This is a genomic window from Staphylococcus equorum, assembly GCF_029531845.1.
Classification (GTDB): Bacteria; Bacillota; Bacilli; order Staphylococcales; family Staphylococcaceae; genus Staphylococcus; species Staphylococcus equorum_C.
Genome location: NZ_JAMBPV010000001.1, coordinates 57,672 through 115,342 on the forward strand (window position 1 = coordinate 57,672; position 57,671 = coordinate 115,342).

56 protein-coding genes (2 of these 56 cut by a window edge) are annotated in these 57,671 nt (G+C 34.5%); 23 read left to right on the forward strand and 33 right to left on the reverse strand.

The window, feature by feature from the left end:
• The 7 genes from M4L39_RS00245 to M4L39_RS00275 all read right to left on the reverse strand — a co-directional run.
• Positions 1 to 1,116 carry the 5' portion of a GntP family permease gene (locus M4L39_RS00245; protein ID WP_277580179.1) on the reverse strand. Its footprint begins 198 nt before the window's first position, so 1,116 of the gene's 1,314 nt are visible here — the first part of the coding sequence; it begins with the start codon at positions 1,114 to 1,116; its stop codon lies off the left edge, out of view.
• 33 nt (positions 1,117 to 1,149) lie between these two features.
• The gene (gene hisD / locus M4L39_RS00250) at positions 1,150 to 2,439 is read right to left on the reverse strand and encodes a histidinol dehydrogenase (protein ID WP_277580180.1); all 1,290 of its coding nucleotides are present in this window, start codon (positions 2,437 to 2,439) and stop codon (positions 1,150 to 1,152) included.
• Positions 2,440 to 2,546: 107 nt separating this feature from the next.
• On the reverse strand, positions 2,547 to 3,545 hold the full coding sequence (locus M4L39_RS00255; RefSeq protein WP_431197644.1) for a LacI family DNA-binding transcriptional regulator: 999 nt from the start codon (positions 3,543 to 3,545) through the stop codon (positions 2,547 to 2,549).
• Positions 3,546 to 3,750: 205 nt separating this feature from the next.
• The gene (locus M4L39_RS00260) at positions 3,751 to 4,845 is read right to left on the reverse strand and encodes an ABC transporter permease (protein ID WP_277580182.1); all 1,095 of its coding nucleotides are present in this window, start codon (positions 4,843 to 4,845) and stop codon (positions 3,751 to 3,753) included.
• Complete coding sequence (locus M4L39_RS00265) at positions 4,845 to 5,570, reverse strand: ABC transporter ATP-binding protein (RefSeq protein WP_277580183.1); 726 nt, start codon at positions 5,568 to 5,570, stop codon at positions 4,845 to 4,847. Before M4L39_RS00265 ends, M4L39_RS00260 begins: the two co-directional genes overlap by 1 nt.
• Before the next feature lie 175 nt (positions 5,571 to 5,745).
• Positions 5,746 to 7,086, reverse strand: coding sequence for a persulfide dioxygenase-sulfurtransferase CstB (cstB, locus tag M4L39_RS00270; protein ID WP_277580184.1), 1,341 nt, complete (start codon positions 7,084 to 7,086; stop codon positions 5,746 to 5,748).
• A gap of 33 nt (positions 7,087 to 7,119) precedes the next feature.
• Positions 7,120 to 8,190 (reverse strand): DsrE/DsrF/DrsH-like family protein, encoded by a 1,071-nt coding sequence (locus M4L39_RS00275; protein WP_277580185.1) that lies wholly within the window; start codon positions 8,188 to 8,190, stop codon positions 7,120 to 7,122.
• Positions 8,191 to 8,328: 138 nt separating this feature from the next.
• Here M4L39_RS00275 and cstR point away from each other — a divergent pair, with 138 nt between their 5' ends.
• From cstR to M4L39_RS00295, 4 genes are all read left to right on the forward strand, one after another.
• Positions 8,329 to 8,589, forward strand: coding sequence for a persulfide-sensing transcriptional repressor CstR (gene cstR, locus M4L39_RS00280; RefSeq protein ID WP_002506435.1), 261 nt, complete (start codon positions 8,329 to 8,331; stop codon positions 8,587 to 8,589).
• A complete protein-coding gene (locus M4L39_RS00285; RefSeq protein WP_277580186.1) occupies positions 8,589 to 9,344 on the forward strand; it encodes a sulfite exporter TauE/SafE family protein in 756 nt (251 codons plus the stop codon). The genes cstR and M4L39_RS00285 overlap by 1 nt, the downstream gene beginning before the upstream one ends.
• Positions 9,345 to 9,368: 24 nt before the next feature.
• On the forward strand, positions 9,369 to 9,977 hold the full coding sequence (locus M4L39_RS00290) for a class I SAM-dependent methyltransferase (RefSeq protein WP_277580187.1): 609 nt from the start codon (positions 9,369 to 9,371) through the stop codon (positions 9,975 to 9,977).
• Positions 9,978 to 10,300: 323 nt separating this feature from the next.
• Positions 10,301 to 10,432: a beta-class phenol-soluble modulin gene (locus M4L39_RS00295; protein ID WP_002506432.1), complete on the forward strand. Its 132-nt coding sequence runs from the start codon at positions 10,301 to 10,303 to the stop codon at positions 10,430 to 10,432.
• A 150-nt stretch (positions 10,433 to 10,582) separates the two neighbouring features.
• Here the strand turns inward: M4L39_RS00295 and M4L39_RS00300 are convergent, their stop codons facing one another.
• The 5 genes from M4L39_RS00300 to M4L39_RS00320 all read right to left on the reverse strand — a co-directional run bounded on the left by M4L39_RS00300 (position 10,583) and on the right by M4L39_RS00320 (position 17,015).
• Positions 10,583 to 11,992: a sugar porter family MFS transporter gene (locus tag M4L39_RS00300; RefSeq protein ID WP_277580188.1), complete on the reverse strand. Its 1,410-nt coding sequence runs from the start codon at positions 11,990 to 11,992 to the stop codon at positions 10,583 to 10,585.
• Between the two features lie 71 nt (positions 11,993 to 12,063).
• Complete coding sequence (araA, locus tag M4L39_RS00305; RefSeq protein WP_277580189.1) at positions 12,064 to 13,485, reverse strand: L-arabinose isomerase; 1,422 nt, start codon at positions 13,483 to 13,485, stop codon at positions 12,064 to 12,066.
• A 12-nt stretch (positions 13,486 to 13,497) separates the two neighbouring features.
• Positions 13,498 to 14,193: an L-ribulose-5-phosphate 4-epimerase gene (locus tag M4L39_RS00310; protein WP_277580190.1), complete on the reverse strand. Its 696-nt coding sequence runs from the start codon at positions 14,191 to 14,193 to the stop codon at positions 13,498 to 13,500.
• A 1-nt stretch (position 14,194) separates the two neighbouring features.
• Entirely contained in the window at positions 14,195 to 15,793 is a 1,599-nt protein-coding gene (locus tag M4L39_RS00315; RefSeq protein ID WP_277580191.1) for a xylulokinase, read from the reverse strand.
• 142 nt (positions 15,794 to 15,935) lie between these two features.
• Positions 15,936 to 17,015, reverse strand: a complete 1,080-nt coding sequence (locus M4L39_RS00320) for a GntR family transcriptional regulator (RefSeq protein ID WP_277580192.1) — start codon at positions 17,013 to 17,015, stop codon at positions 15,936 to 15,938.
• A gap of 1,166 nt (positions 17,016 to 18,181) precedes the next feature.
• On the opposite strand from M4L39_RS00320, the gene rbsR reads away from it, so the two are divergent.
• The 4 genes from rbsR (at position 18,182) to rbsK (ending at position 21,637) form a co-directional block, all read left to right on the forward strand.
• Entirely contained in the window at positions 18,182 to 19,177 is a 996-nt protein-coding gene (gene rbsR, locus M4L39_RS00325; protein WP_277580193.1) for a ribose utilization transcriptional repressor RbsR, read from the forward strand.
• A gap of 216 nt (positions 19,178 to 19,393) precedes the next feature.
• Entirely contained in the window at positions 19,394 to 20,275 is an 882-nt protein-coding gene (rbsU, locus tag M4L39_RS00330; protein ID WP_277580194.1) for a ribose/proton symporter RbsU, read from the forward strand.
• Positions 20,276 to 20,298: 23 nt separating this feature from the next.
• On the forward strand, positions 20,299 to 20,703 hold the full coding sequence (gene rbsD / locus M4L39_RS00335) for a D-ribose pyranase (RefSeq protein WP_277580195.1): 405 nt from the start codon (positions 20,299 to 20,301) through the stop codon (positions 20,701 to 20,703).
• 19 nt (positions 20,704 to 20,722) lie between these two features.
• On the forward strand, positions 20,723 to 21,637 hold the full coding sequence (rbsK, locus tag M4L39_RS00340; RefSeq protein ID WP_277580196.1) for a ribokinase: 915 nt from the start codon (positions 20,723 to 20,725) through the stop codon (positions 21,635 to 21,637).
• A 68-nt stretch (positions 21,638 to 21,705) separates the two neighbouring features.
• On the opposite strand, the gene M4L39_RS00345 is transcribed toward rbsK, so the two are convergent.
• Positions 21,706 to 22,176, reverse strand: a complete 471-nt coding sequence (locus M4L39_RS00345; RefSeq protein ID WP_277580197.1) for a peptide-methionine (S)-S-oxide reductase — start codon at positions 22,174 to 22,176, stop codon at positions 21,706 to 21,708.
• A 152-nt stretch (positions 22,177 to 22,328) separates the two neighbouring features.
• On the opposite strand from M4L39_RS00345, the gene M4L39_RS00350 reads away from it, so the two are divergent.
• Together M4L39_RS00350 and M4L39_RS00355 are read left to right on the forward strand one after the other, a co-directional pair.
• Positions 22,329 to 22,547, forward strand: coding sequence for a hypothetical protein (locus M4L39_RS00350; RefSeq protein WP_277580198.1), 219 nt, complete (start codon positions 22,329 to 22,331; stop codon positions 22,545 to 22,547).
• A 355-nt stretch (positions 22,548 to 22,902) separates the two neighbouring features.
• Positions 22,903 to 23,856, forward strand: a complete 954-nt coding sequence (locus tag M4L39_RS00355) for a rhodanese-related sulfurtransferase (protein ID WP_277580199.1) — start codon at positions 22,903 to 22,905, stop codon at positions 23,854 to 23,856.
• Between the two features lie 41 nt (positions 23,857 to 23,897).
• Here M4L39_RS00355 and M4L39_RS00360 read toward each other — a convergent pair whose 3' ends face one another.
• The 4 genes from M4L39_RS00360 to M4L39_RS00375 all read right to left on the reverse strand — a co-directional run bounded on the left by M4L39_RS00360 (position 23,898) and on the right by M4L39_RS00375 (position 25,803).
• The gene (locus tag M4L39_RS00360; protein WP_277580200.1) at positions 23,898 to 24,170 is read right to left on the reverse strand and encodes an HAD-IA family hydrolase; all 273 of its coding nucleotides are present in this window, start codon (positions 24,168 to 24,170) and stop codon (positions 23,898 to 23,900) included.
• On the reverse strand, positions 24,160 to 24,510 hold the full coding sequence (locus tag M4L39_RS00365) for an HAD hydrolase-like protein (protein ID WP_277580201.1): 351 nt from the start codon (positions 24,508 to 24,510) through the stop codon (positions 24,160 to 24,162). The genes M4L39_RS00360 and M4L39_RS00365 overlap by 11 nt, the downstream gene beginning before the upstream one ends.
• An 11-nt stretch (positions 24,511 to 24,521) precedes the next feature.
• Positions 24,522 to 24,941 carry a hypothetical protein gene (locus M4L39_RS00370; RefSeq protein ID WP_277580202.1) on the reverse strand — a complete coding sequence of 140 codons (420 nt, stop codon included), beginning with the start codon at positions 24,939 to 24,941 and terminating at the stop codon, positions 24,522 to 24,524.
• Between the two features lie 151 nt (positions 24,942 to 25,092).
• Positions 25,093 to 25,803: a transglycosylase family protein gene (locus tag M4L39_RS00375; RefSeq protein WP_277580203.1), complete on the reverse strand. Its 711-nt coding sequence runs from the start codon at positions 25,801 to 25,803 to the stop codon at positions 25,093 to 25,095.
• A 505-nt stretch (positions 25,804 to 26,308) separates the two neighbouring features.
• Between M4L39_RS00375 and M4L39_RS00380 the strand changes: the two genes are divergently transcribed.
• Positions 26,309 to 26,977, forward strand: coding sequence for an RluA family pseudouridine synthase (locus M4L39_RS00380; protein WP_277580204.1), 669 nt, complete (start codon positions 26,309 to 26,311; stop codon positions 26,975 to 26,977).
• 196 nt (positions 26,978 to 27,173) lie between these two features.
• On the opposite strand, the gene M4L39_RS00385 is transcribed toward M4L39_RS00380, so the two are convergent.
• Positions 27,174 to 27,854: a transglycosylase family protein gene (locus M4L39_RS00385; RefSeq protein ID WP_277580205.1), complete on the reverse strand. Its 681-nt coding sequence runs from the start codon at positions 27,852 to 27,854 to the stop codon at positions 27,174 to 27,176.
• Positions 27,855 to 28,318: 464 nt separating this feature from the next.
• Positions 28,319 to 28,828, reverse strand: a complete 510-nt coding sequence (locus tag M4L39_RS00390; RefSeq protein ID WP_277580206.1) for a YfiT family bacillithiol transferase — start codon at positions 28,826 to 28,828, stop codon at positions 28,319 to 28,321.
• Positions 28,829 to 29,081: 253 nt separating this feature from the next.
• Here M4L39_RS00390 and M4L39_RS00395 point away from each other — a divergent pair, with 253 nt between their 5' ends.
• Positions 29,082 to 30,608 carry an SLC13 family permease gene (locus tag M4L39_RS00395; protein ID WP_277580207.1) on the forward strand — a complete coding sequence of 509 codons (1,527 nt, stop codon included), beginning with the start codon at positions 29,082 to 29,084 and terminating at the stop codon, positions 30,606 to 30,608.
• A 91-nt stretch (positions 30,609 to 30,699) separates the two neighbouring features.
• On the opposite strand, the gene M4L39_RS00400 is transcribed toward M4L39_RS00395, so the two are convergent.
• The gene (locus tag M4L39_RS00400) at positions 30,700 to 31,770 is read right to left on the reverse strand and encodes a M20 family metallopeptidase (RefSeq protein ID WP_277580208.1); all 1,071 of its coding nucleotides are present in this window, start codon (positions 31,768 to 31,770) and stop codon (positions 30,700 to 30,702) included.
• A gap of 224 nt (positions 31,771 to 31,994) precedes the next feature.
• On the opposite strand from M4L39_RS00400, the gene M4L39_RS00405 reads away from it, so the two are divergent.
• From M4L39_RS00405 to M4L39_RS00415, 3 genes are read left to right on the forward strand one after another with little or no spacing between them, the layout of a single operon-like run.
• Positions 31,995 to 33,434 carry an NAD-dependent succinate-semialdehyde dehydrogenase gene (locus M4L39_RS00405; protein ID WP_277580209.1) on the forward strand — a complete coding sequence of 480 codons (1,440 nt, stop codon included), beginning with the start codon at positions 31,995 to 31,997 and terminating at the stop codon, positions 33,432 to 33,434.
• Between the two features lie 21 nt (positions 33,435 to 33,455).
• Entirely contained in the window at positions 33,456 to 34,856 is a 1,401-nt protein-coding gene (locus M4L39_RS00410) for a glutamine synthetase family protein (RefSeq protein ID WP_277580210.1), read from the forward strand.
• Positions 34,857 to 34,882: 26 nt separating this feature from the next.
• Positions 34,883 to 35,650, forward strand: a complete 768-nt coding sequence (locus tag M4L39_RS00415; RefSeq protein ID WP_277580211.1) for an SDR family NAD(P)-dependent oxidoreductase — start codon at positions 34,883 to 34,885, stop codon at positions 35,648 to 35,650.
• Between the two features lie 256 nt (positions 35,651 to 35,906).
• On the opposite strand, the gene eutH is transcribed toward M4L39_RS00415, so the two are convergent.
• The 9 genes from eutH to M4L39_RS00460 form a co-directional block, all read right to left on the reverse strand.
• Positions 35,907 to 37,142, reverse strand: coding sequence for an ethanolamine utilization protein EutH (gene eutH / locus M4L39_RS00420; protein ID WP_277580212.1), 1,236 nt, complete (start codon positions 37,140 to 37,142; stop codon positions 35,907 to 35,909).
• A gap of 107 nt (positions 37,143 to 37,249) precedes the next feature.
• Positions 37,250 to 37,816: an ANTAR domain-containing response regulator gene (locus tag M4L39_RS00425; RefSeq protein ID WP_277580213.1), complete on the reverse strand. Its 567-nt coding sequence runs from the start codon at positions 37,814 to 37,816 to the stop codon at positions 37,250 to 37,252.
• 1 nt (position 37,817) lies between these two features.
• On the reverse strand, positions 37,818 to 39,239 hold the full coding sequence (locus tag M4L39_RS00430; protein WP_277580214.1) for a sensor histidine kinase: 1,422 nt from the start codon (positions 39,237 to 39,239) through the stop codon (positions 37,818 to 37,820).
• A gap of 277 nt (positions 39,240 to 39,516) precedes the next feature.
• Positions 39,517 to 40,950, reverse strand: a complete 1,434-nt coding sequence (gene aldA / locus M4L39_RS00435) for an aldehyde dehydrogenase (protein WP_277580215.1) — start codon at positions 40,948 to 40,950, stop codon at positions 39,517 to 39,519.
• On the reverse strand, positions 40,947 to 42,293 hold the full coding sequence (locus tag M4L39_RS00440; protein ID WP_277580216.1) for an MFS transporter: 1,347 nt from the start codon (positions 42,291 to 42,293) through the stop codon (positions 40,947 to 40,949). The genes aldA and M4L39_RS00440 overlap by 4 nt, the downstream gene beginning before the upstream one ends.
• 21 nt (positions 42,294 to 42,314) lie before the next feature.
• A complete protein-coding gene (gene rhaM / locus M4L39_RS00445; RefSeq protein WP_277580217.1) occupies positions 42,315 to 42,629 on the reverse strand; it encodes an L-rhamnose mutarotase in 315 nt (104 codons plus the stop codon).
• Complete coding sequence (gene rhaD / locus M4L39_RS00450) at positions 42,630 to 43,460, reverse strand: rhamnulose-1-phosphate aldolase (protein WP_277580218.1); 831 nt, start codon at positions 43,458 to 43,460, stop codon at positions 42,630 to 42,632.
• A complete protein-coding gene (rhaA, locus tag M4L39_RS00455; RefSeq protein WP_277580219.1) occupies positions 43,461 to 44,720 on the reverse strand; it encodes an L-rhamnose isomerase in 1,260 nt (419 codons plus the stop codon). It lies immediately after the preceding gene.
• Complete coding sequence (locus tag M4L39_RS00460) at positions 44,707 to 46,173, reverse strand: rhamnulokinase (RefSeq protein ID WP_277580220.1); 1,467 nt, start codon at positions 46,171 to 46,173, stop codon at positions 44,707 to 44,709. The genes rhaA and M4L39_RS00460 overlap by 14 nt, the downstream gene beginning before the upstream one ends.
• Before the next feature lie 170 nt (positions 46,174 to 46,343).
• Between M4L39_RS00460 and M4L39_RS00465 the strand changes: the two genes are divergently transcribed.
• The 8 genes from M4L39_RS00465 to M4L39_RS00500 all read left to right on the forward strand — a co-directional run bounded on the left by M4L39_RS00465 (position 46,344) and on the right by M4L39_RS00500 (position 53,953).
• Positions 46,344 to 47,093, forward strand: coding sequence for a DeoR/GlpR family DNA-binding transcription regulator (locus tag M4L39_RS00465; RefSeq protein WP_277580221.1), 750 nt, complete (start codon positions 46,344 to 46,346; stop codon positions 47,091 to 47,093).
• Between the two features lie 186 nt (positions 47,094 to 47,279).
• A complete protein-coding gene (locus M4L39_RS00470; protein WP_277580222.1) occupies positions 47,280 to 49,385 on the forward strand; it encodes a BglG family transcription antiterminator in 2,106 nt (701 codons plus the stop codon).
• Positions 49,386 to 49,404: 19 nt separating this feature from the next.
• Positions 49,405 to 49,872, forward strand: coding sequence for a PTS sugar transporter subunit IIA (locus M4L39_RS00475; protein WP_277580223.1), 468 nt, complete (start codon positions 49,405 to 49,407; stop codon positions 49,870 to 49,872).
• 76 nt (positions 49,873 to 49,948) lie between these two features.
• Complete coding sequence (locus M4L39_RS00480; protein WP_277580224.1) at positions 49,949 to 50,227, forward strand: PTS sugar transporter subunit IIB; 279 nt, start codon at positions 49,949 to 49,951, stop codon at positions 50,225 to 50,227.
• Between the two features lie 130 nt (positions 50,228 to 50,357).
• Positions 50,358 to 51,617 (forward strand): PTS galactitol transporter subunit IIC, encoded by a 1,260-nt coding sequence (locus M4L39_RS00485; protein WP_277580225.1) that lies wholly within the window; start codon positions 50,358 to 50,360, stop codon positions 51,615 to 51,617.
• Between the two features lie 20 nt (positions 51,618 to 51,637).
• Complete coding sequence (locus M4L39_RS00490; protein WP_277580226.1) at positions 51,638 to 52,669, forward strand: zinc-binding dehydrogenase; 1,032 nt, start codon at positions 51,638 to 51,640, stop codon at positions 52,667 to 52,669.
• A 54-nt stretch (positions 52,670 to 52,723) separates the two neighbouring features.
• Positions 52,724 to 52,879, forward strand: coding sequence for a hypothetical protein (locus M4L39_RS00495; RefSeq protein ID WP_277580227.1), 156 nt, complete (start codon positions 52,724 to 52,726; stop codon positions 52,877 to 52,879).
• Between the two features lie 36 nt (positions 52,880 to 52,915).
• Entirely contained in the window at positions 52,916 to 53,953 is a 1,038-nt protein-coding gene (locus M4L39_RS00500; RefSeq protein WP_277580228.1) for a galactitol-1-phosphate 5-dehydrogenase, read from the forward strand.
• 134 nt (positions 53,954 to 54,087) lie between these two features.
• Here the strand turns inward: M4L39_RS00500 and M4L39_RS00505 are convergent, their stop codons facing one another.
• The 4 genes in view from M4L39_RS00505 to M4L39_RS00520 are tightly spaced (at most 42 nt apart) and all read right to left on the reverse strand, a layout consistent with a single transcriptional unit that may run on beyond the window.
• On the reverse strand, positions 54,088 to 54,909 hold the full coding sequence (locus M4L39_RS00505) for a PhnE/PtxC family ABC transporter permease (protein ID WP_277580229.1): 822 nt from the start codon (positions 54,907 to 54,909) through the stop codon (positions 54,088 to 54,090).
• A complete protein-coding gene (locus M4L39_RS00510; protein ID WP_277580230.1) occupies positions 54,906 to 55,712 on the reverse strand; it encodes a PhnE/PtxC family ABC transporter permease in 807 nt (268 codons plus the stop codon). Before M4L39_RS00510 ends, M4L39_RS00505 begins: the two co-directional genes overlap by 4 nt.
• A gap of 18 nt (positions 55,713 to 55,730) precedes the next feature.
• Positions 55,731 to 56,609, reverse strand: a complete 879-nt coding sequence (gene phnC / locus M4L39_RS00515) for a phosphonate ABC transporter ATP-binding protein (protein WP_277580231.1) — start codon at positions 56,607 to 56,609, stop codon at positions 55,731 to 55,733.
• Positions 56,610 to 56,651: 42 nt separating this feature from the next.
• Positions 56,652 to 57,671, reverse strand: the 3' portion of a protein-coding gene (locus M4L39_RS00520) for a PhnD/SsuA/transferrin family substrate-binding protein (protein ID WP_277580232.1). The gene runs 33 nt beyond the window's last position; 1,020 of the gene's 1,053 nt are visible here — the last part of the coding sequence; its start codon lies off the right edge, out of view — the gene reads right to left on this strand; it ends in the stop codon at positions 56,652 to 56,654.

Below are 57,671 nucleotides of genomic sequence, written 5' to 3' on the forward strand. Positions count from 1 at the left end.
AGCATTTACACCCATATCTAAATAGTGTGGTGCTAATATCGGTAAGGCAATCGATTGGCCACCAGATGACGAACCAGTTAATCCAGCGATAACCATTACAGCAAATGCACCTGTAATTAATGGAGAACCTGGTAAGTTCGTAACATAATTGATAGCGTCGTTAAAAGCTGGTGTGACTTTAGCGACGCCACCAAAACCTACAACTGCTGACGTATTACCTAACGCAATCAATGCACCTTCAGTACCTTTTCCGACTGCTTTCCAAAAATCTTTAAAATAACTTTTATTCAATAACCATGTTGCGATGATACCACTCGTTAAAGCGACTATTAGTGCGGATTGCTCTAATGTATCATGTAAGAAAAATGATACTAACAACACAATAAATAACGGAATCATACTTAAAAATGGATTAGGTAGTTTATTTCTATCTTCCATTTGATCCCCAGTTCTACTAATAAAACATTCACCTTTTCGTTTTGCTTTTTTAATCATATGCATTAACCATAGGTAACCTGCAACTAACATAAACAATGCAGTGATGATACTAACAGTCCACCCTGCATATGGACTTGTATGTAAATATGGGATTGGGATCCAGTTTTGTATTTCTGGAGAACCAGCTGAAGTCATTGTAAATGTAGTGGAACCTAAAGCTAAAGTAGCCGGAATAAATCTTCTTGGAAAATCAGATTCCTTAAATAAATTTACAGCCATAGGATATACAGCAAATGCGACTACAAATAGACTAACCCCGCCATAGGTTAAGACACCACAGGCTAGTACAATTGCTAAAACGGCTCTTTTCATACCTATTTTTTTAATAATCCAATGTGATACACTTTCTGCAGCACCACTGTCTTCCATGACTTTTCCAAAAATTGCTCCAGTTAAAAACATTAAATACCAAGATGTCACGAAACCAGAAAACCCATCCATATAACTTGTAACAAAATCCATTTCCTTACCTGTAGCAAGTTGAGAAAATAAAGGTAAACCATTTAAAACGCCAACAAACAACGCAGACAAAGGCGCTGCGATTAATAGATTCACGCCTCTCATTACTAGAATAGTTAAAATAACTAACCCACCAACTAATCCTATAACACCTAACATATAAGTATGTCCCCCTTTAGAACATAAACGGTTTTATTTATTTCCTTTATCTCCATACTTTCTTACACGTAATAATGCTTGTTCTGCGTGTCCGGCAAAGTTCTCATAACCGCATAGTCTCGCTGCATACTCACCCATAGCTGCGCTTTGTTCTTCAGATGTAATACGTTGATAAGTCACTGTTTTAATAAATTTACCTACCCATAAGCCCCCTGTATAACGTGCTGCTTTTTTAGTAGGTAGTGTGTGATTCGTACCAATGACTTTATCGCCATAAGCTACGTTTGTTTCTGGCCCCAGGAATAGCGCGCCATAATTTGTTAAATGATTTAAAAAGTAGTCTGGTTCTTTAGTTAGTACTTCGACATGTTCAAAAGCGAGTTTATTCGCTTCTATTACAGCTTCTGCTTCATCTTTCACAATAATCACTTGCCCATAATTTTCCCAAGATTCACTTGCAATATCAGCTGTTGATAACGTTTGTAATTGTCTTTCTATCTCTTTTAAAGCTGCTTCAGCAATTGCTTCAGAAGTAGAAATAATCGCACCTGGAGATGTGGGTCCATGTTCCCCTTGACCAAGTATATCTGTAGCAATCATTTCAGGTTCTGATGTTTCATCTGCGATTACTAATGTTTCTGTAGGTCCCGCGAGTAGATCGATACCGACTCTGCCAAATAGTTGGCGTTTCGTTTCTGCCACAAAAGCATTACCTGGCCCAACAATCATGTCTACAGAATCTATCGTTTCTGTACCTATCGCCATAGCACCCATGGCTTGAATGCCGCCTAGAATATAAATTTCATCGGCACCTGCTTTGTACATTGCATATACAGTTGTTTCTGGAATTTTACCATCTATCGGCGGTGTACAAGCTATAACACGTTTCACCCCAGCAACTTTGGCAGTTAAGATGCTCATATGCGAAGAAGCAATCATCGGGTACCTACCACCTGGAATATAACACCCTACACTATCAACCGGTATATTCTTTTGACCTAATATGACACCAGGTGAATTTTCTGTTTCGAAGTCTTGTAAGGAAGCTTTTTGAGCTTCAGCAAATCTTTGAATGTTATTTTGCGCGAATGCGATATCATCTTTAACTTGTTGTGGAATATCGTTAACAATTTTTTCTATTTCTTCATCACTTAATTTAAAACTTTCTGGACTCCAATTATCAAACTTTACAGACAAATCGCGTAAAGCTTTATCCCCCTCAGCTTCAATTGTTTTAATCGTATCACTTACAATTTGACTAACCTTCTCATCAGATTGTTTTATTTCTTCTTGGCTTTTACCATGTTTTAGTTTATAAGACATTTGAAAATCCCCTCTCCCAGCGATTACGCATGCGATTAAACACAAAAAATAATCTTGCATACGTATGCAAATAGTTCACTTTATGTTATAGTAAGCGCTTTCAAATGTCAAATTGTTTTCGTTGTTTTTCTGAATTTAAACTTCCCTTTTAACTTTCTTTGTTCTATTTCATCAAAGTTATCTTTTAATAGAATTTCAATTGTTTCCTCAATCATGTTGTTCAGTGGCTGCGACCAAGTAGATAATTGATGATTGGGCCAAGACGCCATCCGTATATCATCAAATCCTATCACTTCAATTTCATTAGGTACTTCAATATTCATTTTCTTCACTGCTTCTAATGCTCCGAGTGCTGTAATATCATTTGCGCCAAATATACCTTGGGGTCTGTTGCCATCTTTCAGGTATTTTAATGTCGATTTGTACGCTGTCTCAAAGGTAAAGTCTCCCTCGACCATATCTATATCTTGGTTTCTTTCACTAAAATACTGCTTAAAACCCTGTAATCTATCTCTATTTGTGGATGTGTTATATATACCTGACACATATAAATTGTGCTTGTACCCTTGCTTATAAAAATATTCAGCCACAGACCTTGCTGCATAAATATTATCACTTGAAACTGAATTACAATTTAAAGATTCATCATATCTATTAAATAATATGACTGGAATACTTGAGCTCTTTAACTTTTTCACCAAATCTGACGATAATACCGCATCTGTGATAATGATTGCTTCAACGTTATATTCAATAAATTGGTTAATTTCTTCTTGCTGAATTTCTTCATTTTCTGTATATACAAATAGCACAGAATAGCCAAATTGTTTCAGTTTTTGTGTAAATAATGCTAAAACTTCATGATAGAATGGGTTCTGTTTATCTTTCATAGCTAAACCAATTAATTTAGATTTGTTAGTAATTAAACCCCTAGCTAAAGCATTCGGTTTATAATTTAATTCATTGGCAACTTTTAAGACTTTTTGCTTAGTTTCTTCTGACACACTTTTGCCAGGTGTAAAAACTCTTGAAACTGTAGATTGTGATACATTAGCCTTTTTAGCTACCATTTCTGCTGAAACATTTTTCTTTTTCAACTTTATCACTCCGTCCATATGACTTCATATTTGTATGTAGCACACTATATTTTATAATTCAACACTTTATATTACATTATAGAATAGAAATTTCAAATGTTGCACTATTTCAAAGCAAAAACACTTCCGTAATCATACATAGCATATGAATTTAGCGAAAGTGTCTTTTTATATTTATCTCTAAATTTGTGTGTAGTTATGTTGAAAATAAAATTTATACTTTTCTGTAACGTTTAAGACCAATGATATTTAGTATTGTAAATATGAAAATGAATAGTAACAGTATAACAATATCGAACCAAATAAATTCAAATCCCTGTCCCTTAATCATTACATTGGTCAGCGCGTCACCAGCATATCTTAACGGAAATACATAGCCAATAGCACTAACCCAATTGGCAATACTATCTAAAGGGATAAGTCCAGAGAAAAAAACCTGAGGTATAACAACTAACGGTATAAATTGAACCATTTGAAATTCTGAATTTGCAAAAGTTGAAACAAACAAACCAATAGCTAAAGCAGATAATGCAATAAGTATATTAATTAATAATACCCACCATATACTTCCTACAACCTCAACTTTCAGTAAGTATATGGAATAAAATACAATAATTAATGTTTGTAATATCGCAAACAAACCATAACCTGCTAAATAACCAAAGACAATTTCACTTCTTTTAACAGAGGTTGCAAGTACACGTTCTAAAGTCCCTCTGGTACGTTCTCTTAAAAGTGCTATACCAGAAACTAAGAATACAAAGAAAAAGACAAAAAAACCAATTAGAATTGGAAATATTTTATCAAAAAATGTACTATTAGCATCACCATAAAGGTAATGATTATCTATGTTCAATGCCTCTGTCTGTTGTCCATTGGCTTGTTTCATATTGTCAGGTATCTTTTCGACAATTTTAGCCATGTCTTGCATCTTGTTTTTTTGAATTGCACTCGCTAATAATTGTTTCGTTGAGCCTGTCTGACTTGGATCTTCATTTTTATACGTAACTTCTAAGTTAGAATTTTTTTGTTCAATATATGCATCCAGCTCTGAATCCACAATCGTATCTTTAATTGAGCTAGGTGCATCATATTTTTCAATATCTACTTTATCTGAAGGCAAAGCGTTCACAATTTCATTTGATACTGATACATCTACACCCATTTTTATATTTGTTTCATTATTAGTATCAAAAATAAAATACATCAGTGTTAAAACTAAAATCGGGGCAAATAACATTAAAGCTAACGTTCTTTTATCTCGTAATAATTCTTTAATAACTCTGATAAAAATAGCCTTAAATCTCATTATTGCACCCCCGCTTCTGCTTTTATAAACACTTCTTCTATAGAATCTACTTCAAATTTATCTTTCAATTCTTGCGGTGTTCCTATAGTGAAGAGCTTCCCTTCAACAATTAAGCCGATATAATCACAACGTTCCGCTTCTCCCATAACATGTGTAGTGACAATTACAGATTTACCTTCATTTGCTAAACCATTCAATTGCTTCCAAACATCTTTTCTAAGTTTAGGGTCAATACCGACCGTAGGCTCATCTAAAATAATAAGGTTGGGATTAGCTAACAGTGTTATGGCCAAAGAAAGTCTACGTTTCATACCACCTGAAAAATGAGAAACGACCTTCCCTAATTCAGGTTCTAAATTTACTATTCTTGTATTTTCAGCAATTGCTTCTTCTAATTTCTTACCTTTTAACCCCATCAAATTACCGAAAAACACTAAATTTTCTCGAGCTGTTAATGACTCATATAATGCATCACTTTGCCCCATGTAGCCTATTTCATTCAGTACTTTACGATTAGGTATTTGTTTATTGAAAATTTGAGCCTGTCCTTCATCTAAACTTTCCATACCCATTAAACATTTTATTGTCGTAGTCTTACCTGAACCACTAGGTCCGATTAATCCTAAAATTTCTCCAGCAGATAACTCTAAATTGATGCCATCTAAGACTTTCTTTTTATTATAATATTTTATTGCATTTGTTAACTTTGCTACAAGGTCAGCCATAGAGTTCCCTCTCCCATGTAAATAATTGTTTATAAAACGAGTATATACCTCTCATTTGTAAAATCAATTTAGCACTAAAAAACTGTGCCGTACTTCCATATTATGGGTGTGCGGCACAGTTGAATCATAAATACACTTTTTGCTAATTTATTTTTTAATTAAACATACAATATTACTACTTTGACTTCACTGATTCACTAAAAGCTTGATAGCCTTCTCTTACATTAACGATATGATTAAAGCCTTTAGCTTCTAATATCCCTACTGCTATAGAACTTCTTACACCTGATTGACAGTGAACATATATTTTATCTTCTTTATTAAATGGTAAATCTTCAATCATCAATTTGCCATGTGGAATATGAATCGCTTGTGATAGATGTCCATTCTGCCATTCTTCTTCAGTACGCACATCTAATATGTGTTGTTCTTTGCCTGTTATATCAGTGCTATGAATAGATGATGTCATCGTTAAACTTTGTGGCGAACGGTATCCGCTGACATAATCAAATCCTATTAATTGTAATGTGTGTACCGCTTCTTCTACAATTTCTTTGTCACCTATTAAATCAATGGGTTGATCGTAATTTAAATACCACCCAATTTGGTTAATAAAATTCTTATTGTAAGGGATATTGATTGTACCTTTAGTATGTCCACCATGAAAAGCTTCTTTAGTACGTAAATCAAATGCTAAATTATCTTTATTTAAACTAGGATAAACGTTATATGAATGATATAAGTTCATCCCGAATTGATTAATTTTTTTCATTTGCGCAAAGTGATGTGGTGGCGCGGGTTGATTTGACGTTAATGTCTCAATGAATGTTAGTTTATTCGTTTCATTAAACGCCCAATTGTTCATTTTTTCATAACCTAAGGTAGTCATTGGCACCGCACCTAGTGACTTACCACAAGGACTGCCTGCCCCATGTCCCGGCCATATTTGAATAGAGTCAGGTAAATCTTTCACAGTCTCAATAGAGTGATACATTTGTTCGGCACCAACTTCAGTAGAACCTTCCATTTGAACTGCTTTTTCTAATAAGTCAGGTCTTCCAATATCACCAACAAATATAAAGTCACCGCTAAATAGCCCCATAGGTACTTGGCTACCTCCACCTTCGTCAGTTAATAAAAAACTAATACTCTCTGGGGTATGGCCTGGCGTGTGTAACACTTCTAATTTAATGTGGCCTACTTTAATTTGATCTTGGTGTTTAACATAACGTGTTTGGTCTGGCATGTTTTGATAACTTAATTGATTATCACCTTCACCAGATACATAAATTGTTGCATTTAAACGCTTTGCGACATCACGAATACCCGAAGCAAAGTCAGCGTGTATATGTGTTTCTACGGCATGTGTAATCGTAAATCCTTCACTATCTGCTACTTCTATATATTCCGCTAAATCACGAATTGGATCTATCACTATTGCTTCACCTGTACGTTGACATCCTACTAAATAAGAAGCTTGTGATAAGTGTTCATTATAAAATTGTTTGAAATACATAATACATCCTCCTTTTTAACCGTTACACTCGTACTAAATAAATAAATTATGACTCGCGTTTTCAGTGTCGCCGATATACGTACCTACACCGCCATAGGCAATTTCATCTCTCAACTCTTCTTTTTTAATGCCCATAATATCCATACTCATCGTACATGCAATCAGTTTAATATCTTGATCTATCGCTTGGTTGATAAGTGATGGTAGCGAATCAACATTTTTCTTTTTCATTACATAACGCATCATCACATTACCCAATCCAAACATGTTCATTTTAGAAAGCGGCAATTTTAAAGGGGACTTCGGCAACATCAAATCAAACATTTTCGCAATACCTTGCTTACGCACTTTTGAAGTTTTTTCCTTTTTCAAGGCGTTAAGCCCCCAGAAAGTAAAGAAGATAGTAACATCTCTGCCTACAGCTTTAGCACCATTTGCGATAATCATTGCTGCCACTGCTTTATCTAACTCTCCACTAAACAATACAATTGCAGTGCCCTTAGCTGTCTGGTTAACTTCCATAGCTTTGGGTTGCTCTTTTTGGATAATAGCTTTAATCTCATGCCCATTTTCATTTAAATTTACCAATGTATGACCTGTTTGTTTCACCCAACTTTTAATATCACTAGAGAAACCTGGATCTGTAACAGTAACCTCCATTTGGTCACCTTCTTGAATATTTTTTACTTCTTTACTGATATTAACTATAGGCCCTGGGCATTGAAGATTACTGTAATTAAATTGTTTACGGTCTGACTTAATATCTACCTCTGCACTTTCTACTACTGCTTCACCTTCACTCACATTGTTCTGTGCATAAGCTTGATAACCACCTTCTAAATTGACTACATCATAGTCTTGGTCAGATAAATATTCGCTCACTTTAGCACTACGATTTCCACTTTTACAGTGTATATAGTAAGTTTTATTTTTATCGCGATTAAATGTTTCAATGTTATCTACAGGATGTAGTATGGAACCGTTGATATGCCCTAATTCATGTTCTTCTTCTGTTCTAACATCAATCAGTTGACCATCAGAAGCTAATTTTGCTAATTCTGATTCACTTAAATCATTGATATGTTTTTTGTTATATTTTTTCATATTCATCCTCCTAAAAATACCTATAGGGGTATCATAAAGTGTGTATACACTATTGTCAAATACCCCAGACCCTATTTGACACTTTTAATTTATTCACTTAGTATATAGGTAATTAGTCTTTAATATGGAGGGAAAATTATGGATTACGATAAAAAAATGGTTAACCGTATAAAACGAGTACAAGGTCAGTTAAATGGCGTCATTAAAATGATGGAAGACGAAAAGCATTGTAAAGATGTCATTACTCAACTTAGTGCATCTAAAAGTTCTATCCAACGATTAATGGGTGTCATTATTAGTGAAAATTTAATTGAGTGTGTAAGAGAAGCAGATGAAAATAATGAAGATTCCCAAGAATTAATTAACGAAGCCATTGAATTATTAGTGAAAAGTAAATAATGGATATTCTCACAATAACTATTATGTTGTTTATTGGAATATTTGGAGGATTTATCTCTGGATTAGTAGGTATTGGAGGCGCAATTATTATTTACCCAGCTATCCTATTATTACTACCATTATTTGGCGCTCCTGCATATAGTGCATATATCGCATCAGGCCTTACTTCAAGTCAGGTTTTCTTTAGTACATTAAGTGGTTCAATAAAAGCCAGGAAAAAACCTGAATTTTCTCCACAACTTGTAATTTATATGGGTGGTGGCATGATTATAGGAAGTGTTTTAGGTGCGCTCCTAGCAAATTTATTTAATGCTGCATTTATAAACGTTATATATATTATAATTGCTGTATTAGCGCTAATATTGATGTTTATTAAAGTGAAGCCTTCTTCACAAACTTCTCAATTTAACGGTCCTTTACTTATAAGTATTGGGGTTATAATAGGTATTATTTCAGGTATAGTCGGTGCAGGTGGTGCCTTTATTATTATTCCTATACTACTCGTGGTATTTAAATTACCAATGAATACTGTTGTCGCTAACAGTATCGTCATTGCTTTTATGTCTTCAATAGGAGCTTTCATTGTAAAGTTTATGCAAGGTTATATACCTATGACAGATGCACTATTTTTAATTATTGGGAGCATTCTTTTTGCGCCATTAGGTTTAAAAGTAGGCAATAAAGTGCCAAGCTTTGTACAAAAATGGATTGTGAGTATTTTAATTATTATCGCAATTATGCAACTGATAATCTAACTTAATTTAAAAGGAGGCTTTATAATGAATCATTGGGATGAAAAATTCGACTCAGACAATTATATCTATGGTGAGGAAGCAAACGAGTTTGTGAAAAACATTTTTCAAACTAACACTACAAACAATCAAAATATAGTATTATTCGCAGAAGGTGAAGGCCGAAACGCGATCTACCTTGCACAACTTGGTTACGATGTCACAACATATGATATGTCTAAAGTAGGTATCGATAAACAATATAAGCTAGCACAAGAGACCGGTGTTAGTATAAAAGCAAATTATGGTGACATCACACAACCGGACCTAACAACTCAATCAACATTTGATTATAGTATTAACATTTTTGGTCATGTCCCTACCGAGGGCAAACAAGCTATGTTTAATAATCTTATTCAATCATTAGTCAAAAACGGTCACAGTTATTTTGAATTTTACTCAATAGAACAACTAAAATATCGTACAGGCGGTCCTAAAGATAAGACAATGCTTTATGAAATAGACGAAATTAAGCATTACTTAGCTCAACACGCTATTAGAATTCATATGCTAGAAAAGCTTGAAACATACCGCTACGAAGGGACAAAACATACAGGTCTGTCTTCTGTAATACAAGGTCATATTGAAAAATTATAATTCATTAATAAATGATCATATTCTATTAATAGCCCTTCTAAACAGTTAATAGCATTATGTGGATTGCATAGAAGGGTTTAAATCACTTAAATTCACCCCTCTATATTCCTTGTCTACATAATCTACTATTCAATATAAAATAATTAAAAAATCAAAGGGATACCTAATTCTTACAATTCCAATTAAATAAGTAATATTACACTTAGGCATAAAAATCCTCTAGTTAGGCATTTTCATGCAAATCAACACTGAAATATTTTATATTGTAGTTGATAAATTAAAACTTTGTTTTAATTTTAAATACTTGGAAAGGGGTGTTTTATATGTCAGCAATCATAGAAGCACTAAATAATGCCATCCAAGCAGGTATTGCTCATGATTGGGTAACTATGGGTACAAGCATTGCAAGTGCATTAGCTAGCGGTGTAGACTTTGTTTTAGGTTTCTTAAAATAAAGTCATTTTTCTCACAAAAAGGACCTTCTCTAAAATCACGTGTGATATTTTTAGAGAGGGTCTTAAATTTAACTTCTAAACATTTGTAGTTTGAAAATAAAAAATGGCTGAGACATAAATATATGTCTCAGCCTCAAAGTAATATCTTAACTATACTTTTTCAGTTTGTGCTTGTGCTTTTTCATTGTTTGACGCATGTGAAGAACCGATTGCTTCGATTTCTTCTAGTGTACGTCCTCTAGATTCTGGAACGAATTTTTTCACAAATAGTACGCCGAGTATACAAATGATGCCGAATATCGCAAATACGATTTGTTGAGGGAAATACACTGTCATAATTGGGAATAGTAATCCAACTAAGAAAGAACCAATCCAATTTAATGAAGATGCAGCACCAGAAGCAAATCCTCTAATTGCTAACGGGAAGATTTCTCCTACTATCACCCATGTTAATGGCGCCCATGTAAATGAATAGAATGCTACATAGATACTTAAAAATACCACGATGAGTATCGGATTCGCATTTGGTAAGAACAAATGGATAATTGCCGGTAATATGAAGGATAATCCCATCACAGTACCACCCAACATAAGTAATGTTCTTCTGTTAAATTTATCCGCTATCCAAATGAACAGTAATGATCCTAATACTAAAATAACACCTTGAATAATTGGCCACATTAAAGCTGTACTTGCTGAGCTACCAGTAGCTTGTTCAACAATTAATGGAATATAATAGAATATTGCATTTGCCCCTTGGAATTGTTGGAACGCAGCTACACCCAATCCAGCGATAACTAAATATTTATATTTGCCACTAAATAATGTTGCTAATGATTGGTTTACTTTATTCTTACTTTCTATTTGAATTGTCTTGTTTATTTCTTCAAATTCTTTATCTACGTTTTGGTTATTTCTAAGATTGCTTAAGACTATTTTAGCTTCTTTAAATTTGTTATTTTTAATTAAAAATCTTGGAGACTCTGGTAATTTTAATACGCCCCAGAATAAAATGATTGCTGGAACTGCTGCTGCTCCTAACATTAATCTCCAACCCATTTCAACAGGTAAACCTCTTAAGAAATAGTCTACGATGTATGATAACAACATCCCAGATACAATCATTGTTTGGTTCATACCAGACAATTGACCACGGTACTTGGCTGGAGCCATTTCTGACATGTAAGCTGGCACTAATGCTGATGCAGCACCAACTGCTAATCCAAGAATCACCCTTGATATAATTAAGAAATAACTACCATCATGTGGTGCGATACCTGACAAAACAGAACCAATTACGAAAATGATTGCAGAAATTAAAATCATTTTCCTTCTACCAAGCGTATCAGATAATTTACCTGCTAAAATACCACCAAATATAGCACCTAGCATTACTGATGAAGTAATTAAACCAATTATAAATCCACTGTTAATATCCCAGTCTTCTCTTAAAAATGGTAATGCTCCGGTCATAACACCTATGTCATAACCAAAAAGTATCCCACCAAAAGCGCCGAAGAAATAGATAAAACGATTCGAAACTTTACTGTTTATTTTCATCCCATTCACCCTTTTTTAAAACAAAATATGCCTTACATTACGCCATTTGATTAACGACAATCTACTGTAATTTAATTTATTAATGTATACTTTGAATCAAACATGTTTAATAATATTTCTATTTGCGATGTATTCAATTTAAGTGACAGTACTGTGTGATGACCGCCGCCTTCTTCAATCCAACGTTTCACACCTTGTTCTAATGATGGTTTAACGTCCCATAACACTCTAGCTACTGGTAAGTTAGGTGCAGGTTCATCTAATTGTTTAGCAGTAATTTCATTCACAATAAACTTGAAGTGTGTGCCTAAATCCATCATTGTGACAACTACACCGTCGCCAGCTTTTCCATCAAATACTAATCTCGCTGGATCTTCTTTACCACCTATACCTAGTGGATTCACAACGATTTTAGGTTTCGTGTCTGCAAGTGTTGGATCAACTTCCAACATGTGTGCGCCTAAAATATGTGATTGGTGACTTCTTAAGTCATACGTATAATCTTCCATGAAACCTGTTGCTTCATTTTCTGCAGCAATTTTAAGTAAACGGTCTAAAGCAGCAGTCTTCCAATCACCTTCACCTGCAAAGCCATAACCTTGTTCATTAAGCCTTTGTACTGCTAAACCTGGTAATTGTTTCATACCATGTAAATCTTCAAAGTTAGAAGTGAAAGCAGTATATCCGCCATCATCTAAAAAGCGTTTAATCGCAATTTCATATTTGATTTGTTCTTTAACAGAAGTATTAAATGCAGCTTCACTGTACTCTCTGTAATCAAAGTCGTATAAATCTTCATATGATTTAAATAATTGATCTACTTCAGAATCTGTTACTTGCTTCACATATTCTACTAAATCGCCTATACCAAAATAATCTACTGTCCAACCATATTGGATTTGTGCTTCGATTTTATCCCCTTCAGTAACAGCTACATTACGCATGTTGTCACCAAATCTTGCAACTTTTAAGTTAAAGCTTTCATTATAAGCATTGGCTACAACCATCCATTCGCTTAATTGTTTTTGTACACTTTCATCTTTCCAATGTCCAAAAATGATTTCATTTTTCTTATTAAGACGGCGGTTAATATAACCGTATTCTCTATCTCCATGCGCTGATTGATGTAAATTCATATAGTCCATATCAATGTTTTCCCAAGAAATATCATTGTTATATTGAGTTGCTAAGTGTAGCAATGGTTTTTGTAATAATTTAGTGCCTCTAATCCACATTTTCGCTGGTGAAAATGTATGCATCCATGTAATTACACCTAAAATATCATCACGATAATTTGCTTCTTTCATAATATCTGTAATTACATCTGCTGAAATTGCTAATTTTGTTTGTAATTCAATCTCAAACGGTAATTGTGCATTCGCGTTTAATTCATCCGTAATATTTTGTGCATTTTGTTTAACTTGTGCAAGCGCATCATCACCATAGAGTTCTTGTGATCCGATTACAAACCAGAATTTTTTTGTTGTAGCCATTTTGTTTCCTCCTTAGTTTTGTCCGTAATAGGCATTAGCCCCGTGTTTTCTTTCAAAGTGTTTATCAAGTATTGCTTTAGGTAACGTTTCTGCGAATGGATTTAATTGTCTTGTGAAGATATTCATCTTACATACTTCTTCTAACACTACTGCGTTCATCACAGCTTTCTCGCAATTATCTCCCCAAATAAATGGTGCGTGACCGTGCAATAATACTGCAGGTACTTCATGTGGATTGATATCTTTTTCTTTAAATGTTTCAACAATGACATTGCCTGTTTCATACTCATAATCTTTATTGATTTCTTCAGTCGTTAAAAATCTAGCACACGGAATTTCGCCGTAGAATGTATCTGCGTGTGTCGTGCCCATAGCTGGCACGTTTAATCCTGATTGTGCCCACGTTGTTGCCCATGGTGAATGCGTATGTACGACACTGCCAATATCACCAAATTCTTTATAAAGGACAGCATGTGTCGGCATATCTGAAGAAGGTTTTAAATCTCCTTCAACCACTTCACAATCTAAATTACAAACCACCATATCTTCTTCTTTCATGACATCATAATCTACGCCACTCGGCTTGATAACAAATAATTGTGATTCTGCATCAAAGGCACTCACATTACCCCATGTATATTTAATCAATCCTCGGTTAGGTAATTCTAAATTTGCTTTATAAACTTCAGCTTTTAACGCTTCTAACATGTTATTTGCCTCCTAAATATTTAGCTATCGATTGTTCTATAGGTAAACCTTGTTTTACTTTTTCTACATAGTTATTAAAGTTAATCACTTCTTGCTCCGCTGGTTCCACAGTTACTTCTTCTGTGTTTAAAAATACAACTTCACTTAAAAAGGTGTCTAGAGGTTGTTGAGATTCTTGTGCGGTATAGTATGCTAAAATACTGACACCCCATGCGCCCCCTTCACTTGCCGTATCCATTACGGTAATCTTATTTTCAAGTGCTGATGATAATACTTGTTGCGCGACACCTTTCGTTTTGAAAATACCGCCATGCGCAATTAATTTATCTATATTAATCGATTCATTATTTTTCAATAAGTCCATTCCAATTTTCAAAGCACTGAATGCACTATATAAATGCATTTTCATAAAATTAGCTAAGTTGAAATTATATTTTGGCTCACGCACAAATAATGGATAACCTGTCTCTACGTCTGTGATATTTTCTCCTGAAACATAGTTGTATGAAAGTAAGCCACCAATGTTGTCATCACTTTCTAATGAACGCTCGAATATTTGTCCGTACAACTTATCCGATGAAAAATCAACGCCCATGACGCTTAATACTTCACCAAATATGTTCATCCAATCATTAATATCAGAAGTACAGTTATTGGTGTGAATCATTGCTACTTCACTGCCATCAGGTGTTGTTACTACATCAATTTCTGGGTACATACCTTTTAATGCATCAGATAAGACAACCATTGCAAATGCACTTGTACCGGCTGATATATTACCTGTATTCTGTGCTACTGTATTCGTTGCTACCATACCAGTACCAGCATCACCTTCTGGCGGACACATCACACTACCAGCTTCAAGATTTCCTGAAGGGTCTAATAATGTTGCACCTTCGCTTGTAAGACGACCACCATTTTCACCTGCCAATTTAATTTCAGGTAATATAGCTTCTACTGACTTTTCAAATCCTTTTCCTTTAAATAAGTCATCAGCTGTATTTAATAAATCTGATCTATAAGTTTTGCTATTAACATCTATAGGGAACATGCCAGAAGCCTCGCCTATACCGACTACTTTTTCACCTGTTAAGTACCAGTGCACGTACCCAGCTAACGTTGTTAAATATTCAATTTGATTTACGTGCGCTTCTTTATCTAATATAGCTTGATATACATGAGAAATACTCCAACGTTCTGGAATATTAAATTGGAACGCTTCGCTAAGTAACGTGGCTGCCTTTGCTGTAGTACCATTTCTCCAAGTTCTAAATGGTACAAGTAAATCTTCATTATGATCAAACGCTAGATAACCATGCATCATACCGCTGATACCAATCGACTTTACTTGTTTTAATGTTAAATTATGTTTTTCTTTCATTTCTGTTGTCATTGCACTATAACTTTTCTGTAAACCGACCCAGATATCATTAATTGAATATGTCCAATATCCATCTACGAATTGGTTTTCCCATTCAAAATGCCCGGATGCAACTGTATTTAAGTGCTGATCAATCGCTACGGTTTTAATTCTTGTAGAACCAAGTTCAATACCAATCGATATATCTTCACTGCTTAATGCTTTCTTCAAACCATCCATTTCCAACACTCCTATTGAAACCGTTTTCAAATATACCTTATAATATTTGTCCGTACATGTCAACATTTATTATTTTATGTCCGTACATGTTTCGAGCTATAAAAAAGCTCAAACCAATAGCGTGATTGATTTGAGCCTATCTTTATATTTTTTTTACTGAGTTACGTTCGATAATATATGTATCGATAAGTTGTGACGTTTGTTTTTTATCTGTATCTATCGCGTTAATCATCCATTCTGCTGCTTTTCCACCAAGTAGTTCTTGGGGGTGTGAAGTTGTAGTCAAATCCATCTCACTCAATTTACTTAGTACTGAGTTATCTTCCCCAACCACAGATAAATCACCTGGTATCTGAATGTTTCGCTTTTTCAACCTTTGAATAATCTCGTAAGCAATTTCATCGTTATAACAAACTAAACCAGTAATATTAATCTTTTTATTACAAATATGCTGGACGATCTGTTCGATGACTTGTGGCTTACTTTCAGTATCGAATGTATAAATATGTTCGCCTTTAAAAAGAATATGATTACTTTCAAAAGCATTAAAATAACCTTTCATTCTTAATTTACCTTGGTTATCGTCTATTTTTGTGATTAAAGCAATATTTTCATGTCCTTGATCTATTAAATATTTTGTTGCTAAATAGCCTGATTTCACATCATCGATTGCTATGTAAGGTAAATTCAACTCATCATACTTAGCATTAATCATTAAAATTGGAATATCTCGTTGTTTGAATAATGAATAATAGGACAAGTTCGGGTTATAAACATTACTCTTAGTCGGTTCTATAATAAGCCCCGTCACACCTTGATTCAGCATCATCTCTAAACATTTACGCTCTTCCTCATGGTTATTATTCGTACTTGCTAGTATTAAAGAATAGCCATGTTTTTTTAATACATTCTCAATGCCTCGAATAATACTCGGGAAAATGTAATCCGATAAATAAGTCACGATTACACCTATTTTTTTAGTTTCATTGTTCTGATTTGTATTTAAGTAATTGTAACTCACATATGAGCCAGAACCTTTTTTCTTTTTAATGTATCCTTCTTTGACTAATAAATCCATTGCTTGTCTGATTGTATAGCGACTTAAATTATATCTATCCTGAAATTGCTTTTCTGTAGGTAAGAGCATTCCAACTTGATAGCTTTTGTTAATTATTTTTTCTTTAATTTCGTCCGCTACAATTTGATATTTCGGCTTATTCATAATTGAAAATCTCCTAGTCTCACCAATTTGTCTTAGTATCGCATATTATAGCATACGTCATATTTATTCAATGAATCAAATTTTAAGAAAAATTGAACTTCAACGTTAAATTCATCACATAATCTTAAGCATTTACGTACTTATTTAAATGCCGTGTTTTATACTGCCTTCCCTCTTGAAAAACTACTGTTACACCATTGAAACGTCACTCACTAAAATCTTTTGACTTATGAATTAACTGTTGTTATATTAAAATTAAGAAGGAGATATGCGCTAACATATCTCCCTCACAGACCCGTTAAAATACGGTGGCTGTTTAATTAATGTCAAAATAATGTTTCAACATTTATTAGCCTAAAGTTGGAACGTTATTTTTTTTGGCTATTACAAACTAATATGAGACCGATAATTGTTAACACAACCATTAAGATTTCATAATCAGTCATTTTCTATCCTTTCTTGGAGTAGAGACCAAAACCATAGGCATCACCCCATTTTTAATGAGATTAGCCATCTTTATCCCAACTTGTCTGTAAAAATATTTTACTACATGAACTGCGTCACTCCTATCTTTTCTTCACTTTTTGAAAAATTTAACTATCCCTATATGAATCATTCTAATGAGGTCTTAAAACATTTCTGTATAAGCTTTTAAAAATATAATAAAATCTTTTGACTTATGAATTAACCGTTGTTATATTACAATTAAGAAGAAGATATGCGCTAACATATCTCCCTCACAGACCCGTTAAAAAGACGGTGGCTTTGTTGTTAAAATAACCTTAACTTGTCCAAAGTTGGAAGGTTATTTTTTGGGCTATTACAAACTAATATGAGACCGATGATTGTTAACACAACCATTAAGATTTCATAATCAGTCATTTTCTATCCTTTCTTGGAGTAGAGACCAAAACCATAAGCATCACCCCATTTTTAATGAGATTAGCCACCTTTATTCCAACTTGTCTGTAAAAATATTTTACTACATGAACTGCGCCACTCCTATCTTTTCTTCACTTTTTGAAAAATTTAGACTTCCTCGTATAAAGCGTTTTCATTTTATTAATAAGAAATTGATACATTTTGCTTTATACATGGTACGCTATAATTAATAAAAATATTACTTATTATATTAAATGAATAGATTGTATAAGGAGTGAACTTGAATGAAAAAAGTTTCTATCAAAGATGTAGCTAAAGAAGCAGATGTGTCTTTGACTACGGTCTCGCAAATTTTAAATAAAAAAAGCGACCGATTTTCAGAGGAAACAGTAAATAAAGTCATTGCTGCTAAAGAGCGGTTAGGCTACTTCCCTAATAAAAACGCGCAACAATTACGCGGTAGCAAAACAAAATTAATCGGTGTGTTATTACCTAATTTAACTAATCCATTCTTTTCCACGATGATGCAAACTATGGACGATCATAAACCAGATGATGTCGATTTATTCTTTTTAACAACAAAAAAAGATAAAATCGAAGAAGGTATTATGCATCTTGTCGAGCGAGGCATGGATGGTCTGATTATTGCGCAGATGATTAAAAACCCATCCCGTTTAAACCAATATTTATTAAATCACAATATACCCTACATTGTACTAGATCAAAGTGATGACCATGGATTTACTGATATCGTAAAAACAAATGAACGCAATGGTGGTGAACTTGCAGCCGCACATCTTATTGATTACGGCCACACTCACATATCAATCATTCAACCTTATAATCTGACAAGTAATATGAAAGCAAGAACTGAAGGCTTCATCAAATATTGCGAAGCGCATGGGACACCATCGCCTACAATTATCGAAACTGCTTTAAGTAAAGAAGGTGGATTTGCAATCCTCGATGACATTATAAAGTCCAAATCCAGTGCTATTTTTGCAACAAATGATGAGATGGCTATTGGTATTATGCGTGGTCTAGCCAATAAAGGCTTTCACGTACCAAACGATATTTCAGTAATTGGGTTTGATGATATAGACATTGCAAAATATCTTGTCCCTTCCCTCACAACAGTTGCACAACCGATTAAAGAAATAGGTGAAGCTTCATTAGCTTTAATCACTCATAAGCTGAATCAAAATGATGCAACTTTACATAACGTTGCTTTACATAATGAGTTAATTATTAGAGAAACAACACAACATTTAAAAAAATAAAACACACATAATATAAGACCTAATGATATGTAATTGATTATCTAACTCGAGTTAGCAGCTGTCAATTTTTAAATTATCTTCTAGGTCTTATATTTTTGTGTGTAAATGAAAGCGTGTACAAAAATAGAAATTGATGTTATTATGACGTAGTAAAACGTTTTACTAAATCGTTTTACCTAAAAATAATCACTACATAAATATATATAGAGGTGTCTTATGGATATTATAGCAATTTTAATTGGTCTTGGACCATTACTTGGCTGGGGCCTATTTCCTACCATCGCATCTAAGTTTGGCGGACGACCAGTTAACCAAATATTTGGAGCAACAGTAGGAACGTTGATTTTTGCATTAGGTTTCGCCTTAATTCAAGGTGTCGATTTTCCAACAGGAATGAATCTTATATTTTCATTGATCTCAGGTGTTGGTTGGGGCTTTGGACAAATCATTACTTTTAAAGCATTTGGTCTAGTCGGTTCTTCTAGAGCGATGCCAATCACAACTGCATTTCAACTTTTAGGTGCATCACTGTGGGGCGTCTTTGCGTTAGGAGATTGGCCAGGATTAACAAATAAAATTATCGGATTCACTGCTTTACTTGTTGTGCTAATTGGTGCATATATGACAGTTTGGAGTGAAAAATCAGGACAACAATATAGTAAGAAATTGAGAAATGCAGTTATTTTACTACTTATAGGTGAAATAGGTTATTGGGCCTACTCTGCAGCACCTCAAGCAACTAATATCAGTGGTATGGAAGCATTCTTACCACAAGCAATGGGTATGGTGTTTGCTGCAGTCATTTATGCATTTATGAATATGAAACAAGGCAATGCTTTCTTAGAAAAAGTCAGCTGGAAACAAATTATTTCAGGGTTGTTCTTTGCATTTGGTGCATTAACATACTTAATTTCTGCGCAGTCAGATATGAATGGTTTAGCGACCGGATTCATACTGTCACAAACATCAGTAGTATTAGCTACTTTAACAGGTATTTATTTCTTGAATCAGAGAAAAACACCGAAAGAACTTATCGTTACTATTATTGGACTTGTGATTATATTAATAGCAGCCGCAGTTACAGTATTTATTAAATAAAGTATAGAATGGGAGATTTAATTATGAAAAAAACAAAGGTTTTAAATAGTCATGTATCACATGCAATTGCAACACTGGGTCATTTTGATTTAATAACGATTAACGATGCCGGTATGCCGATTCCAAATGACGAACGTCGTATTGATTTAGCGATTACTAAAGATTTACCACGCTTTATCGATGTTTTAGAGAATGTTTTATCAGAAGTTGAAGTTCAAAAAATATTTCTTGCGGAAGAAATCAAAACGCAAAACTCTGAACAACTTAAACAAATTAAATCATTGATAGGTGACAATGTAGAAATTTCATTTATTCCTCACGAAGAAATGAAACAAAATTTAAATCATTCACTAACAAAAGCTAATATTCGTACAGGGGAAACGACACCATTTTCAAATATTGCACTTGAATCTAACGTGACATTTTAAAGAAAAAGGAGAATATACTATGACAAATAAAGTTGTAATTATTGGTTCTACCAATGTAGATAAAATTTTAAATGTAGATCGTTTTGTTAAACCGGGAGAAACGTTACATCTTCAAAATGCTCAAAAAATTTATGGTGGCGGTAAAGGGGCAAACCAAGCACTCGCAACTGCACGTTCAAATGCCCAAACAACTTTTATCTCTAAGATAGGAACTGAAGGCGACGCAGATTTCATGTTAGAAGATTTTGAACAAGCGCATATGAATACTGACTACATCATGACAACAGATACTGCTCAAACAGGTCAAGCATTCATAACAATTGATGCCAATGGACAAAATACAATATTAGTTTATGGTGGCGCAAATATGGAATTAAATGATACAGATGTAAATAAAGCAGCTGACGCAATTACAAAAGCAGATTATATTATTGCTCAACTTGAAGTGCCTGTTCCTGCGATTATCAGCGCTTTTAAAATCGCACGTGAAAACAAGGTCCCTACTATTTTAAATCCAGCTCCTGCAAGTGAATTGTCTAAAGATTTACTTACTTTAACCGACATTATTGTGCCAAACGAAACAGAAGCAGAATTATTAAGTGGTATCGCAGTTACAGATCGTGCATCAATGCACCAAAACGCCGAATACTTTTTATCTTTAGGAATGAAAGTTGTAATTATCACACTTGGTGAACAAGGTACTTATTACGCGACAGAAAATACTGCTGGTTTGATACCTTCGTTTAAAGTGAAAGCAGTTGATACAACAGCAGCTGGCGATACTTTTATCGGGGCGCTAGCAAGTCGTCTCAATATGACAGACTTTAATATTGAACAAAGTATTACTTACGCTAATAAAGCAGCTTCTCTTACAGTACAAGTTGAAGGTGCTCAAAAATCAATTCCATTAGAAAAAGATGTGTTGAAAGCTTAAAGATAGTTCATAATTATTAAACAAGGCGGTCCTCAGAATAATGAGAATCGCCTTGTTTATTTATGCGCTTATTTATATTTGTTTACGAGTGATTTAGGAAGATGACAATAATCGTCAGGGAACCTTGTTAATCTATCTTGATTTTCTCCCGCACTTTTTACGTAATTAGTCAGTAGTAATACTTCTGTTGCAATAAGATGATGATCTTCAATTGCATCTATAAATGCTTGTGCCTCTTTTAAGTGTTTAGCATCTTCGCTGTATAATCCTGTTCTATATCTCAAGCCAACATCTTGCCCTTGCTTGTTTACACTATAAGGGTCAATAATTTCAAATAGGTATCCCATTAAGTCTGTAACTGACACTTTTTCTGGATCAAATTTTGTCTTAATGACTTCTACATACCCATCGTATTCTCCATCGAGTGTATCTGTAATACCATTTGCCCTACCACCTTCTGTGTCTACTACACCAGGTAAGGTTTTAACAAAGGCTTGTACACCCCATAGACATCCGCCTGCCAAGTATACCGTTTCCATTTACATCTCTCCCTTTTCAACTAACAATTATCAATTCAGTATAGTAATAACCACATCCATTTGCAATTACTTACAGTTTAGCCTTTTCAAAGGTGTATGATTGATTTTTTGTCAAAAGGGAAAATAGTGAAGTAGTACAAAGGAGGAATTACATGCCTAAAGTTGAAGAAAGAATGTTAGAAGATATCGAGGAGAAACCTTCAAGATCACAAAGCGATTTAAGTTCTGAAAAGGAAATGCAGCAAAACGCCTTCGAAAGGTTAGGTAAAGACGTTGTAATCATCGAAACTTTAGCAATTATGAACATTATTTTTGCTATAAGTACAATTGGCTTAGTGGCTGCACTTATTTGTACAAATAAAAAGAAATAAATTTATAATAACTACTTTCAAATTTCAAGAATTATAAAATAAATACTATATACCTATGCTCTTTTCATAGTTTTCACTATTAAAGTGATTGCTTTGAGAAGAGCATATTAATTTTTCTATTTCTTCGAATGTACTTTTCATATATAATAAAAACATTGCACTAATTTAAATTAATAAATTGAATATTATCCTTTTTTTGTTATAATGCAATAAGGAGAATTTTGTTCTTTTACTCGAAAATATGAGTATATAAATTATAAATGAAGCATCATGTTGCTTCAATACAACCAACCACTTCAACCATAAATTTTATATTAATAATAATGAAAAGAATAGATTAGAGGAGAATCGAATTATGGATTATAGAGTATTATTGTATTATAAATATACAACACTTGACGACCCCGAAACTTTTGCTACGGAGCATTTAGATTTTTGTAAGGATTTAGAACTTAAGGGTCGTATTTTAGTATCTACAGAAGGTATCAATGGTACTGTTTCTGGAACAGTAGAAGCCACTGATAAATATATGGAACAGTTAAAATCAGATGAAAGATTTAAAGGGATTACTTTTAAAGTTGATGAAGCTGAAGGACATGCTTTCAAAAAAATGCATGTACGTCCAAGAGAAGAAATCGTTGCTTTAGATTTAGAAGACGACGTTGACCCAAGAGAATTAACAGGAAATTACTTATCACCACAAGAATTTAGAGAAGCTTTATTAGCTGATGATACTGTAGTCATTGATGCAAGAAATGATTACGAATACGACTTAGGTCATTTCCGTGGCTCAGTTCGCCCTGATATCACAAGATTTAGAGACCTACCTGATTGGATCAAAGAAAATAAAGAGCAATTCATGGACAAAAAAATTGTCACTTATTGTACTGGCGGTATCCGTTGTGAAAAATTCTCTGGTTACTTATTAAAAGAAGGTTTTGAGGATGTTGGCCAACTTGAAGGCGGCATTGCTACTTACGGTAAAGACCCCGAAGTAAAAGGCGAATTATGGGACGGTAAAATGTACGTCTTTGATGAACGTATTAGTGTAGAAGTTAACCAAGTTGATAAAACAGTTGTTGGTAAAGAATGGTTCGATGGTACGCCATGCGAACGTTATATCAACTGTAGCAACCCAGAATGTAACAAACAAATTCTTGTTTCTGAAGAAAATGAAGAACGTTATTTAGGTGCTTGTACACACGAATGTGCAACTCACGAAAATAATCGTTATGTAAAAAAACATGACATTAGCGAAGAAGAAAAAGCAGCACGCTTAGAAAACTTCAAAAATCTTGTAAGCCAATAATATAAAAAACTGTTATGCATAGATGCATAACAGTTTTTTATTTAACGTTTTACTCGTGTTATCAAATTTTCTACTAACCTTTCAATACTACTATTAATAACTTCTATATTTTTGTCATTTATTTTTTTGTCACCATTAAACCAAATCGGTTTCATGCCTGCATTAAGTGAGCCAGTAACATCATTTTCCCAAGAATCTCCTACATATATTGTATCCTCAGGTTTGATATTTAGCATATGATCCACTTTTAAAAAAGCAGCACTATCAGGCTTTTCACTTCCAATATCTTCAGATATAAATATATTATTTTTCAAAAACCTTATTTAATTCTAAACGCGCTATCTTAGTCGTTTGTTCTAAATTTTTCCCGTTAGTTAATATACCGATATTCACGTATTTTTTCAATTCATTAAGGTAATTGTTTAATGCTATATTAGGTTTAATATGTTCAATAATAATGGCAAAAAATGCTAAGAAATATTCATGTGCTTCTTTCGCTGTAATATTTTTCTTAAAATATTTTAAGCTTTCAATTAATCGTAGTTGCCTGAGTTCATCTAAAGTTATCTCTCCTCGACTATGTTTCAACCAAAATTTTTTATCATAATAAGTGTAAACTGCATTTTCAATTTTACTATGATAACTTTTTAACAAAATTATGAATTTTAAAGCTTGCTCTCCATAAATTTAATTGCTCTATGCGTACAAACTAAAAATATAATATGCGCAATAATCCAACATATATAGCCCATGAAGTGAAATTGAAAAACAGGATTAACTGCCATATAAATTAATAATGGATACAATGCTAAAAATGAAATCATGACACAAGTTAACGCGATATAATAATAATTTCTCCACTTTTTATAAATAAAATAGAGTGAAGCATAAAGTGAAATTGTAATACCTACATGAATTAAAAATTCCAAAATAACATTTGAAGCATTGTCATCTATTAAAAAATCTATATTCAGTAATAATGCCGTTAAGTGCATCGATTTAAATAAATCGAATAATAAAGTAGTCAAAAACAATATAATTGCTAACGTCAAAGCTACGATTAAATGTGTTAAAAGTTTTTTCATAATATCATATTATTCCCTTACATCCATTAGTTAATCAACTTTTAAAATAAATTTACTTACATATAAAAATCCCTGCCTCTATATAAGTAGAGACAGGGATTAGTTTATTCACTTAACTATATTTAATTTTAATTAGACTTTACTGCTTATATTATGCAGTAACCCATTGTGAAGCACCTTCAGATTCGTAAAGATCCATTGCTGCTTGATCTTGTACTGATTCTGGAGCTTCAGTTGGTGATTGACCTTGGTATTCTTCAGGTGCTACTGAATCCCAAGTGCTTTGTAAGAATTGGTATTTACCTGCTGCACCTGATGAAGGGTTAACAGCTTTAAGATCGCCACCTGATTCACGTTCAGCAATTCCTTTTAAGTGATCATTAACTTCTACAGATGAACCACTTGAAGCCTCACTTGAGCTAGACTCATTTGAACTTTCTGAAGATTGAGTTGAAGCTGCTTCTTGTTGTGGTTGTTGAGTTTCTTCAGTTTGTGGAGCTGATTGTTCAGTTGGTTGCTCAGCAGTTGCTTGTTGTGCTTGTTCTTGTTGTGGTTGAGCTTGTTGTTGACCACTATTAGTTGAAGCTTGTTCTGATGAACCATTTGAACCTTCACCATAGCTCCAAGTATAGTTTGTACCATCTGATTGGAAGTTGTAGTTTACGCCATCTTGAGTAAAGTTATGATTATATGAACCCTCTTGTACGGGTGCTTGATTTAATTGTTCAGAGTTTGATTGAGCTTGTTGCGCTAAGTCTGCTTTGTCGACACCTTGTTCTGAAGCGTCAGCTGAATTTCCTGCTGCTGCTCCTGTTACGCCTAATCCTACTGCTAAAGTTGATGCAATTACTGTTTTTTTCATTATTAATAATCCTCCTAAGAGATAATTTCCATTTTATAGATTTAAAATTAATTCGTAATTTCAATCACCACTAAGATGATTTACTTTCTTCAATTAATTTACAAGTCCCACTTTAACATCTATAAATAGCTTGTGGGTTACAGTGAAGTTAAAAAAACAATCGTCTTTTTACGCTCCCATTACACTAAAAACCTTAATAATTTCCAGAAAATTCAACCAAAATCCTTTCATGATAGTTCATAAATAGAATACTTGGCTTTACCTCTATGTAATCTCTATGTAATTAGTGTGACAATGATGTATCTTTACACTAATAGTATATAGTTACTTTTAACTTCATTTTTAATTTCACGTTATTTTAAATATATTATTTTTATTCCTAAATTAAATTTATGACATTGAATTTATTATTAAATGTGATAATATACTATGTTGGTTTAATTTTAATTATTTTTTATATTGTGTATTAACTATGCAAAGCATTATATCAATTTGGAGGAGTTCAATGTTTATCAATGTCCTTTATGAGGATAATCATTTACTTATGGTCGAAAAACCTATTAATATACCCGTACAGGCTGATGACTCAAAAGATGAAGATTTATTATCTATGTTAAAAGATTACATTAAAGAAAAATATAATAAACCAGGAAAGGTTTACCTTGGTTTAGTACATCGTCTTGACAGACCAGTCGGTGGTGCTATGGTTTTTGCTAAAACATCTAAAGCTGCATCTCGTTTATCAAATGAACTAAGAAAACAAAACTTTGACAGAACATATTTAGCAGTTGTTCATGGTGCACCTGCAAAAAACCAAGGTGAACTTAAAGATTATCTCTGGAAAGATCGGAATAAAAACATCGTACATGTGGTAGATTCAAGAAAAAAAGAAGCAAAGCAAGCCATCTTAGACTACAAGATGATTCATAATGCTGAAAAGAAAAGTTTAGTGGAAGTAGAATTACGAACTGGACGCTCACATCAAATTAGAGTTCAATTTGCGAATCAAAACTTACCATTATATGGAGACCAAAAATATGGACAACATATTAATAAACCTGGTCAACAAATTGCTTTATGGGCATCGCAGCTTAGCATAAAACATCCGACTAAAGATGAAATTATATCTGTAGAATCAATTCCAAGCGAAGGCATTTGGTCACGTTATTTGTAATACTTTCATTGCATTCATACTATAATTGCATTTCCTCGGAAATATTTTAATAACAAAAACAAGCACGATCTAGATTAGTATCTAAATCGTGCTTGTTTTATTTATTTCAAATTATTTATTAAATCAAAAAACCTGCCTCTATATTATAGAAGCAGGTTTTGAATACTTTATTTTAAATTATTAATTACTGTTTGAATTATGCAGTAACCCATTGTGAAGCGCCAACTTCATTGTAAAGTTTAACTGCTGCAGCATCTTGTACTGATTCAGGTGCTTCTGTTGGAGATACACCTTGGTAAGCTGCTGGAGCTACTGAATCCCAAGTGCTTTGTAGGAATTGGTATTTACCTGCTGCACCTGATGATGGGTTAACAGCGTTAAGGTCGCCACCTGATTCACGTTGAGCGATTGCTTGTAAATGAGAGTTAACATTTACTGATGAACCACTTGAAGCTTCACTTGATTCTTTTGAAGTAGATTCTTGTTGTGGTTGTTGAGTTGTTTCAGTTTTTGGTGCTTCTTGTTGAGCAGGTTCTGCAGCTTGTTCAGCTGGTGCTGATTGTTGTGCTGGCTCAGCTGATTGTTCAGCTGGTGCTTCTTGTTGAGCAGGTGCTTCAGTTGATCCTCCACCAAAGCTCCAGCTAAAGTTTGTACCATCTGATTCAAAGCTATAGTCTGTACCGTTATGATTAAAGTCTATGTCATATGAACCTTCTTGAACAGGTGCTTCATTTAATTGCTCTGGATTTGATTGAGCTAATTGTGCTAATTGTGCTTTGTCTACGTTTTGTTCTGATGCGTCAGCTGAATTTCCTGCTGCTGCCCCTGTTACGCCTAATCCTAGTGCTAAAGTTGATGCGATTACTGTTTTTTTCATTATTAATAAATCCTCCCAAAAGGTAATTTTTATTTTATTTTATGTAGTTGAATTTCAATTATTTAATTAAAAGATAATTTACTGCTTCAACTAACTCACAAATAATACTATAACATTCATAAAATGTTTGTAGGTTACAGTCAAATTAAAATATACGCATGTTCTTTACATCTAAATTACAGTGAAAAAGTTACTAATAATGGCGAAAAAGTGACGAAAAGCTTTCATGAACGTCTATAAACAGATTATTTTAAAATATAAACACGTAATATTTATGTAATTTGTTTGTCAATTGTGTACAATTCCACCTTATTTTTCGATTTGCAATTTATTGAAAATCGTAATTATAAATTTTTTAGATGATATTTCACGTCTATATCTGTATAAATCATACAAATCAATTAGATAACAAATTAAAAAAGCCATTCAAATTATGGGAATTTGAATGGCTTTTTTAGATTCTACTATTTAGATAGTGCTATTTTAATATGTGCTAAGTGATGTTCTTCGTGCCAAGATAGTTTTGCAACTTTTTTAGCTACGGTTATTTCACCACTATCTTTTAACGTAAATGTTTGTGCTAATTGATCTTCATTTAAATTGTTAGCAATCGCTACGATACGTACGTTCATACCTTCTAGCATCTTAATCGAGCTTTCGATAGGTAAGTCGTTATCCGGCAACATCACCCATTCATCTTGAATAAACGCTGGTACTGTCGGATTATTATCAGTGAGTGCTAACTTCAAACGCTGATACATATTTAATTGAGAGTCAGCAATATGATGTACAAGTTGACGCACTGTCCAACTACCTGCTCGATACTTTGCATTCAACGCTTCATCATCTAGCGAGTCTACAGTTTCTCTTAAGCGTTCAGTATAACCTTCTATTTCTTTCGCCCATTTTTGAATATCATCCAATGTTACTTTATCTGGAACTTCTAATTCTCCTATTGGAAACCTTACATCCATTTAATCACCTTATTATCATTTATTTAAATTCACGCACATTGCTCTTTATCATTATTATTCTCTGTTTCTTCATATTTAAACATTTTATAAAATACTCACAATTTTTCCAGTCATTACAATGTAGATTCTCACCATTTCTTTATATTTCTTCTTAACTAAAGGCATTTTTATGAACTTTTTAATTTTATAGTGAGCACGCTTTAGTGATTTGATAATATAAAATTGAAAAAATAAGAAAAGGAGCACTTTAAAGATGAAACAACATTCAACAAAGAAGAAAAACACCACATTTAAACCGCTTTGGTTAATCATTAGTGTGCTTGCACTTGTGATTATTATGATATTACCAACGCCAGACACCTTACCTTTCATGGCTAAAAGTGCATTAGCTATCTTAGTATTCGCTGTTATCTTGTGGGTCACTGAAGCTGTCACTTATCCTGTATCTGCAGCGATCATTGTCGGCTTAATTATTTTGCTCTTAGGATTTAGTCCAGTTGAAAACTTAACTGAGTCACTAGGTAATCCACAAGCAAGTGGTAAAGTTTTAGAAGGGAGTAGCTTATTCGGTACGACTAACGCATTGAAGCTCGCTTTTAGTGGATTCTCATCTACTGCCATTGCCCTAGTAGCTGCAGCATTGTTTTTAGCTACAGCAATGCAAATTACCAATTTACATAAACGTCTCGCACTTATCGTTCTTTCTATGGTAGGCAATAAGACAAACCGCATCGTTATCGGCACAATTATTGTTGCAATTTTTCTAGCTTTCTTTGTACCTTCAGCAACTGCACGTGCTGGCGCGGTTATTCCTATTTTGTTAGGTATGGTTACTGCTTTTGGCATTTCTAAAAATAGTAAACTCGCTGCTTTACTTGTCATCACGGCTGTCCAAGCTGTATCTATTTGGAACATAGGTATTAAGACAGCGGCCGCTCAAAATATCGTCGCTATCAATTTTATTAATGATCAATTAGGCATGGATATTTCATGGGGACAATGGTTCCTTTATGCTGGACCGTGGTCTATATTGATGTCTATTGTCCTTTATTTCATTATGCTAAAAGTAATGCCACCAGAGGTAAACGAAATATCTGGAGGCAAACAACTGATCAAAAAACAATTACATGAGATGGGCCCTGTCACTGCTAAAGAATGGCGACTCATCGCTATTTCAATTGCATTACTTTTACTTTGGTCTACAGAAAAAGTGCTGCATCCGATTGATTCATCTTCCATTATTTTATTAGCGCTAGCAATCATGTTAACCCCTAAAATTGGTATTATGACATGGAAAGAAGCTGAGTCACGTATTCCATGGGGAACGATTATTGTATTTGGTGTGGGCATCTCTCTAGGTAATGTGTTATTAAAAACAACTGCTGCGCAATGGTTAAGTGACCAAACCTTTGGTCTTATCGGCCTCGAACACTATCCGTTAGTGATTACGATTGCCTTAATTTCTTTGTTTAATATATTAATTCATTTAGGTTTTGCAAGTGCCACAAGCTTAGCATCTGCATTGATTCCAGTATTCATTTCACTTACAACGACATTAAATCTAGGAGAGCAGTCTATGGGCTTTGTACTCATACAACAATTCGTAATTAGCTTTGGCTTCTTGCTTCCTGTGAGTTCTCCACAATCCATGTTGGCATATGGTACAGAAACGTTTACCGTTAAAGACTTCTTAAAAACCGGTATTCCAATCACCGTTATTGGTTACTTGCTTATCGTATTATTTAGTTTCACTTACTGGCAATGGATAGGTTTCATTTAATCACTTTTAATTATTAAAAAAGCGAACGCACAATGATTAAAATTGAGCGTTCGCTTATATTTTTATATCTACTACAATAACTTTCTTGTCTCTAATTAAACGTTTTTCCAAAACCTACAATAATATCTTTATATTGATCTAATGAGTCGACTACGGCGTATTCACCATCACCATGCCACGCATCACCAGAAGGCCCAAATTCAATTGCCGGAACATCATATCTTGAAAAATATCTTGTATCAGCAAAACCATGTTGTCCAAAAATATTAGCTTCTTGATTGCCAGTTACAGATTTTATTTCTTTTACAAGATGTTGAATATAAGGATTATCAATTTCATTTTTCACACTCGGACCTGACATATGCACAGATATTCCATCCTCTGTAACACCTTTAATTTGTTCTAGAATGTCATCTTTATCTTGGTTAGGTAAATAACGGATATCAATTGAAAGTGTACATTGGTCTGGTACTTTGTTGTAAACCTCACCACCAGAAATTTTAGCGAGATTGATTGAGGGAGCATCAAAAATATCTGATGATTGTTTCGCAAAAGGCAAGTCAATTATTTTTTCGTATACTTCATACGCTTTTATAATGGCATTCTCACCTTCCCAGGGTCTACTACCATGTGCTGACTTGCCATTTAATTGGATATCAAATTGTAAAAGACCTTTAGATTGATAGCCAATTCCAATTTGAGTTGGTTCGGCACAAATCACAAAATCACCTAAATAGCCTTGTTCTGTTAAGTAAGCAGAACAATTATGGCCACCAATTTCTTCGTCTGTAACTAATTGAAGTTGAACACTTGTATCACCTAGATCAGCATCTTTAAGTTCAGTCATTGCAACCATAAATGACGCGACACCTGCTTTCATATCAGCAGAACCACGTCCATAAATTTTGCCATCTTTAATTTCAGGTTCAAATTGTGCTTCCTTACCACTCACTACATCAACATGTCCATTTAGAATGAGTCGTTTACTACCTTCACCTACATTACAAATAAGCATCTTATAATCATTGTTAGATATAATTTCAGGTTTGAGCCCCTGTTCTTCCAACCACTGCTTACAATAATCAATAGTTTCATTTGCAACTTCTTGATTAGAGCTATCAAAAGTAATTAATTTTTGTAATAAATCCAATGTTTTGCCCATTCAATCTACCCCCTATGCTTATTTGTGCAAAGTATAGTATATTATCTGAATATTGACAAGATTTAAAAATTTTAGTAACATTTGGTTAACTCGAAATTGAAAAGGGTTTCAAAAATATTTTTTTTAGTTTTTTCCAAGTGAATAACAATTAAGCAAAGGCGCTTATATCTCAATCAACAAAATTGAGTATATAGGCGCCTTTTTGCATATTAAGGGGAGATTATATGACGCGTAATTTAAATTATAACTGGGTAAACGGTGAAAAAGTTGAAACAGACAAAACCATCACCATCGTTAACCCAGCAAATGGAAACTCAATTGGCGAAGTACCAAGTGTAACTGAAGATATAGTACAACAAGCAATTGAAAGTGCGTCCACTGCTTTTGAAACATGGTCGAACTACACTGCTGAAACAAGACAAGGTTATTTAGAACAATGGGCAGTCAATTTATTAAATAAGCAAGAAGAACTCGCAACGATTATGAGTGAAGAACAAGGCAAACCATATGCAGAAGCTTTTGGTGAAGTAGGAGTTTGTGCTAAATTCATTCGTTGGTTTGCTGAAGAAGGCAAACGCATTTATGGTGAAGTCATTCCACCTTCATCAGAGAATCAACGCATCTCAGTTACGAAACAACCTGTAGGGGTTTGTGGTTTGATTACACCATGGAATTTCCCTGGCGCAATGGTCGCACGTAAAGTAGCACCTGCGTTAGCTGCTGGCTGTACTGTAATCGTCAAACCATCAAGTGAAACTCCCAGAATTGCAATTGCAATTTTCGAAGAATTAATAGCTACAGGCATTGATAAAGGTGTCGCAAATATTGTTACTGGTAGTTCTTCACTCATTTCAGAAAAATTATTCGAGGACAAGCGTGTTAGAAAAATGTCTTTCACAGGTTCAACACCAATTGGTAAGAAATTAATGAGTAAAGCTTCTGATCAAGTCAAACGTATCTCGCTCGAACTCGGGGGCAATGCACCAGCGATTGTGTTACCTGATGCCGATTTAGATAACGCTGCAGACGCTATCGTTGATAACAAGTTCGAAAATAGTGGTCAAATGTGTAATGGCATCAACGTTGTACTTGTACACAAAGATGTTAAAGCAGAGATGACACAGAAAATTATCGAACGTGTAAAAACAATTAAAGTCGGTCCTGGTGATCAAGAGGATACTCAAGTAGGGCCACTGATTAATCAAAAAGCAATTGATAAAGTTGAACACTTAGTCGCAGAAGCTATAAAACAAGGCGCTCAAGTTGAAACTGGTGGAGATAAAGCTGATATTTCTACATCGCCCCTCTTCTACCAACCTACTGTCATTACAGGTGTTGAGCGAACAATGGCCATTGCACAGGAAGAAATATTCGGCCCTGTTGCACCGATTATTACATTCGATGACGAAGATGAAGCGGTAGACATTGCAAATGGTTCACCTTATGGTTTAGCCGCTTACTTCTTTTCTAATAATATCAATACGGTTTATAAAATCAGTGAAAAACTAGAATTTGGAATGATTGGTGTTAACGGTACTCAATTGAGTGTGCCTCAAGCACCATTTGGCGGTATTAAAGAAAGTGGCATGGGTCGTGAAGGCAGTCATTTTGGCTTAGACGGGTTCTTAGAATTGAAATATATTTCATTATCTTTACTTAAATAAACTAATAAGGGGTTGTCATATATGAATAACAATATTAAAGGCAAAAAAGTAACTGGAGATATTACAAAGGAACAATTACTGGAATTAGTTAAATCTGACGATATCGATACGCTCATCATGGGCTTTTGTGATATGCAAGGACGTTTGATGGGAAAACGCATCACGGGCGATTTCATTTTAGAAAATGATATATCTGATGGTACACATTTCTGTAACTACTTATTAGGTACAAACTTTGAAATGGATACCAACGATAATTTTGAATTTATGAACTGGGATAAAGGTTATGGTGATTATTTAGCTGTACCTGACTTAAATACGTTAAAAGTTGTGCCTTGGTTAGAACACACTGCGATGGTCTTTTGTGATGTGTACGCCGTAGATGGCAGTGAACCAATTGCAATTGCGCCACGTAACATTCTTAAACAACAAATTGAAAAAGCAGAAGCACAAGGCTTGTCACCACATATGGCAAGTGAACTTGAATTCTACTTATTCAATAATTCATTTGAAGATATTTCAAAACAAGGATATGACAATTTAGAAGCTGCCGGCCACTTAAATGAAGATTATAACTTACTGCAAGGTAGTAAGAATGAACCGATTTATCAAGAAATCAGAAATCAAATGCACTTAATGGGCATTACTATCGAATCTTCAAAAGGTGAAGCGTATAAAGGGCAACACGAAATCAACTTAAAATACTCAGACGCCTTAGATGCTGCCGATCAACATATTATGTTCAAACATGGTATGAAAGAAATCTGTATTCAAAATGATAAATCCGTAACATTCATGGCTAAACCTTACGAAGCATGGACAGGCTCAAGTGGTCATATTCATTTAAGTATGATGGAAAAAGGCACAAAAACGAATGCTTTCTATGCTGGTGATGATGCGGAAGAACCAAAATCTGAAACGATGAAGCATTTCTTAGCAGGCATTATTAAATTCACGAGAGACTTTTCATTAATGTTTGCGCCTTACGTGAACTCTTATAAACGTTTTGCGCCTAACTCATGGGCGCCTGTAAGTATTGCATGGAGCCAAGATAATCGTTCTGCTGGCTACCGTGTTGTAGGTGAACAGAACTCATTACGCTTCGAATCACGTATTTCAGGTGCAGATATGAATCCATACTTAGCCTACTCTGCTTTAATTGGTGCGGGTTTATATGGTATCGAAAATAAAATCGAACTTACTGATGAGCTAGTTGGTAATGCTTATGAACAAGATAATATCGACCGTATTCCATCATCATTACACGAAGCAATTTTAACTTGGAAAAATAGTGATGTAGTAACAAAAGTGCTCGGTGAAGACGTCGCAAACCATTATTTAGAAGCTGCACAATCAGAACAGAATGATTTCGATTCTTTCGTAACAACTTGGGAACGTTCGCGTTACTTCGAACAAAGTTAAATATATTACTGAGGAGGAAAACGATTATGAGATTACAAAACAAAGTATGTATTATTACAGGTGCTGGTGGTGGTATGGGTAAAGTAGCTGCACAAATGTTTGCAAATGAAGGCGGTAAAATCGCGGTATTCGAAAGAGATGAACAAGCCGGCCAAGCGACTGTGAAGGCAATCAAAGATAACGGCGGAGAAGCTTCTTTTTTCAAAGTAGATATTGCCAATGAAACCAATGTTAAAGATGCGATTGCTGATACAATTGAAACCTATGAAAAAATTGATGTGCTATATAATAATGCTGGCGTCATGCCAGAAGCAGATAATTCTGTCGTCAATACAAGCGAAGACGTATGGGACTTAGTCATGAATATTAATGTTAAAGGCATTTTCTTTATGACGAAATATGTTATTCCAGAAATGGAAAAGAACAATTCTGGCTCTATCATTAATATAGCCTCATTTGTAGCTGAAATGGGTTGTTCAGTACCTCAAGATGCGTACACCGCTTCAAAAGGCGCAGTCGTCTCTCTAACAAAATCATTAGCAATTCAATTCCGCCCTAAAGGCATTCGAACAAATGCGATCAGCCCTGGTCCTATAGAAACACCTTTATTAATGGAATGGTTAGTTGCAGATGAAGAAGCAAAAAATGCAAGATTAAACAGACAGCCTACTGGAAGATTTGGCAAACCAGAAGATATTGTGAACGCCGCATTATACTTAGCATCAGATGAATCTGATTGGACAAACGGTGCAAATATGAATGTAGACGGTGGTATTACGGCAAACTACTTCTAATACACCTATATAGATAGAGATCGCACAGTAGCTATTAGATCTCTAGTTAGCTTTAAGGGAGCGAAAATACAAAATCAAAATTTAGAATTGGTTTTGTATTTTCGCTCCCCTTTACTGTGTTTTAAATGAATATCATGACGCGTTTCTTCTATTATATATAGTATTTATTTTAATAACGGGAGTGAGACATGTATTTATGTTCCAGCCTCACATAAAAACAGGGCTGTGCACAATAGCGCCAACCCTGTTTTTCAGTTTATTTATCTAAATATTCACGTTCTCCAATGATGCCTGCACGTCTATCAATCTCTTCCAATTTCCTCGCTTTCGGTATACATAGAATGTAAGCAAAGCATATTGCTATAACACCTGCACTCAATTTACCAATTAAGACGGCTGGTATGAGCGTCGGCTGGAAGTTTGCCGTATATGACAAATGGTCTCCTAATAAGAATGCACCACAGACACCGAATGCGATATTTAATACTTTATCTTTAGGTGGCATATCTCTTACTAACTTGAGCATAGCTAAAATATTAGCAATCGTAGCGATAAAACCAGCACTACCTACTTCACTGAGTCCTACCTTACTACCCACACTATGCAAACCTTTAGAGAAGTACTTACGTATTAAATAAACCATTGGGAATGCACCCGATAACATGATAGCAATATTCCCTGCGTTCTCTAATGCCCTAAAGTTATCTTCACTATCTGCCATAATTGGATCGAATCCCCAGACACCAAAAACTGTTGTGAATAGTCCTGTGAATATTTCTACTACTGAAAATACAAAGACTAATTTAATACAAGAATCTAGTATTTTACCAAAGACAATAAATATCTTAATCATAATATCTGAGAAGAAATAAAGCCCTATGGCTGTTACTACTACAAAAATAATTAATGGTAATAAGTTGATAAACACAGTGGATAAACTGATTTGAAAAACATGTGTTGCTGCGCTCGTTGTATCAATAACTGTACGTATTTTTGTATGACTGAATAAAATGATTACCGTGGAAATAAATACGCCAAAAGGAATGGCCAACAAACCTGATAGAATACCTAAAGCCATGTATTTATGATCTCGCTTATCCAACATCGGCAGACCAAGTGGAATCGTGAACACGATTGTGGCACCAGCCATGAAGCCAACAATCATTGCCATAATCCAACCTTCATAACTATCCTTTAATACATCTGCGAGTTGATAGCCCCCCATATCTGTCGCGAGTATTGATGTTGCAGCTATAGCAGGATCCGCACCAATTTTATCGAAAAGTGGTCCGAAGAATTTCTCTATAAACTGTGATATGAATGGAATAGAAGCCATAATACCTGCTGAGTTAGCAAAGATAGGTCCTATGGTATAGATACCTTCCATAAATTCCTTACCTATACCTTCATTCGCATTCCGAATTGCACCAAAAGCACCTAACACTGCACATACCATAATAATGTAAATAATCACTGTACCAATATGTTCCATGATAGTTTCCCCCATTGTTATAAGCGATAAAAAAGCAAAAAGGTGCCTATTTGATTAATTCAAATAAGCACCTTTGCTTGATTATATGCACTTGTATTGTAATTCTGTTACCCCAATTGCTTAATGATCGCTGAAGCTTCTTTTTCAATAGCTATCTGGTTATCCATACTGTTTCTCCTAAGCTTTTGATAAGCTGCTTCTTCCGTTAAATCAAGTTGTTTCATTAGTAAGCCTTTTGCCTTTTCTATACGTTTACGATGTTCAATTTGCAAATGTGTATCGCTCACTTCTTGCTTGAGTTTATCCATACTATCTGATTGCGACATTGCAATTTCAATCGCTGGCAGCAATTGTGACTCAGATATAGGTTTAACGATATAACCTACGATATTTTGTTGTTTAGCTTCTTCAACGTACTCACAATGACTATATGCTGTCAGGATAAGTATCGGAATATCATGTTTCTTGCCAATAATTTTACTAGCTTTTAAGCCATTCAACTTCGGCATTTTTATGTCCATGATAATCAAATCTGGCCGAAATTGTTCTGCGGCTTCAATTGCTTTTTCTCCATTACCCACTTCTGCGACTACATTGTAGTTTGCTTCCCCAAGCATTTCTACTATATCCATTCGGACAATCGCTTCATCTTCAACGACCATAATAGATTTCATCTCAATCCACCCCTTTGTGTTGAAACTCAACTTTACCTATTGTTCCAATTGAATTACGGCCAATGTTAAATATACCTTCTAAATCATTTTCTGCTATGGTAGTAACAATTTTCAACCCAAATGATGGTTGAAAGGCACTTTCTTCTTCACCCGTATCTTGAACTTCAAGCTTTACGGTATCCGAGTCTTCATTGTAAGCTAGCATTACGTTTATGCTACCCTCGGTTTGATTGTTGAAAGCATGTGTTAAACAGTTCGTAATTAGTTCATTTGCAATCAACGCAACTGAGACTGCAATATTAGATACTAAATTAATATGTTCATCTGTCTGATATGTGATATGTAATGTTTTATTCGATGATTCGTTATAAACGACCATATTACCTATCTTTTTAATCAATTTATCGATATTCACCGTATCCGTCGATGATTCATCTAGAATGACTTCATATACAGAGGCGATACTTAGAATACGATTTAAACTTTCTTGGAAATATTTTTCACTACCATTTGGCAAGCCGCGTCTCATCTGTAACCGCAATAAACTTGCTACGGTCTGTAAATTATTCTTCACGCGATGATGCACTTCTCTAATAGCTACAGATTTAGAAATGAGTTCGCGTTCCTTTTCTTTCAAATCTGTAATATCTTTTAACAGTATTAAATGACCTGTCATTACGCCTTCTTCAAGTAACTGAATGCACTTCACTTGAAAATAGTGTCCTTTAAGCTCACGTTCTTCAATTGTGATAACTCGACCATCTGTAAGCATATCTTTAATGCTCGGGAACAACGCTACGAAATTCAACCCCGCTTCACAATCGACGTCCACTAAATCTCTAACCATTGTCTCGCCGGCTAAGTTATAGTAGCGAATGTCTAATGCGTTGTCTAAATCAAACAAACTTTCTTCAATCATATCCGGTACAAAAATTGGGTCATCACTATTTTGTGAGACGATGTCACTTAATGTTGTTGTCGCCTGCGTCAAAGCTTTTAATCTTTTTTCTTCCATTACTTTGTTGCTTACATCTATTTCCATAATCAGTGTGCCAACAATGACATCTTCCAATTTAATTGGTGTAACACTTTGCTCTACTACTTTACCTTCTTGAGTGATTGCACGGTGTTGTGCAAAATCATCTCCTTCCAATACTTGGAATACAGCGGGTTCAAATTTTTCATATACATTTTCACCAATGACTGAACCTTGATATAAACCCTCGTCATTGGTAGGTATAGCTTCCGCTACTACTATAACTTCTCCATCTTTATTAGTAGGACAATCAATAAACACATTCGCTCTGTTTAAATCTGCAATCATTTGTAAATGATCAGATACTTCTACGATATGTTGTATAGCCTGTGGTGTTAAACTTGTATGCGTTTTACATAAATTATTTACTTCGTTGATAGTTATCATTCCAAACATAGTTTTGCGAATATTTAGATTTCTTATATATATAACTACCATTATGAAATTTTGACGATTATATGTCAATGTATAATGAAATAATTTGAAAAATTATAGTAATTTTTCATCATTATTGCTTAGTCTACGTCGCACTTTCATATGGCTTAACATATGTTTTACTTTAAACTTCCTATAATTAAAACGGGGGGCGGGACAGAAATCAAAATTTGATTTCCTATTCCCACCCCCACAAGACTTCCTATAAACACGCTCGGTTGTAAATTCTTTATTCATCTAACTGCATATATACGATATGCGTTCTTAAATATTCTTCTAAGCCATGTTTGCCATCTGCCCCGCCAATACCTGATTGTTTTACACCTGCATGGAAACCTTGAATTGCTTCAAAGTTTTCTCTATTAATATATGTTTCACCGAATTCTAATTTCTCTACTGCTGTAAATGCTTTTTGGATACTCTCTGTATAGATAGAAGAAGTTAATCCATATTGACTGTCATTTGCTAATTCAATTGCTTCTTCAAAAGTATCAAATTCAACAATTGGCAATACTGGCCCAAAGACTTCTTCTTGAACAATATCCATACTATTTTTACAGTTTGAAATGATTGTAGCTGGATAGAAATAGCCTTGTTGCTCAGGTATCTCTCCACCACATTTAATTACGCCGCCTTGTGATTCAGCTTTTTTAACATGATTGTGCACACGCTCTTGAGCCTTCTCATTAATTAAAGGACCCATGTCATAACTATGTTCTAACGTATTACCAAAATTAACTTCGCTCATTTTTCGAACTAATTGTTGAGTGAATTTTTCACTTATACTGGAATGTACATACACACGTTCAGCACAGTTACACACCTGACCTGTATTAATAATACGAGAATCTATAATATATTGAATTGCTTTATCTAAATTAGCATCTTCTAATACAATTGCCGGCGCTTTACCACCTAATTCTAAATTAACTTTAGTTACATTTTTACTTGCAGCTTCCATTACTTTTTTACCTGCTGAGACACTACCTGTAATAGAAACGAGTGCAACTTTACTATTACTCGCAAGCTCATTACCTACGATACTACCTTCACCATTCACTAAATTAAAAACGCCAGGTGGTAGGCCAACTGAATCTAATATCTCAGTGAATATTTGCGCATTTATAGGCGTTTCTTCTGAAGGTTTAACTACAATTGTATTTCCGGTAATAAGTGCTGGCGCTGTTTTGCGTGCGATCAAGAAGAACGGAAAGTTCCATGGCAAAATACCTGTAGTCACACCCAGAGCTTTTTTATACATTAGAATATGTTCCTTCTTACGATCACTCTGTATGATTTCTCCTTCATATCTTCTTGCCCATTCTGCCATATAATCTATATAATCTGCTGTAAAAAATGCTTCTGTATTAGCTAAATCATATGTTTTACCGCCTTCTTGCATAATTACTTTAGTAATTTCTTCACTGCGTTCACGAATACCTGCTGCAATTTTTTTAAGGTAGTTGCCTCGTTCAATTGCTGGTAGTTCGCTCCATGCATTTTGTGCTTTATCTGCATATTCGATAGCTTCTTTTGTGTCTTGTTCTGAACCTCTATTTAATTTTGCAATCGTTTCTTCTGTTGCCGGATTTCTCACATCAATTGCATCTTCCATGTTTTTTTCAACAAATGAACCGTTAATATAATCTTTAATATTTATCATATTTTACTCTCTCCTTCATGAATCATGGTATTTGTTTCTGGTGTAATATTTAAGCCACTATTCGGACTTTCTCCATATCTTTCGCGTTCAATCTGTTCTAAAGTCTTCCCTTGTGTCTTAGGTGTTAGCACAATGCCAATGACTGCATGAATAACTAAAAATGAAATCATAATTATTCCAGTAATTTTGAATCCAAGTGATGCTAAAATTGTGGGTAGTACAAATGTATATACTGAGATTCCTGCTCGTACTATAAAGTACATCAAGCCTTGCGCTCCGGCACGATAGCGCGTTGGGAATAGTTCGCTTGTCCATAAAGCATAAAAGGCTTGGGCGCCTATACCAGCTGCTGACCCCCATAATAAAACAAATAAAATCAGTGATACCCAGTTCATAGGTGCAAAGGTCAATATAATCCAAGCAACAATACCCATTGTTGCACCTATACTAAATAGTAATCTTTGACTGATACGGTCTCCTAATTTCATAAACCCAAAATAAGTCGTAACCACGGTACACAGCCATAAAATCGCTTGTAAGATGTTAGCTTGGGCACCACTCAGACCACCAACGCTTTCATAAATGAAAGGCATAAAGTATCCCATTGCGCCAGATGTTAAATTCCAGAATAAATAAATTCCTATGAGTAATAACATCGCCTTTAGATTTACTGGATTAGTAAATAATTCTTTAAAAGCTGATGTCTTTTTAACATTAAATGAAGCTTCTCTTTGCTCTTTTTCCTTTTCTTCTTCCCAAATTTTAGATTCTTCCATACCTTGTCTAATCCACCACGTAATACCCGCAATAATAAACAAATGTAGAAAAATTAATCTTGAGCCTAATAATCCTAATGGCGCTAACATAACTGCTAAAGTAAAAGTAATTGCTGGTCCAATAGACCATGCTAGTTGTGCAGTTCCTACACGTTTTGCTCTTTCTTTTTCTGGTGCTTCTTCTGCAATATACGTCCAAGCTACAGGTACCCCTATACCTACAGCTATACCAACAATAATTGTACCTGTTAGTAACATTGATAAATTAACAGAAAGTATGATAATTAAAATACCGACCATGTATAATAATAAATCGTATTTAAAGATAAATTTTCTACCTAGTTTATCTGTTAATGGTCCACCGATTAATGCACCAATTGCTGCACCTAATGCATTCGCACTTAACGCACTCAGTAACCCCATCTGCCAATTATCAATATTTAAATATGCTTGCCAGAGTGATAAACTACTCGCCGCTGCAATAATTGAACCCGCTTCTATATAATTGGCCATTGCAACTGCGATTGTTGCAAGCCAGCCATTTGTCTTTTTAGGTTTTAAACTCATAACCTCATCCCCATTTTTCGTTTATTTCAAATAGAACATCTCTCTCAATTCGGTTGATTTAGGACTATTATCTTCATTCACTTGCATAATATCGGCCATGTAATCCCACCATTTCCGACAAATCGGATTTTGTGCCATATTGTTATATGCTGTTTTATCGTTAACATCAAGTACTGCAAATAATTCTCCAGTGGCTTCATTTAGAAAAATACTGTAATCATGCACGCCGCTCTCTTTTAATAACTGTTTCATTTCAGGCCATAATTCATCATGTCTGCGTTTATATGCTTCATATGAATCTTCATTGACATACATCACCGTTGCGATACGCGTCACCTATCTCACCTCTACCTCTAAGTATCCTTCTTTGGGTTCAACATTAAATCCTTGAGCTAGCTCCCATAAATTCGCATCTGAAATCGTTTGTTTAATACCACCTTGTGCTTGCGCATACGTATATACTTCAGCTGCTTTTTCAATTGTTTCAATGAGACCAAACACTTCGTCTAAATCATGTCCAGCTCCAAACACACCATGAAACGGCCAAATAACAGACCTTTGATGTTTCATTTTTTCTGATGTAAGTTGCCCTATTTGTTCTGTACCAGGTACCACCCAAGGGATAATACCAATTGCATCTGGAAATACAACGAGACATTCCGTACACATTTTCCATAATGTTTTCGTAAACGCCTTTTCATCTAATTCATGCGTATACGTCATCGCAATCGTATGTGTGGCATGGCAATGTATGATAACACGGTGTGTAGCATCGACTTCTAAACGTTGGATATGATTCATTAAATGCGTTGGCAATTCGCTTGTTGCTACTGCATCATTCACAAAGCCCCATAAAATGTTATAGCTTTTACCATCTGCTGCAATTTTAATTAAACCTAATGCATCTTGTGGATCATCTATAATATTTTTGAAGTATTTTCCTGTACCAGTTACAAGAATATATTTATTCGCTAATGGACGAACTTCAAATGGAAGATTTACGTTCCTAATATTACTGCCGTCTTCTGCTAAATACGGTTGAACCTTAGCATCATCTAAGATCCAAGATATATTGCCTCCATTACGTTCGTCCCAACCTTTGTGATACATTAAATGTGTAATCTTAGATAATTCTTTAACTGCGGGAGAATCTACAAAGTTTTCCAATTAAATTCCTCTTTCCTGTAAAATATTTTCTTCATATTTTTTAATCGGCTCATACCAATCCAGTCCTGGTTCAGCGTCATTTCTACTACAAAATTCATTCCATATCGCACCAAACGGATACATCTTCATTTCTTCTTGCAACGCTAAACGTCTTGTAAAGTCACCGCTCTGTTCAACTTCTTTTAATTCATTGATTGGATCTAATAAAGCTTTAAGCAATGCTTTTTGCATATTTCTAGTACCAATAACCCATGCAGCCACTCTATTAATAGATGCATCGAAGAAATCTAAACCGACTGTTGTACTCTTGAGTAAATCGTTATAAATGAGTTCTTTCGCTATCTCGTTCAATTCATCATCCAATGTAACAACATGATCGCTATCCCATCTTACTGGTCTAGAAACATGTAAACTTAGACCTTTTGTAAATAACTTGAGTGCCGATAATTTGTTAGACACAACTTCTGTTGGATGATAATGTCCGGCATCTAGTAATATTTGTTTATTTCTTGTTAAGGCATAACCCATATAAAATTCATGAGAACCAACAACATAACTTTCAGAACCAATACCAAATAATTTACTTTCTAATGTATCGATATTGTAGCTTTCATCTATTTCTTCTTTGAAAATTTCATCCAAACTCTCCATTAAACGTTTTCGAGGTGTTAGACGATCTACCGGTGTATCTTTATAACCGTCCGGCACCCAAATATTTGTTGTTGAAGGCTGGCCTAATTCTTTACCAAAATATTCACCGATTTTTCTAGATTTTTTACAATGTTCTATCCAAAAGTCTCTAATCGATTTATCCGGATGTGCTAATGTGAATCCATCTTCTGACTTCTCATGACTAAAGCACGTTGGGTTAAAATCTAATCCCAATTCATTTTCTTTTGCCCATTGAACCCACTGCTCAAAATGCTTTGGCTCTATTTCATCTAAATCGATTGCTGCTTCAGATTCGGCATAAATACCATGTAGATTAATTTTATGTTTTCCTGGAATATGTTTTAAAGCTTCTTCTAAATCACTTCTGAGTTCCTCTCCATTGCTTGCTTTACCTGGATGATTACCAGTGACTGATATACCTCCTGATAATTCTTGATTGAAAAGGAAACCTTCTACATCGTCTCCTTGCCAACAATGGATGGAGATTTTAATATCTTTTAACCTAGTTAAAGCTTTTTCTACATCAACGCCTAATGCTTCATATTGTGTTTTTGCTGCTTCAAATGCTTGTTTATTATACGTACTCATAATGAGTGACCCCCTTGAATGTGTTAATATCTTGATTTGCGATATGTTTTAACTCTGGTTTGGCTATCTTTTTCGTATCTGTAGAATGCTTAATTAGCGCTCTAGCTTCTTGGACATTTTCAAATTTACCTGTGCCAATCATTGTTGCTGCTAAATTCCCATATATTGTCGCTTCCGTTGGTCCTGCAATGACGTCGCAATTTGTATACAAGGCAGTAAGTTCATTTAAATATTCATTATTGGAACCGCCACCGACGATATTGATTACTTCAATTGGTTCTTTTGTTATTTCGTTTAATTCTTCTATGGAAATTGCATAAATTATTGCAAGATTCATATAAACACTTTGGACAATTTCACCTAATGTTTGCGGCACTGTTTGGTTCGTCTCGACACAGTAATTTTTAATTTCATCCACCATACTGTCAGGGTTAATAAATCGTTGCTCGTTAAAATCGATATAAACTTTAAAGTCTTGATTTTGTTTTGCTTCCTCTACCATTTCAGGAAATGTGTAATTTTTGGGCCAATCTTTTCGTATACGCTGTATAATCCACATACCTATAATGTTTTTTAAGAAACGATAGGTGTGGTTCATACCGCGTTCATTAGAATAGCCGAGTTCTAATGCTGTTTCAGTTACGATTGGATTTTCTAATTCTTTACCTATTAACGACCAAGTACCACTTGATAAAAAGGCCCATTTTTTCAATTCATCTCCAACAGCACCTAAAACAGCTGATGCGGTATCATGAGATGCTGTTGCATATACATATGTCACAGGTAAATCATCATGGATGTTTAAGTCTGTATTGATTTGGCCTATGTATGTCCCAGGTTCAATCGTATTTGGAAATTGTTCCTTACCTATTCCTATTGATGTTAGTAACCCCTGATCTAACGAATGATCCTTCACTGAGAGTAATTGTGTCGTACTTAAATTAGTAATTTCATTTCTTTTCTTATTGGTAAGTAAATAATTTAAATAATCAGGAATAAGCAAAATATCATGTGCTTTATCTTTTAATTCTTGTGTCTCTTCAAACAGCTGATAAATTGTATTAAATGTTAAAAATTGAATTCCAGTTTTTTGAAAAATATCGTATTTGGAAACTTCGCTAAATAATTTATGCATCGTTGTATCAGTTCGTGAATCCCTATAGGAAACCGCGTTTTGTAAGCGATTCCCTTTATGATCTAAAAAAAGATAGTCTACGCCCCACGTATCTATACTTAAACAACACTCTGTGATGCCCATAGCTTTAGCTTTTTTTAAAGAAAGGATAATTTCTCCAAATAAATAGTCAACATCCCACACTTCTTGTTGATTTTGTGCTGTAAACCCATTGGCGAAACGATTGATTTCTTGTGTTTTAATTTGGTCATTGTCGATATTTGCTAAGATGGCTCTACCACTAGATGCCCCAATATCAACAGCTATATAATGCTTCAACTTATCACCTCTTTGGTTATGATTATAATCAAACAATCCACATAAATCAACACAAAACAAAATATTTTGATAATTAATGTGGTTTATATGTTGTTTTCAGTCTTTTTTTGTGAGATTAAAAGCTTTTTTATGTTATAATAATAACAATATATATTTAGGAGAAATTTATTATGAAGCCATTTGAAAGAAGAAAGTCACTACTAAATCATCTCTATTTAAACAGTGTTGTTTATGTGAATAAATTAGCTTCTGAATTTAATGTTTCAGAAGAAACAATTCGTCGAGATTTAGAAAAATTGGAAAAAGAAGGTATCGTAGAACGTAATTATGGTGGCGCAAAACTAATCAAAACTGAAGAACTTCCTTATTCAGTGAGACACACGCGCAACAAAGATAGCAAAGTTATTATTGCTAAAAAAATTGATCAATTTATACAAAATGATACAAGTTTATTTGCTGATTCTAGTTCTACAATCAATGAAGCTTTAAAACGTTTCGCTATTTCCAATAAACGAATTCATATTATAACAAATGCTGTAAATGCACTATACGAACTTAATCAAACATCTATGGAAATCAACTCAACAGGTGGCAAATTATTAAAACATTCTTCTGCATTAGTTGGTCCACAAACGACAGAATCAATTAATAAATTTCATACGGATTATGCCATTTTAAGCTGTAAGGCCCTGTCTAAAGATGGCATCATTACCGATTCTAATGAATACGAATCGCACATTAAAGAACTCATGATCAATAAAGCCAAGCAAGTTATTTTGGCAATCGACTCCTCGAAATTTGATGGGAACAGTTTAATAAGTTTTGGACACTTATCCAATATCGACTATATCGTGACAGATATTGAATTTGATGACGAATGGAAAAATACCCTCGAAAATCATTCAGTAAAGATAATATAATTTCTCTTTTTAACTTTCATATCTTATAATCAATGAATTAAGAATGAAATTATTAAAATAATAAACATATTATACGATAAGCACTTATCATTCCAAATGCGATGGTAAGTGCTTTTTCTTATGTTAATCACAACGATGTACATAAAACGGAATTGCATTTGTGTCTAATGAGTGTACAACTCTTTGATGACCTGTGCTAAATTAGAGTCAACAACAAGGGAGGGATTCAAAATACAAGCAGAAAACTTTAATATCATTACGGAAATGATTAAAAATCCAAAAATTAAAGGCAAAGACTTAGAAGTGATGTTCAACATGTCTCGCAGACAACTTGGCTATCGAATCCAAAAAATCAATGAATGGTTAACTGAACAAGATTGCCCAACGATTGAACGCACAAGCCAAGGATTCTTCATCGTTGATGATATAATCAAAAATTTTCTTAATGTATCTATTGAACCTATTCCACAGGAAGATGAGCAAGTATATACTGCTTACCAACGCGCGCATCTCATTTTACTGATGTTGTTTAGAGAAGATGAAACATTGTCATTAAATCACTTTTCAATCGATTTGAAAGTAAGTAAGAACACAGTGTTAAATGATTTAAAAAAATTAAAATCATTACTAGAACCATATGATGTCACTCTGAAATATTCACGACAGGAGGGTTATTATTTAGTCGGTAATGAGTTTGAACTTAGAAGACTTTTAACACGCTTAATTGATAAAGTATTTACCTTAAATATTTCAAAAGATGATATTTTAACAAGTTTAGCTTTGCAAGAAGAGAAACTTCAAATCATCGATCTTCAAATCAACAAAATCGAACAATATTTAGAGAATAATTTTATTGATCAAAGCACTGAGACATTACGCTATAAACTCTATTTCATCATGAGAAGAATTCAACACGATAAGATCGTCTCACCTTTTTCAATTGGATACGATGACCTTTCCGACACTGAGGAGTATCAAGCAACTGAAATACTAACTTCAAACTATCCTGATATTCCTCGGCAAGAGAAATTATTTATAACATTGCAGCTATTATCAACAAGTGTGCAATGGTCGGAATTAGATGATGTGAAAGTTTTACCAGAATTAAAAACTGCATTACAAAGCATGCTTGATCAATTTGAGAAAATCACTTTTATCACCTTTGAAGATCGTGAAACGTTGGTTAACCAATTGTTGTTTCATATGAAACCTGCCTTTTACAGAATTAGGTATGAGTTATCTGATGTCGATAGTTTACAGAATAATCTGAAAGATGATTACAAAGAATTATTTCATCTTGTTAAACTCTCTTCTAAACCTATGGAAAAGTTCTTTAACCAACCATTACCTGATAATGAAATCGCATATCTAACCATACTCATTGGCGGTATTTTAAGAAGACAAGATGAAGACATCGACAAAAAAGTGAAAGCTGTTGTGGTTTGTACACAAGGCACTTCAATTTCTCAACTGATGTTACAAGAATTACGAAGTGTGTTCCCCGAATTCATATTTTTAGATGCATTATCACTACGTGAATTCAATCAGTATACGCTCGACTTTGATATCGTCTTTTCACCAATGCACGTGATGACACACAAAAGATTATATATCACAAAAGCGATATTAACTGCCAAAGAAAAACACGACCTTCGTCAATATGTATTCGGTCAACTCAACAATAGTTTTGAGACAGACATACACGCTGAAAAGATGCTAGCCATGATACGTGAGCATGCTGAAATTCATAACGAAGACGTTTTACTTAATGAAATTAAAAACCAATTTGATGATATTCATGCATACGCTTCAATCAAATCGTCTTCAATTTCGTTAAATGGTCATTTGAATTTACAAGATTTGTTGCCAGTACACCATATTCAATTTGCATCTCAAGTTTCAAATTTGGAAGAAGCAATTCGGCTTACAGCTGAACCACTTTCTAGTCAAAACTATATAGATGCAAATTACATCGATTCAATGATTCAATCTTTTGACGACACTTATATGGTTATCAATCAAAATATCGCCATACCGCATGCTGAGAACGAACAAAATGTAAACCGTACGTCTATGAGTATGTTGGTATTAGATGAACCATTGACGCTAAGCACAGGACTTAATGTACATGTCTTTGTGGTTATCGCAGCAACAGATAAATTCAAACATCTAAGACCCTTATTACAATTACGAGATTTAGCACAAGACAATGAAAGTATGCAAAGCATCATACAAACAGATTCAAAAGCACAAATATTTGAAACGATTAAACAATTCTCAAAAATAGATTGAAGCAAAGGGGTTGCGTCATATGGAAGGTTTAACTATTGATGCCTCGAATGTTGTCATTGGTTTAGAGGCCACAACAAAGGAAGGCGTATTAAGTCAATTAGCCGAATTAATGCATAACAATGGTTATGTAAAAGCTTCATACAAAGAAGCAGTTATCGAAAGAGAACAGTCATTTGCTACTGGGTTACCCACAGTTTATTGTTCTGTAGCCATTCCACACACAGATATTCAGCACGTGAATTCAAAATCAATTGGTGTGGCTGTCCTTAAAGAAACAGTTCCCTTCGTCATCATGGGCGAAGTTGAAGAAACAACCGATGTGAAATTAATTTTTATGCTCGCAATGGATAAAGAAGATGCTCAATTATCATTACTACAAAAATTGATGGGCATTTTCCAAAATGATCAAATACTTGAAGCCATTGCAAACGCAACAGATAGCAATCAAGTCGTAAATGTTATTGAACAGGAATTAGCAGACGCGTAATCATTCAATTTATTAATAAAAAATATAACAGGAAGAGAATTTAAACATTAAGTTCTCAAATTAGGAGGAAATTATTATGAAACAAGTATTAGTAGCATGTGGAGCAGGTATCGCAACTTCAACGGTAGTAAATAGCGCAATCGAAGAAATGGCAAAAGAGCACAATATCAAAGTAGATTTAAAACAAATTAAAATTTCAGAAGTTGGCGTTTACGCAGATTCAGCAGATTTATTAGTTACAACTGCAATGACGCAAAAAGAATATGACTTCCCTGTCATTAACGCACGTAATTTCTTAACTGGAATTGGCATTGAAGATACTAAAAAAGAAATCTTAGACGCATTACAAGAATAATGAGTCATTTAATTTAAAATACCGAAATCAACCGTTGGGATAAATATCATAAAAGAAGTTCATGGTTATTAAAAAATGGCGTCTTAATTTATACCAACATCACTTTATATTAAAGAGGATGGTGTAAGGGATGAGTGGATTTGTAGATTTTATTCAAGCTTTTCTAGATTTAGGGGCAACAGTAATCCTTCCAATCGTTATATTTTTACTAGGATTATTCTTTAGGCAAAAAGTAGGTGCAGCATTTAGATCAGGTTTAACGATTGGTGTCGCATTCGTAGGGATTTTCTTAGTTATTGATTTACTTGTAAACAACTTGGGACCCGCTGCTCAAGCGATGGTTAAAAACTTAGGCGTAAGCTTAAATGTTATTGATGTAGGTTGGCCAGCAACATCTTCTATTGCATGGGCATCTGTTATCGCAGCATTTATTATTCCTTTAGGTATTGTTATTAACATTGTTATGTTACTGACAAAGACTACACGAACAATGAACGTAGATATTTGGAACTTCTGGCATTATACATTCATGGGTGCCATGGTTTACGCCGTATCTGATAGCATTTGGCAATCATTAGTGGCTGCAGCAATATTCCAAATTGTCTGTCTGAAAGTGGCTGACTGGACTGCACCAATGATGAGTGAATTCTACGATTTACCTGGGGTCTCGATTGCCACAGGTAGTACGATTTCATATGCGCCAGGGATTTTCTTAGTAAAAGGTTTACAAAAAGTACCTGGCATCAACAAACTACATGCAGACCCAGAAACAATTCAAAAACGTTTCGGTGCATTTGGTGAATCTATATTCGTCGGCTTAGTACTTGGTTTAATTATTGGTTTACTAGCTGGCTATAACGCTGGCGATGTTATTAACCTCGGTATGTCAATGGCCGCTGTTATGGTATTAATGCCTCGTATGGTTAAGATTTTGATGGAAGGTTTAATGCCTGTTTCTGAATCTGCACGTACTTGGTTAAACAAACGCTTTGGTGATCGTGAAATTTACATTGGTTTAGATGCTGCGGTTGCATTAGGTCACCCAGCAGTTATCTCAACAGCTTTAATTTTAGTTCCAATCACTGTATTATTAGCAGTTATTTTACCTGGTAACCAAGTCTTACCATTTGGCGACTTAGCAACGATTCCATTTATCGTCGCATTTATCGTAGGTGCTGCACGAGGTAATATCATACACTCAGTTATTGTCGGCACAATTATGATTGCCATCTCTTTATATATCGCAACAGATATTGCACCGATATTCACAAGCATGGCAGAAGGCACAAACGTGAATATGCCATCTGGCTCATCTCAAATTTCAAGTCTTGACCAAGGTGGTAACATCTTAAATTACATTATTTTCAAATTCTTTAGTTTATTTAATTAACAGATAGGAGCTGACATTACATGAAAGCACTCGTTAAAACTGAACCAGGATTCGGGAATCTAGAAGTCTTAGATAGAGAGATACCTTCACCGAACGCAGATGAAGTAAAAATAAAAGTCCATTATGCAGGTATTTGTGGCACGGATGTGCACACGTATGAAGGTCATTATAAAGTGAACTTTCCAGTGACACTTGGCCATGAATTTTCAGGAGAGGTTGTAGAAACAGGCGCTAATGTCACCGATTTTAAAATTGGTGATCGCGTCACTTCTGAAACAACATATTACATTTGTGGTGAATGTGAATATTGTCAAAGTGGTGATTATAACTTATGTAATCATCGTAAAGGTTTAGGCACACAACAAAACGGTGGCTTCACGCAATACTTAGTTGCACGTGCAGCGAGTGTCCACCGTATTCCTGACAATGTTTCATATAAAGCAGCATCTATGACGGAGCCATTAGCTTGTGCCCACCATGCCGTTTCTAAAATTGAAATACAGCCTGACGATGTCGTAGTCGTTATGGGGCCTGGACCTATTGGATTACTTGTCGCGCAAGTCGTTAAAAGTAAAGGTGCAGCAGTCGTAATCACTGGATTAGATAATGATCAAACAAGATTAGATAAGGCAACAGAACTTAAATTAGATCATGTCGTCAATATTCAAAATACTGATTTAAAAGACTATGTAAACAGTATTACCAATGGTTATGGTGCAAACGTAGTATTAGAATGTTCTGGCGCAATACCCGCTGCCAAACAAGGTTTAGATATCTTACGTAAAAAAGGACAATATGTCCAAGTTGGTATCTTTAAAGATCCACAAATTTCTTTTGATTTAGAAAAAATCATACAAAAAGAAATACGAATGGTCGGTACGAGAAGTCAAAAACCAGCCGACTGGGAACCTTCTTTACAACTGTTAAGCAGTGGTGATGTCAATGCTGAAGCATTAGTCACAAATGAACTTGATATTACGCAGTGGGAAGAAGGCTACAACCATATCAAAGGTGGCGAAGGCATCAAAGTACTCCTTCGCCCTATCGATTAACTTGTTTCAAATAACCATCATTTAGCACTTAAATGATATAAGGAGATAATTATTATGGTAGAACATATGTTAGATTTCATGCTTGGGCCATTGAGAGGTATTACAGATTTATATATGAATAACTTACTTTATTGTAATATAGTCGTTTTTCTTGGTTACTTCGGCACAAAATTTTTAAAAAAGAAAAAAGTTACTTCTGAACAAAATTAATGCGCTTATTATTCAGAAGATAAGAGGTGAAATACTTTGAAAGCTTTGAACCTATACGGCATTGAAGATTTAAGGTACGAAGAAATAAAACCTCCTGAAATTGAAGACAATAACGATGTCATCATTAAAGTGATTGCAACTGGTATATGCGGATCGGACAATTCCCGCTATAAAAAACTAGGCCCTTATCGTGAGGGCATGACGTTTGGGCATGAATTTTCAGGAGTTGTGGAAAGTATAGGCAGTAACGTAAATCATGTGGCAGTTGGCGATGCAGTCACGGGTTGTCCAGCTATCGCTTGTCACGCCTGTGAACAATGTGAAAAAGGTGAATACTCTAGATGTGAACATTTATATGTTATTGGCTCTTATGAACCTGGCTGTTTTGCAGAATTCGTTAAACTACCTGCAAATAACGTCCTAAGATTGCCAGCTAATGTAGACTTTGATACAGCTGCTATGGTCGAGCCTTCTGCAGTAGTAGCACACGGGTTTTATAGAACAAGTATGAAACCTGGTGCAACGGTAGCTGTTATAGGGTGTGGCAGTATCGGTTTACTAGCCATTCAATGGGCTAAAATATTTGGTGCTGCTAAAACGATTGCCATTGATATCGATCCAGATAAATTAGCAATTGCTAAGACGCTCGGTGCGGATTATACAATTAATTCTAAAGATGAAAATTTAGATGACGTCATCGCTACGATTCCTCATAACATAGACGTCGCTGTTGAATCGGCCGGCTCACCATTTACGATTGGACAAGTCTTAACTTTGCCAGCTAAGGGCGGTGAAGTCTTACTACTCGGTATACCTTATTCCGATATTGAAATGGATCGTGTTCATTTCGAAAAAATATTACGCAATGAACTTAATGTTATCGGCTCTTGGAATGGCTTATCCGCCCCATTTCCAGGCGAAGAATGGCATGCGTCCCTTCATTACATGTCTACAGGAGAGATTCAAGTGGATCCAATGATTTCAGATCGCTTAGATTTAGCAAAAGGTCCTGAAACATTTGATGCATTAGTTAATAAAAAGAAACATTTTGATAAAGTGATTTTCCACCCATAATTAAAAGCTAACGTTACCATAATCATTATTTAAAAAAGGTCCTAACACCGATGACGGTATTAGGACCTTTTTAGATGCGTATTTATATTGTGGCGTTTGCCATAACAGATAACTACCTACAGTGAATGACTATTTTAGGCTTTGGCTTTTAATTGATTCGCTACAATTTCTAAAATGATAGAAACAGCAATAATTAAAAGCGTAATCGCGCCGACTTCATTTAAATCAAAGTAGAAATTACTTGCCATAAATAATTCATAACCAATGCCGCCAGCACCTGCTGCTGCGCCCATAGCCACTGCAACACCAAAGTTAATTTCGAATCTTAAAAAAGTCCAAGAAACAATATACGACTTTGTTTGTGGAATGACAACTTGCGATAAAATATGTGTATAACTTGCACCAGTCGCTTGAAGTGCCTCGATTTTCCCTTTATCTAATTCTTCAAATGCTTCTGAATAAGCTTTAACTAGGTAAGAGATAGAGTGAAACACCATACCTATGATTGCTGCGATTGAACCTAATCCTGCTGCTATCGCAAAGATAAGCACCCATAACACGGTTGGTACTGCTCTAAAAACAGTCACAAAGCTTTTTATCGTATAACTTAACCATGGTTTAGATAAATTCATTGAGGTACCAAATGCTAAAAACAATGAAATAATTGCGCCAATAATCGTTGATAAAAATGCCAAGCATAGTGTAATAAATACTTGCCATGCTGCACCAGCAAAATTAATTTGATTGAAAGTTGGCGTTAAAAACATGATTTTCAAATTAGCAAACGTCTCCTGTAGTGCCTGCATTAAATTTAAATCTTTATAATCTAATAGAAAAAACCCAACAAAAGTAAATATGAGTGAGGCTATAATAAATACCTTCAACAAAATCTGGCTCTTATTAGGCTGAGTTACTTTAATTTTTCCGTTTCTTTTTTTAGCTACCAATGTACTCATCGTAAAATTTCCCTTCTAATATAATTAGAGATAAATTCAATTATTAATACCGCGAACACAATTGCTAAAGTAATGAGTGAAATCATTTGATAATCGAGTTGTTTATAATAGAGATCAAATAAATAACCGATACCTGTACCTGTCAGTATCCCTATTAAAGTAGCATTTCGAATATTTGTTTCAACCATAAATAATACCCAACTGAACATTTGAGGTAGACTCTCGGTCAACACAGCTTTAACGACAATGTGTGTGTACGAAGCACCTGTTGCTCGTAGTGCTTCAATAGTATCTAAACTCATTTCATCAATCGTCTCAATAAACGCACGTACTAAAAATCCAAATGAAGTGAAAAAGAGTGCCAAAAACCCTGTCGCTGCATTCGTACCAAAGCTGACCACTAGGATTAACGCCCAAGCAACAACTGGAATATTTCTGCTAATAGAGGCAATCACTTTTGCTGTATACATAAAAAAGCGATTTACTGCCATCACTTTTGACCCTAATATCGCAAATACTACTGCGAAAATTGCTGCTACCACACTGGAAATAAATGATATTAAGATTGTGTCCCATAATAAACTCAGTACTTTAGGTAAATTGCTTAATGTTGCACTTGAAAATAACATGTTACTTAATAACCAACTAAAGCCAATAGGTATGGATGCAATGCCTTCTAGATGATTATATTGTGTAACAACGCTCGCTAATCCAATGAGTATTAAGATGACAATACTTACAGTAATTAATCTATAATGCTTTTTCTTGATGATATTGATATCTTGGATATGTGCTTTTTCCAAAATAGTCACCCCATTTCCTTACATAATAATTTCATCTATACCTGATCCATATATTTGATGTATTTCTTCATCGCTAAGTTGATTTGTTAATTTATCACAAACTACCTTGCCATTATTCAAACCAATAATGCGTTCTGCATATAATTTAGCTATCTCAATTTGATGTAAATTAACGATAATTGTAATACCTCTGTCCTTGCATATGTTATGAAGATATTTCATTATTGTTTGAGACGCATTCGGATCTAAAGAAGCAATAGGCTCATCACATAAAATGATTTTAGGTTCTTGAATTAACGCTCTTGCAATGCCTACTCTTTGCTTTTGTCCACCACTTAAAGCATTACATTGCTTGTACATATGTTCTTCAATGCCTAACTCAGTAATGATATCAATAGCACTTTGTTTTTCTTCTTCTGTATACAATGAGAAAATGCCTTGAATTGGGTTTTTATTTCCTAGTAAACCGTGTAATACATTTTCAAAAACCGTTAAACGTTCAACGAGGTTATAATGTTGAAACACCATACCAATATCCGTTCTAACTTTTCTTAATTGTTTACCTTTCATAGGGATAATATCTTTATCTTCAAAATGTATAGAGCCTTCTGAAGGCTCTATCATTTTATTCATCAACCTTAGTAAGGTTGACTTACCCGCACCTGACGGACCGATAATTGAAACAAATTCACCTTTACGGATTTCTAAATTGATGTTTTCTAATACCTTTTTGCCTTTACTATAGGATTTCTGAATGTCTTTTAATTTCATGATGCCTGGTTTAAGTTTAGCTTCTGGCTTATTTGATTCTTCTAATAACTCTGCATTATCGAAATCAAACACCACGTCAGCCACTTTTTTGTGCTCTTCTTCTCTTACCTTTGTATTCAAGGTCATATAAAAGTCCTCCTGTAAATTTGACTACCGCCTTGCTAGGTCTTATTCATCACTTAAGTTTCTAATCGGGTCGAACCATTTGTCTTCTACTTCTACAAACTGTTCTTTGTCTGTTTTTTCAAATAGTCCTGATCCTTCTTCATCTTCAGGTAAAAAAACAGCTTTATTATTAGAGATTTCTTTTGAAGTTAATTTTTCTTTTATTTTATCCATTGTTTCTTTGTCTAAAGTTTCACTGTTACCTACGATAGGTGCATTCAATACGGGTGTTGATTTTATAATGCCAAATTTTTCACCTTTATATTGCGTAAACGGTGCCTTAGCGTCTTCTTTTACTTTATAAGTAGTGCCTGGCTTATTGGCTTCACCTCTATCTACTTCTACATAATCTGCTACGTTAATATCACTAAATGCTGCAATATCTGCTTTACCATTTAATAAGTTCACTGCTGATCCTTGGTGCGTATTACCAAACATAGTTTCTTTTAATAAGTTACCGCCTTCAGATAAATCTTTCGGTTTTAAATCTTTATATTTGTCTTGTTTTTTAAAGTGGTTGGCAATCAGTGTCGACGGTACTAAAAATCCTGATGTTGATGAAGGTGAGACGAATGACATTTTTTTATTTTCAATATTATCAAGACTATATTTACCTTTTTCTGTTTCATAATCCTTCATATTTTCCGGTTTAGTCGCTAACCAACTATTGTACTTAGCATCTTTCGTCGTTCCTGATGGTCCTGAAGCAACAACAAGTGGTTCGATTGCTTTGTTCTTCTCTTTTGCTTGGATATAACCTTCTGCACCCATAAATGCTAGATCTGCTTTGTTATTCGTAAGTGTTTCAATCGCTACTGTATAATCTGTTGTCAGTTTATGTTTAACTTTTTTACCTGTTTCTTCTTCAATAATTTTACCGATTTCTTCCCTTGCACCTTTTAATTCCTTACCAGATTCATTTGGATACCAAACCATCGTGAGTGACTTTTTATCTTTGTCTCCGTTACCGCCGCCTGAACCACCTGGACTACCTGAAGTTTTACAAGCAGCTAACACTAAAAC

Bases quoted from the DNA above. Each gene is read 5' to 3' on its own strand.
- M4L39_RS00285 (WP_277580186.1), top strand. From the start codon at position 8,589: ATGGATATTCTCACAATAACTATTATGTTGTTTATTGGAATATTTGGA.
- M4L39_RS00390 (WP_277580206.1), bottom strand. From the start codon at position 28,828: ATGGATGTAAGGTTTCCAATAGGAGAATTAGAAGTTCCAGATAAAGTA.
- M4L39_RS00430 (WP_277580214.1), bottom strand. From the start codon at position 39,239: ATGATAACTATCAACGAAGTAAATAATTTATGTAAAACGCATACAAGT.
- phnC (WP_277580231.1), bottom strand. From the start codon at position 56,609: ATGACCTTGAATACAAAGGTAAGAGAAGAAGAGCACAAAAAAGTGGCT.
- M4L39_RS00495 (WP_277580227.1), top strand. From the start codon at position 52,724: ATGGTAGAACATATGTTAGATTTCATGCTTGGGCCATTGAGAGGTATT.
- M4L39_RS00260 (WP_277580182.1), bottom strand. From the start codon at position 4,845: ATGAGATTTAAGGCTATTTTTATCAGAGTTATTAAAGAATTATTACGA.
- M4L39_RS00480 (WP_277580224.1), top strand. From the start codon at position 49,949: ATGAAACAAGTATTAGTAGCATGTGGAGCAGGTATCGCAACTTCAACG.
- M4L39_RS00345 (WP_277580197.1), bottom strand. From the start codon at position 22,176: ATGGAAACGGTATACTTGGCAGGCGGATGTCTATGGGGTGTACAAGCC.
- M4L39_RS00400 (WP_277580208.1), bottom strand. From the start codon at position 31,770: ATGGGCAAAACATTGGATTTATTACAAAAATTAATTACTTTTGATAGC.
- M4L39_RS00415 (WP_277580211.1), top strand. From the start codon at position 34,883: ATGAGATTACAAAACAAAGTATGTATTATTACAGGTGCTGGTGGTGGT.
- M4L39_RS00425 (WP_277580213.1), bottom strand. From the start codon at position 37,816: ATGAAATCTATTATGGTCGTTGAAGATGAAGCGATTGTCCGAATGGAT.
- M4L39_RS00405 (WP_277580209.1), top strand. From the start codon at position 31,995: ATGACGCGTAATTTAAATTATAACTGGGTAAACGGTGAAAAAGTTGAA.
- cstR (WP_002506435.1), top strand. From the start codon at position 8,329: ATGGATTACGATAAAAAAATGGTTAACCGTATAAAACGAGTACAAGGT.
- M4L39_RS00410 (WP_277580210.1), top strand. From the start codon at position 33,456: ATGAATAACAATATTAAAGGCAAAAAAGTAACTGGAGATATTACAAAG.
- M4L39_RS00265 (WP_277580183.1), bottom strand. From the start codon at position 5,570: ATGGCTGACCTTGTAGCAAAGTTAACAAATGCAATAAAATATTATAAT.
- M4L39_RS00300 (WP_277580188.1), bottom strand. From the start codon at position 11,992: ATGAAAATAAACAGTAAAGTTTCGAATCGTTTTATCTATTTCTTCGGC.
- M4L39_RS00485 (WP_277580225.1), top strand. From the start codon at position 50,358: ATGAGTGGATTTGTAGATTTTATTCAAGCTTTTCTAGATTTAGGGGCA.
- M4L39_RS00505 (WP_277580229.1), bottom strand. From the start codon at position 54,909: ATGAGTACATTGGTAGCTAAAAAAAGAAACGGAAAAATTAAAGTAACT.
- M4L39_RS00465 (WP_277580221.1), top strand. From the start codon at position 46,344: ATGAAGCCATTTGAAAGAAGAAAGTCACTACTAAATCATCTCTATTTA.
- M4L39_RS00375 (WP_277580203.1), bottom strand. From the start codon at position 25,803: ATGAAAAAAACAGTAATTGCATCAACTTTAGCAGTAGGATTAGGCGTA.
- M4L39_RS00350 (WP_277580198.1), top strand. From the start codon at position 22,329: ATGCCTAAAGTTGAAGAAAGAATGTTAGAAGATATCGAGGAGAAACCT.
- M4L39_RS00475 (WP_277580223.1), top strand. From the start codon at position 49,405: ATGGAAGGTTTAACTATTGATGCCTCGAATGTTGTCATTGGTTTAGAG.
- M4L39_RS00470 (WP_277580222.1), top strand. From the start codon at position 47,280: ATGACCTGTGCTAAATTAGAGTCAACAACAAGGGAGGGATTCAAAATA.
- rbsD (WP_277580195.1), top strand. From the start codon at position 20,299: ATGAAAAAAACAAAGGTTTTAAATAGTCATGTATCACATGCAATTGCA.
- araA (WP_277580189.1), bottom strand. From the start codon at position 13,485: ATGGCTACAACAAAAAAATTCTGGTTTGTAATCGGATCACAAGAACTC.
- M4L39_RS00310 (WP_277580190.1), bottom strand. From the start codon at position 14,193: ATGTTAGAAGCGTTAAAAGCTGAAGTTTATAAAGCAAATTTAGAATTA.
- M4L39_RS00395 (WP_277580207.1), top strand. From the start codon at position 29,082: ATGAAACAACATTCAACAAAGAAGAAAAACACCACATTTAAACCGCTT.
- rbsR (WP_277580193.1), top strand. From the start codon at position 18,182: ATGAAAAAAGTTTCTATCAAAGATGTAGCTAAAGAAGCAGATGTGTCT.
- M4L39_RS00315 (WP_277580191.1), bottom strand. From the start codon at position 15,793: ATGGATGGTTTGAAGAAAGCATTAAGCAGTGAAGATATATCGATTGGT.
- aldA (WP_277580215.1), bottom strand. From the start codon at position 40,950: ATGATAAATATTAAAGATTATATTAACGGTTCATTTGTTGAAAAAAAC.
- M4L39_RS00440 (WP_277580216.1), bottom strand. From the start codon at position 42,293: ATGAGTTTAAAACCTAAAAAGACAAATGGCTGGCTTGCAACAATCGCA.
- rbsU (WP_277580194.1), top strand. From the start codon at position 19,394: ATGGATATTATAGCAATTTTAATTGGTCTTGGACCATTACTTGGCTGG.
- cstB (WP_277580184.1), bottom strand. From the start codon at position 7,086: ATGTATTTCAAACAATTTTATAATGAACACTTATCACAAGCTTCTTAT.
- hisD (WP_277580180.1), bottom strand. From the start codon at position 2,439: ATGTCTTATAAACTAAAACATGGTAAAAGCCAAGAAGAAATAAAACAA.
- M4L39_RS00490 (WP_277580226.1), top strand. From the start codon at position 51,638: ATGAAAGCACTCGTTAAAACTGAACCAGGATTCGGGAATCTAGAAGTC.
- M4L39_RS00295 (WP_002506432.1), top strand. From the start codon at position 10,301: ATGTCAGCAATCATAGAAGCACTAAATAATGCCATCCAAGCAGGTATT.
- M4L39_RS00320 (WP_277580192.1), bottom strand. From the start codon at position 17,015: ATGAATAAGCCGAAATATCAAATTGTAGCGGACGAAATTAAAGAAAAA.
- M4L39_RS00290 (WP_277580187.1), top strand. From the start codon at position 9,369: ATGAATCATTGGGATGAAAAATTCGACTCAGACAATTATATCTATGGT.
- M4L39_RS00385 (WP_277580205.1), bottom strand. From the start codon at position 27,854: ATGAAAAAAACAGTAATCGCATCAACTTTAGCACTAGGATTAGGCGTA.
- M4L39_RS00370 (WP_277580202.1), bottom strand. From the start codon at position 24,941: ATGAAAAAACTTTTAACACATTTAATCGTAGCTTTGACGTTAGCAATT.
- M4L39_RS00355 (WP_277580199.1), top strand. From the start codon at position 22,903: ATGGATTATAGAGTATTATTGTATTATAAATATACAACACTTGACGAC.
- rhaA (WP_277580219.1), bottom strand. From the start codon at position 44,720: ATGAGTACGTATAATAAACAAGCATTTGAAGCAGCAAAAACACAATAT.
- M4L39_RS00275 (WP_277580185.1), bottom strand. From the start codon at position 8,190: ATGAAAAAATATAACAAAAAACATATCAATGATTTAAGTGAATCAGAA.
- rbsK (WP_277580196.1), top strand. From the start codon at position 20,723: ATGACAAATAAAGTTGTAATTATTGGTTCTACCAATGTAGATAAAATT.
- M4L39_RS00380 (WP_277580204.1), top strand. From the start codon at position 26,309: ATGTTTATCAATGTCCTTTATGAGGATAATCATTTACTTATGGTCGAA.
- eutH (WP_277580212.1), bottom strand. From the start codon at position 37,142: ATGGAACATATTGGTACAGTGATTATTTACATTATTATGGTATGTGCA.